At 70.7% G+C, this 57,671-nt stretch carries 47 protein-coding genes and 1 tRNA gene (2 of these 48 only partly in view); 21 read left to right on the top strand and 27 right to left on the bottom strand.

The window, feature by feature from the left end; translation table 11 throughout:
* Positions 1–1,011, top strand: partial view of an MFS transporter gene (locus tag U2P90_RS09115; RefSeq protein ID WP_322471851.1) — the 3' portion only. 207 nt of this gene lie to the left of the window's left edge; 1,011 of the gene's 1,218 nt are visible here — the last part of the coding sequence; its start codon lies off the left edge, out of view; it ends in the stop codon at positions 1,009–1,011.
* A 6-nt stretch (positions 1,012–1,017) separates the two neighbouring features.
* Here U2P90_RS09115 and U2P90_RS09110 read toward each other — a convergent pair whose 3' ends face one another.
* Positions 1,018–1,632: a GNAT family N-acetyltransferase gene (locus U2P90_RS09110; protein WP_322471850.1), complete on the bottom strand. Its 615-nt coding sequence runs from the start codon at positions 1,630–1,632 to the stop codon at positions 1,018–1,020.
* A gap of 95 nt (positions 1,633–1,727) precedes the next feature.
* Here U2P90_RS09110 and ruvA point away from each other — a divergent pair, with 95 nt between their 5' ends.
* Positions 1,728–2,327: a Holliday junction branch migration protein RuvA gene (ruvA, locus tag U2P90_RS09105; RefSeq protein WP_322471849.1), complete on the top strand. Its 600-nt coding sequence runs from the start codon at positions 1,728–1,730 to the stop codon at positions 2,325–2,327.
* Positions 2,328–2,406: 79 nt separating this feature from the next.
* On the opposite strand, the gene fni is transcribed toward ruvA, so the two are convergent.
* Complete coding sequence (fni, locus tag U2P90_RS09100; protein ID WP_322474683.1) at positions 2,407–3,411, bottom strand: type 2 isopentenyl-diphosphate Delta-isomerase; 1,005 nt, start codon at positions 3,409–3,411, stop codon at positions 2,407–2,409.
* A gap of 203 nt (positions 3,412–3,614) precedes the next feature.
* On the opposite strand from fni, the gene U2P90_RS09095 reads away from it, so the two are divergent.
* Together U2P90_RS09095 and U2P90_RS09090 are read left to right on the top strand one after the other, a co-directional pair.
* Positions 3,615–3,691: transfer RNA gene (locus tag U2P90_RS09095), tRNA-Met, on the top strand.
* Positions 3,692–3,796: 105 nt separating this feature from the next.
* The gene (locus U2P90_RS09090) at positions 3,797–4,297 is read left to right on the top strand and encodes a DUF456 domain-containing protein (protein ID WP_322471848.1); all 501 of its coding nucleotides are present in this window, start codon (positions 3,797–3,799) and stop codon (positions 4,295–4,297) included.
* 7 nt (positions 4,298–4,304) lie between these two features.
* On the opposite strand, the gene U2P90_RS09085 is transcribed toward U2P90_RS09090, so the two are convergent.
* The 4 genes from U2P90_RS09085 to U2P90_RS09070 form a co-directional block, all read right to left on the bottom strand.
* A complete protein-coding gene (locus U2P90_RS09085) occupies positions 4,305–5,045 on the bottom strand; it encodes a hypothetical protein (RefSeq protein WP_322471847.1) in 741 nt (246 codons plus the stop codon).
* Positions 5,046–5,056: 11 nt separating this feature from the next.
* Complete coding sequence (locus tag U2P90_RS09080) at positions 5,057–5,446, bottom strand: YkvA family protein (RefSeq protein ID WP_322471846.1); 390 nt, start codon at positions 5,444–5,446, stop codon at positions 5,057–5,059.
* Positions 5,447–5,448: 2 nt separating this feature from the next.
* Complete coding sequence (locus tag U2P90_RS09075; RefSeq protein WP_322471845.1) at positions 5,449–6,468, bottom strand: CPBP family intramembrane glutamic endopeptidase; 1,020 nt, start codon at positions 6,466–6,468, stop codon at positions 5,449–5,451.
* 62 nt (positions 6,469–6,530) lie between these two features.
* Positions 6,531–7,544 (bottom strand): threonine aldolase family protein, encoded by a 1,014-nt coding sequence (locus U2P90_RS09070; RefSeq protein WP_322471844.1) that lies wholly within the window; start codon positions 7,542–7,544, stop codon positions 6,531–6,533.
* Positions 7,545–7,673: 129 nt separating this feature from the next.
* Between U2P90_RS09070 and U2P90_RS09065 the strand changes: the two genes are divergently transcribed.
* The 3 genes from U2P90_RS09065 to U2P90_RS09055 are packed head-to-tail and all read left to right on the top strand — an operon-like array spanning position 7,674 to position 12,123.
* Positions 7,674–9,401: an ABC transporter ATP-binding protein gene (locus tag U2P90_RS09065; protein WP_322471843.1), complete on the top strand. Its 1,728-nt coding sequence runs from the start codon at positions 7,674–7,676 to the stop codon at positions 9,399–9,401.
* A 37-nt stretch (positions 9,402–9,438) separates the two neighbouring features.
* Positions 9,439–11,481, top strand: coding sequence for an ABC transporter ATP-binding protein (locus tag U2P90_RS09060; protein WP_322471842.1), 2,043 nt, complete (start codon positions 9,439–9,441; stop codon positions 11,479–11,481).
* Positions 11,482–11,484: 3 nt separating this feature from the next.
* Positions 11,485–12,123 carry a hypothetical protein gene (locus U2P90_RS09055; protein WP_322471841.1) on the top strand — a complete coding sequence of 213 codons (639 nt, stop codon included), beginning with the start codon at positions 11,485–11,487 and terminating at the stop codon, positions 12,121–12,123.
* Positions 12,124–12,204: 81 nt separating this feature from the next.
* On the opposite strand, the gene U2P90_RS09050 is transcribed toward U2P90_RS09055, so the two are convergent.
* From U2P90_RS09050 to hpf, 4 genes are all read right to left on the bottom strand, one after another.
* Complete coding sequence (locus tag U2P90_RS09050) at positions 12,205–14,217, bottom strand: elongation factor G (RefSeq protein WP_322471840.1); 2,013 nt, start codon at positions 14,215–14,217, stop codon at positions 12,205–12,207.
* 126 nt (positions 14,218–14,343) lie between these two features.
* Entirely contained in the window at positions 14,344–14,715 is a 372-nt protein-coding gene (locus U2P90_RS09045) for a hypothetical protein (RefSeq protein WP_322471839.1), read from the bottom strand.
* Position 14,716: 1 nt separating this feature from the next.
* The gene (locus U2P90_RS09040) at positions 14,717–15,802 is read right to left on the bottom strand and encodes a butyrate kinase (protein WP_322471838.1); all 1,086 of its coding nucleotides are present in this window, start codon (positions 15,800–15,802) and stop codon (positions 14,717–14,719) included.
* Positions 15,803–15,904: 102 nt separating this feature from the next.
* A complete protein-coding gene (hpf, locus tag U2P90_RS09035) occupies positions 15,905–16,471 on the bottom strand; it encodes a ribosome hibernation-promoting factor, HPF/YfiA family (protein WP_322471837.1) in 567 nt (188 codons plus the stop codon).
* A 260-nt stretch (positions 16,472–16,731) separates the two neighbouring features.
* Between hpf and U2P90_RS09030 the strand changes: the two genes are divergently transcribed.
* Positions 16,732–17,400, top strand: a complete 669-nt coding sequence (locus U2P90_RS09030; protein ID WP_295816225.1) for a TetR/AcrR family transcriptional regulator — start codon at positions 16,732–16,734, stop codon at positions 17,398–17,400.
* 103 nt (positions 17,401–17,503) lie between these two features.
* On the opposite strand, the gene U2P90_RS09025 is transcribed toward U2P90_RS09030, so the two are convergent.
* Positions 17,504–17,701: a hypothetical protein gene (locus U2P90_RS09025; protein ID WP_295816226.1), complete on the bottom strand. Its 198-nt coding sequence runs from the start codon at positions 17,699–17,701 to the stop codon at positions 17,504–17,506.
* A gap of 133 nt (positions 17,702–17,834) precedes the next feature.
* Here U2P90_RS09025 and pgi point away from each other — a divergent pair, with 133 nt between their 5' ends.
* Together pgi and U2P90_RS09015 are read left to right on the top strand one after the other, a co-directional pair.
* Positions 17,835–19,472 (top strand): glucose-6-phosphate isomerase, encoded by a 1,638-nt coding sequence (pgi, locus tag U2P90_RS09020; RefSeq protein ID WP_322474660.1) that lies wholly within the window; start codon positions 17,835–17,837, stop codon positions 19,470–19,472.
* Between the two features lie 126 nt (positions 19,473–19,598).
* The gene (locus U2P90_RS09015; protein WP_322474659.1) at positions 19,599–19,925 is read left to right on the top strand and encodes a hypothetical protein; all 327 of its coding nucleotides are present in this window, start codon (positions 19,599–19,601) and stop codon (positions 19,923–19,925) included.
* Between the two features lie 19 nt (positions 19,926–19,944).
* On the opposite strand, the gene U2P90_RS09010 is transcribed toward U2P90_RS09015, so the two are convergent.
* Positions 19,945–20,430 carry a DinB family protein gene (locus U2P90_RS09010; protein ID WP_322474658.1) on the bottom strand — a complete coding sequence of 162 codons (486 nt, stop codon included), beginning with the start codon at positions 20,428–20,430 and terminating at the stop codon, positions 19,945–19,947.
* 8 nt (positions 20,431–20,438) lie between these two features.
* Entirely contained in the window at positions 20,439–21,248 is an 810-nt protein-coding gene (locus tag U2P90_RS09005; RefSeq protein WP_322474657.1) for a pyruvate, water dikinase regulatory protein, read from the bottom strand.
* 162 nt (positions 21,249–21,410) lie between these two features.
* Between U2P90_RS09005 and ppsA the strand changes: the two genes are divergently transcribed.
* Positions 21,411–23,792, top strand: a complete 2,382-nt coding sequence (gene ppsA, locus U2P90_RS09000; RefSeq protein ID WP_322474656.1) for a phosphoenolpyruvate synthase — start codon at positions 21,411–21,413, stop codon at positions 23,790–23,792.
* 38 nt (positions 23,793–23,830) lie between these two features.
* Complete coding sequence (locus U2P90_RS08995) at positions 23,831–24,859, top strand: phosphotransferase enzyme family protein (protein ID WP_322474655.1); 1,029 nt, start codon at positions 23,831–23,833, stop codon at positions 24,857–24,859.
* Here the strand turns inward: U2P90_RS08995 and U2P90_RS08990 are convergent.
* The 4 genes from U2P90_RS08990 to U2P90_RS08975 all read right to left on the bottom strand — a co-directional run bounded on the left by U2P90_RS08990 (position 24,839) and on the right by U2P90_RS08975 (position 30,004).
* Positions 24,839–25,537, bottom strand: coding sequence for an HAD family hydrolase (locus U2P90_RS08990; RefSeq protein WP_322474654.1), 699 nt, complete (start codon positions 25,535–25,537; stop codon positions 24,839–24,841). The genes U2P90_RS08995 and U2P90_RS08990 overlap by 21 nt on opposite strands.
* Positions 25,538–25,560: 23 nt before the next feature.
* Positions 25,561–27,429 carry a S8 family peptidase gene (locus tag U2P90_RS08985; RefSeq protein WP_322474653.1) on the bottom strand — a complete coding sequence of 623 codons (1,869 nt, stop codon included), beginning with the start codon at positions 27,427–27,429 and terminating at the stop codon, positions 25,561–25,563.
* Positions 27,430–27,518: 89 nt separating this feature from the next.
* The gene (gene dinB / locus U2P90_RS08980; RefSeq protein WP_295816241.1) at positions 27,519–28,607 is read right to left on the bottom strand and encodes a DNA polymerase IV; all 1,089 of its coding nucleotides are present in this window, start codon (positions 28,605–28,607) and stop codon (positions 27,519–27,521) included.
* A 194-nt stretch (positions 28,608–28,801) separates the two neighbouring features.
* On the bottom strand, positions 28,802–30,004 hold the full coding sequence (locus tag U2P90_RS08975) for a 23S rRNA (cytosine(2499)-C(5))-methyltransferase (RefSeq protein ID WP_322474652.1): 1,203 nt from the start codon (positions 30,002–30,004) through the stop codon (positions 28,802–28,804).
* Positions 30,005–30,095: 91 nt separating this feature from the next.
* Between U2P90_RS08975 and U2P90_RS08970 the strand changes: the two genes are divergently transcribed.
* The gene (locus tag U2P90_RS08970) at positions 30,096–30,344 is read left to right on the top strand and encodes a hypothetical protein (RefSeq protein WP_295816244.1); all 249 of its coding nucleotides are present in this window, start codon (positions 30,096–30,098) and stop codon (positions 30,342–30,344) included.
* Positions 30,345–30,461: 117 nt separating this feature from the next.
* On the top strand, positions 30,462–30,692 hold the full coding sequence (locus U2P90_RS08965; protein WP_322474651.1) for a hypothetical protein: 231 nt from the start codon (positions 30,462–30,464) through the stop codon (positions 30,690–30,692).
* Between the two features lie 117 nt (positions 30,693–30,809).
* On the opposite strand, the gene U2P90_RS08960 is transcribed toward U2P90_RS08965, so the two are convergent.
* On the bottom strand, positions 30,810–31,703 hold the full coding sequence (locus tag U2P90_RS08960) for an ADP-ribose pyrophosphatase (protein ID WP_322474682.1): 894 nt from the start codon (positions 31,701–31,703) through the stop codon (positions 30,810–30,812).
* A 5-nt stretch (positions 31,704–31,708) separates the two neighbouring features.
* Positions 31,709–33,160, bottom strand: coding sequence for a nicotinate phosphoribosyltransferase (pncB, locus tag U2P90_RS08955; protein WP_322474650.1), 1,452 nt, complete (start codon positions 33,158–33,160; stop codon positions 31,709–31,711).
* Between the two features lie 47 nt (positions 33,161–33,207).
* Between pncB and nadE the strand changes: the two genes are divergently transcribed.
* On the top strand, positions 33,208–34,038 hold the full coding sequence (gene nadE, locus U2P90_RS08950) for an ammonia-dependent NAD(+) synthetase (RefSeq protein WP_322474649.1): 831 nt from the start codon (positions 33,208–33,210) through the stop codon (positions 34,036–34,038).
* Between the two features lie 46 nt (positions 34,039–34,084).
* Positions 34,085–34,951: an Ig-like domain-containing protein gene (locus U2P90_RS08945; protein WP_322474648.1), complete on the top strand. Its 867-nt coding sequence runs from the start codon at positions 34,085–34,087 to the stop codon at positions 34,949–34,951.
* 60 nt (positions 34,952–35,011) lie between these two features.
* On the opposite strand, the gene U2P90_RS08940 is transcribed toward U2P90_RS08945, so the two are convergent.
* From U2P90_RS08940 to U2P90_RS08925, 4 genes are all read right to left on the bottom strand, one after another.
* Complete coding sequence (locus tag U2P90_RS08940; RefSeq protein WP_322474647.1) at positions 35,012–36,205, bottom strand: thiolase family protein; 1,194 nt, start codon at positions 36,203–36,205, stop codon at positions 35,012–35,014.
* Positions 36,206–36,231: 26 nt separating this feature from the next.
* Positions 36,232–36,984, bottom strand: a complete 753-nt coding sequence (locus U2P90_RS08935; RefSeq protein ID WP_322474646.1) for a suppressor of fused domain protein — start codon at positions 36,982–36,984, stop codon at positions 36,232–36,234.
* Positions 36,977–38,161 carry an alpha/beta hydrolase family protein gene (locus tag U2P90_RS08930; RefSeq protein ID WP_322474645.1) on the bottom strand — a complete coding sequence of 395 codons (1,185 nt, stop codon included), beginning with the start codon at positions 38,159–38,161 and terminating at the stop codon, positions 36,977–36,979. The genes U2P90_RS08935 and U2P90_RS08930 overlap by 8 nt, the downstream gene beginning before the upstream one ends.
* Before the next feature lie 212 nt (positions 38,162–38,373).
* A complete protein-coding gene (locus U2P90_RS08925; protein ID WP_322474644.1) occupies positions 38,374–40,719 on the bottom strand; it encodes a 3-hydroxyacyl-CoA dehydrogenase/enoyl-CoA hydratase family protein in 2,346 nt (781 codons plus the stop codon).
* A gap of 202 nt (positions 40,720–40,921) precedes the next feature.
* Here U2P90_RS08925 and U2P90_RS08920 point away from each other — a divergent pair, with 202 nt between their 5' ends.
* On the top strand, positions 40,922–41,572 hold the full coding sequence (locus tag U2P90_RS08920; protein WP_295816259.1) for a hypothetical protein: 651 nt from the start codon (positions 40,922–40,924) through the stop codon (positions 41,570–41,572).
* A gap of 9 nt (positions 41,573–41,581) precedes the next feature.
* On the opposite strand, the gene U2P90_RS08915 is transcribed toward U2P90_RS08920, so the two are convergent.
* From U2P90_RS08915 to U2P90_RS08905, 3 genes are read right to left on the bottom strand one after another with little or no spacing between them, the layout of a single operon-like run.
* Positions 41,582–42,652: a hypothetical protein gene (locus tag U2P90_RS08915; protein WP_322474643.1), complete on the bottom strand. Its 1,071-nt coding sequence runs from the start codon at positions 42,650–42,652 to the stop codon at positions 41,582–41,584.
* A gap of 55 nt (positions 42,653–42,707) precedes the next feature.
* On the bottom strand, positions 42,708–42,986 hold the full coding sequence (locus tag U2P90_RS08910; protein WP_295816261.1) for a hypothetical protein: 279 nt from the start codon (positions 42,984–42,986) through the stop codon (positions 42,708–42,710).
* Positions 42,983–43,738, bottom strand: coding sequence for a sulfite exporter TauE/SafE family protein (locus U2P90_RS08905; protein WP_322474642.1), 756 nt, complete (start codon positions 43,736–43,738; stop codon positions 42,983–42,985). Before U2P90_RS08905 ends, U2P90_RS08910 begins: the two co-directional genes overlap by 4 nt.
* A 754-nt stretch (positions 43,739–44,492) precedes the next feature.
* Between U2P90_RS08905 and U2P90_RS08900 the strand changes: the two genes are divergently transcribed.
* From U2P90_RS08900 to U2P90_RS08885, 4 genes are read left to right on the top strand one after another with little or no spacing between them, the layout of a single operon-like run.
* Positions 44,493–47,168, top strand: a complete 2,676-nt coding sequence (locus U2P90_RS08900; RefSeq protein ID WP_322474641.1) for a beta strand repeat-containing protein — start codon at positions 44,493–44,495, stop codon at positions 47,166–47,168.
* A gap of 25 nt (positions 47,169–47,193) precedes the next feature.
* The gene (locus tag U2P90_RS08895; RefSeq protein WP_322474640.1) at positions 47,194–48,684 is read left to right on the top strand and encodes a hypothetical protein; all 1,491 of its coding nucleotides are present in this window, start codon (positions 47,194–47,196) and stop codon (positions 48,682–48,684) included.
* Positions 48,681–53,231, top strand: coding sequence for a hypothetical protein (locus U2P90_RS08890; protein ID WP_322474639.1), 4,551 nt, complete (start codon positions 48,681–48,683; stop codon positions 53,229–53,231). The genes U2P90_RS08895 and U2P90_RS08890 overlap by 4 nt, the downstream gene beginning before the upstream one ends.
* A gap of 8 nt (positions 53,232–53,239) precedes the next feature.
* Positions 53,240–56,059 carry a hypothetical protein gene (locus U2P90_RS08885; RefSeq protein WP_322474638.1) on the top strand — a complete coding sequence of 940 codons (2,820 nt, stop codon included), beginning with the start codon at positions 53,240–53,242 and terminating at the stop codon, positions 56,057–56,059.
* Between the two features lie 106 nt (positions 56,060–56,165).
* On the opposite strand, the gene U2P90_RS08880 is transcribed toward U2P90_RS08885, so the two are convergent.
* Positions 56,166–57,671: the 3' end of an ExeM/NucH family extracellular endonuclease gene (locus U2P90_RS08880; RefSeq protein ID WP_322474637.1), read on the bottom strand. 1,647 nt of this gene lie beyond the right edge of the window; only the last 1,506 of its 3,153 coding nucleotides appear in the window; its start codon lies off the right edge, out of view; the stop codon is at positions 56,166–56,168.

Raw genomic sequence — 57,671 nt, 5'->3', positions numbered from 1 at the left:
ACCATCGTGGGGCTGGTCATCGCCATCAGTGCGCCCCTGAGCGGCGTCCTGGCCGACCGCTACGGCCGCCGGCCGGTGCTGCTGTGGTCGCTGGCGCTGTACGCGCTGGGCGGCGCGAGCGGGCTGGTCGCCACCTCGCTGGGGGGCGTGCTGATCGGGCGCGTGGTGCTGGGCCTCGCGGTGGCCGGCACCATGACCGCCGCCGGGGCCCTGGTGAACGACCTGTTCACCGGCCCGGCCCGTGGCCGGTTCCTGAGCCAGCAGGCGGCGTTCTCCAGCTTCGGCGGGGCGCTGTTGTTCCCGCTGGGCGGCGTGCTGGCCGCGTGGTCATGGCGGGCCCCGTTCGGCCTGTACCTGCTGGCCGCGCTGCTGCTGCCGCTGGTGTGGCGACTGCCGCGCGGCGTACCTGCCCTGCACGGCAACGACGCCAGCGACACCACCTCGCCCCGCTGGCCTTTGATCACTGTCGTCTACGCGCTGGCGCTGGTGTACATGATCATCTTCTACCTGATGCCCGTGGAGGGGCCGTTCCTGATGCGCAACCTGGGCGCCTCGCCCGGCCTGACCGGCGTGCTGCTGGGCACCTTCGCCCTGACCTCGGCCGTGACCTCGCTGCTGTATGCGCGGGCGGCGGGCCGCTTCGATCCCCGGCGGGTCTCCGGACTCGGCTTCGGGCTCGTGGCGCTGGGCTGGGCACTCATGTCGGCCGCGCCGGGTCTGGGCGTGGTCGTCGCCGCGCTGATCCTGGCGGGCCTGGGCGGCGGTCTGGTCTTCCCCAACCTGTACACGTGGCTGGCCGACCTGACGCCCCCGGCGTGGCGGGGCCGCGTGACCGCCGGCATGAGCAGCGCCGTCTTCCTGGGGCAGTTCCTGAGCCCGGTGGTGCTCACCGCGCCCGCCGGGCTGGAGGCCCACACCTTCGTCTGGGGCGCGGGCGCGGCCGGGATCGTAGGGATCGGCCTGCTCGTGTTTAGCCGGGGGCGTGTGGCTGCAGCGGGCCGGGCGGCCTGACCGGCATCACGGTCTGCCGAGCGTCATCCCGAACGTCACGGAGCCCGGCGCACGGCTCAGTTCCTGAAAGCCCAGGTGGCGGTAGAACCCCTGGGCGCGGGTGTTGCGGTCACCAACCCCCAGGTGGACGCCGGGCACCCCCGCGTCCCGCAGGGCGTCCAGCAGCGTGACCATCAGCCGGCGACCGTTGCCGCCGCCCTGCACCCGTGGCAGCAGATCGATATGCAGGTGGGCCGGGTAGTCGGTCAGCAGCGCATCCGGGGTGCGCGGCGGGTGGTACAGCAGGGCGGTGATCCGCTCGTCGCGGGTGCGCTGGTCAGACGGAATCCGCGCCGGATCGGAGTACTGAGCCCGAAGCCCCGGCCACCACTCGCGCTCCAGGGTGTCCTCGAAGGCGTGGGAGTCCGGCGTGCCGATCACATAGCCGCCTACACCCTGATCATCCTCCAGCACGAAGGCAAAGTCCGGCGCGTGGCTCAGGTAGGGGCCGGCGTACACGTGCCCCAGCAGCAGCGGGTCGGCATACAGGGGGGTCGCGTCCTCGCCGCTGTCGCCAGTCTCCAGGCAGATCGAATACAGCGCGGCGCGGTCGGATTCGCGTGCCGGACGGATGATGGACATACCCGGCAGTATGCCCCTCCCGCCCGAACGTGAGCTGTGAGGGCGTGCGTCCACCACGGACGGCCATACGGGGTGCTGCTCTAGAATCGGCCCTGATGATTGCCTACCTGTCCGGCGTGGTGCGCGAGGTGCGCGAGGGAAGCGCCGTGGTCGTCGCGGGCGGCGTGGGCTACGAGGTGCAGTGCCCGGCCGGCACCCTGGCAAAGCTCGCGGTGGGCCAGCCCGCCGAGCTGAACACCCGTTTCGTGGTGCGCGAGGATGCCCAGCTGCTGTTCGGATTCCTGGACACGGACTCGGTGCGGGTCTTCGATCTGTTGACCGGCGTGAGCGGCGTGGGGCCGAAGCTGGGGCTGGCGCTGCTGTCGGCCATGCCGGTGTCGGCCCTGGCCCAGGGCCTGATCTCGGGCGACGTGAAACTGCTGTCCAGCGTGAGCGGCGTGGGCAAGAAGACCGCCGAGCGGCTGGTGCTGGAACTCCAGAACAAGGTGCCGGAGCACCTGGCCGCGCCCGCCACCAGCACCGGGGGCCGCGCCGCCCCGGTCGCCACGACCGCCGGACGCGACGCCGTGGACGCCCTGCTGGCCCTGGGCTTCCGCGAGGCGCAGGTCAGGGCGGCGGTGGCCGAACTCCTCGCCACCGACCCGGCCCAGACCGCCGACGCCCTGATCCGCCGGGCCCTGGGGCGGCTGCGGTAGCGCCAGAGCAGCGGGAGCAGGGCGCGACGGGCCAGACCGCAACCGCCTGAACCATCACAGAACCACACCTGTGCGGTCGCTACCCCCGGGCCGTCGCCAGCGGCCAGTCCAGCGCCGGGCGCACCTCGTCCACACGGTCGTAGCCGCCCACGAACAGGGCGATCCGCAGGTCGTGGATGAAGTTTGCCAGCCACGCTTCGGCCGCCTCCGGGCCCTCCAGCGCCGGCTCCAGCAGGGGCCGCGCGACGGCCACCACCTGCGCTCCCAGTGCCAGGGCACGGGCGGCGTCCAGGCCGGTGCGGATCCCGCCGGAGGCGACCAGCGGCATGCCGGGCAGGGCGCCCCGCACGTCCCGCAGGGCCCGCGCGGTTGGGATGCCCAGCTCGCACAGGGCCGGCGAGCGCACCGTGCCGTAGCGGACGAGCTGCTCGACCCGCGCCCAGCTGGTGCCACCGGCCCCGGCCACGTCCAGCGCCATGAAGCCGATGTCCGCCGCCGCACGGGCGGTGCCGACATCCAGGCCGTGCCCGACCTCCTTGAGGATCGTCGGGAACGGCAGCGCCGGCACCACGTCCGACAGGCGTTCCAGCAGGCCCCGCCAGCGCGTGTCTCCCCCGGCCTGCATGGCCTCCTGAAGGGGATTGGCGTGGATCGCCAGCGCATCGGCTCCGACCTGCTGCACGGCGCGGAGCGCCTCGGCCGCGCCGTAGCCGAGCCCGAACTGTGCTGCCCCCAGATTCCCGACGAGCAGGATGTCCGGGGCCACGTCGCGCACGCGGAAGGTCTCTGTGACCTCCGGGCGCTCCAGCATGACGCGCTGCGAGCCGAGCATCATGCCGATGCCCAGGCGCTGCGCGGCCGTGGCCAGATTGCGGTTGATGATCCGTGCCCGCTCGGCCCCGCCGGTCATGGCACCGATCAGCACGGGGGCGGCCAGCCGGCGACCCAGGAAGGTCGTCTGGAGCTGCACGGCTGCCAGATCGACCTCGGGCAGCGCCCGGTACGGCCAGGGAACCGCGTCCAGGCCGGTCGTGACCGTCTGGTACTGGCTGTGCGGCTCCAGACACGCCTGCAGGTGGTGCATCTTGCGTGCCTGGATGCCGCCCGTCGAGTCGTCCACGCGCCCAGCGTACCGGCCGGGTGCCGGGTCGGCGGTGGGATATCCCTCGGTATGGATGACACGGCGACCTGATGCACAGTTGACAGTTCTCCACGATGGGGGTACTATTCCTGAGCGCTTCAGAGGAAAGCCCCTCTGGGACGCAGAATGTAAGTGAAGTGCCGTATCGCAGGGTAGAGCAGTCTGGTAGCTCGTCGGGCTCATAACCCGGAGGTCGCAGGTTCAAATCCTGTCCCTGCAACCACGATCCCCACCGCAAGGTGGGGCTTTTTCATGCCCGCCCCTGATCATGCCCTTTGCCGCCCCGTGCGGAACCCCCGTGACGCGGCCCGCGTACCCTTGACCCGAGATGACCCTAGCCTTCCTGATCTTCCTCGTCGCGTGGATTGTCGGCATGATCGGCACCTTCGTGCCTGCCATGCCCGCCACCCTGATCATCTTCCTGGGCACGGTGGTCGCCACCCTGCTCGACGGCTTCCAGCCGTGGCCCGACGTGCCCTTCCTGCTGACCTTCGCGGTGATCACCCTGCTGATCATGAGCGTGGACAACGTGGCGTCGGCGTGGGGCGCGCGGCGCTATGGCGGGAGCAGACAGGCCATGTGGGGGGCCCTGATCGGCGGCATCCTGGGCATCTTCATCCCGCTGGGCCTGATCGTGGGGCCGCTGGCCGGGGCCTTCGTGGCCGAACTGCTGGTGGTCGGCAAACCCGTGCAGGAGGCCCTGCGCTCGGCCTGGGGCACCCTGATCGGCCTGCTGGCGGGGATTGCAGCCAAGCTCGTGCTGCACACCATGGTCGGCGCATACGAACTGTGGCGGCTGTGGGATCCGGCCAACAGCGTGCTGAAGTGACGTTGGACTAACCGCCGGGACGGTTCAGCGCGGCGATCGCCAGCGGGGCAATCCCCACGAACTGCACGAGCAGGGCGGGCACGAGCGGCAGCAGGCCACCCAGGACAGCCCGCCCCGGCTTTCCGTTCAGGGTGGCGAGCGCCGGCACGGCCAGGGCACACTGCGCGGCGGTGCCCAGCAGCGTGACCAGCAGCAGGAGCTGACCGGCCTGGGTGCCCGCCGCCGCCCGCAGCCCCGCGACCTGAAGCTCCGGAAGCGCGGTGCCTGCCGCCTGGGTGGCCGCTGCACCCGGAATCCACGCGGCGGCCGGGGTCAGGAGTGTCCACACGATCACCAGCAGCCACAGTGGCGGCAGCAGCGCGAAACTCGCGCCGTAGACCTCGGCCGGTCGGGCGGCGCGGCCGGCCCCCAGCGTGCCCAGGCCCCACATGAGCACGGCGGTCAGCACGCCCAGGAAGGTGCCGCCCAGCACGTCGATCAGAGCGTTCAGGATCGACGGCACCGGTGTCCCGGCCGTCGTGGCCGCCCACGTCGTGGCGTGGCGCACCACCAGCGCGTAGGCCACGCCGGACAGCACGGAGCTGAGCACCACCACGCCCAGGTAGCGCCACAGCACCGGCGTGGTCGGGGCCAGGGCACGGGCAAAGAGACGCGGCCCGGTCAGCAGTTCGGTCGGCCACGGGGCCGGCGGCTCATCGACCTGGGGCAGAGGATCGGGGGGCCGTTGGCGGGTGCGGGGGCGGGCCATGCCGCGTCATCCTACCCGCCCGCGTGGGCACGGCGCACGACCCACCAGCCCAGCCCGGCCAGCAGCGCGGCGTACACGAGCAGCATCAGGGCCAGCCCCAGGGCGCTGCGCGGCAGCCGGGCGGGGTGCGCGGCGGCGTGGGCACGGGCGTCGGCCAGGACGGCCGGCGGGATCAGGCGGCGGACCAGCCACAGCCCGGCCGGAACGAGCAGCAGGTCATCCAGATACCCGAGCACCGGAATAAAGTCCGGAATCAGGTCGATGGGGCTCAGGGCGTAAGCCAGCACCAGCACGGCGACGGCGCGGGCCACCCAGGGCGTGCGCGGATCGCGGGCCGCGATGGACAGCGCGTGCAGATCGGCCTTCAGGGTTCGGGCCAGTGCCTGCAGCCGCGCCAGCACGTTCAGGGCACCGCGCCCCGCAGCGAGGTGTACAGGCCCGTGACTGCCGGAATGGTCGCCAGCATGGCCCCCAGCCCGAACACGACGATCACGACATACGCTCCGCTCAGCCACGGGCCGGGGGCAGCGCGTTCGTGCCCATCCGGACGGGGCGTGAGCCACAGGTGCAGCACGACCAGCACGACGACCCCGAACAGCAGCGCCCCGAAGGCCAGCGGCAGTTTCAGCGACGAACTGCCCAGCACGGCCCCCGCCTGGGCCGCGTCACCCAGATTCTTGCCAGCCAGGAAGGAGCCCAGCCCGACCGACAGCGTGTTGTTCAGGGCGTGGACGATCACGGCGTTCCAGATGCTGCCCGTGTGCTGCACCAGCCGCGCCAGCACATACGCCAGCGGCAGGATGCCCGCCACGCTGGCCGGCACGCCGTGCGCCACGGCGAACGCGGCAGTCGTCGCCAGGGCCGCGACCGTGAACCCGGCGGCGCGTTCCTGGCCGCGCATCATCAGGCCCCGAAACGCGACCTCCTCGGCCAGGGGCACCAGCAGACCGGCGGCGAGGAGCATGGGAATCAGGGCCGCCCCCGAGGTCAGGAACTGCGGCACGGCGCTGATCGAATCCGGGAAGAAGCTCACGTAGGCCAGCGCGAAGGCCCGCGACACCAGGAAAGCCAGCACGAAGGCCGCCAGCGCCAGCCCCCATGACGGCGGCGTGCGCCAGCGCGTGTCCTGCATGAGCGCACGCATGGCCGGCCGGAAGACCGTGAACGCCACGAGCACCAGAACCGCGAAGGACAGCAGCAGGGCAGTGCCCAGGGACAGGTTCAGGCCGATATGGATGGTGCGCCCGCCGCTGGGGATGTCCAGTCCCACGCCCAGGGCCGCCACGACGTTCTGCACGATCAGCAGGGTCAGGGCGGCGCGGTTGCCGTCCAAGGCACGGATGCCCGGTGTGCCCGGCAGCGGCGGCGTGGCCCCGTCGGCGTGGGCAGATGGAGCGGGTGATGGAGCATCCGGCCAGGTCATACCGAGAGCCTACCTGACCCGGCGGCGCGGCGTCCTCCGTCCAAGGGCGGATTCGGAACGTTCTACGCCGTCAGCACCCGGATCGCGCCATCCAGCGCGTCGTCCCCGATCTGGTGGTGCAGCACGAAGCGCACCGAGTCCGGCCCCAGGGCGTTGGCGAGCACGCCCTGCGCGGCCCACGCGGCGCTGCGGGCGGCGGCGTCGGGAATGGTGGCGTAGATGATGTTCGTCTGCACGGCCGCCAGATTCACGTCGTACCCGGCATTCACCAGCGCCCCCGCCAGCGTGCGGGCCCGGCGGTGGTCCTCGGCCAGCCACGCGGGGCCGTCGCGCAGCGCGACCAGACCGGCCGCCGCCAGGATGCCCGCCTGCCGCATGCCCCCGCCCAGCATCTTGCGGTAGCGGTGCGCCTGCTTCATCTGCTCGGCGCTGCCCACCAGCACGCTCCCGACCGGCGCGCCCAGGCCCTTGCTCAGGCACACGCTGACGGTATGGAAGTGCCTGGTGATCTCCGAGAGGGGCACGCCCAGCGCGGCGGCAGCATTGAACACCCGCGCCCCGTCCAGATGCAGCGGCAGGCCCTCGTCGTCGGCCACAGCGCGAATCTGCGTCAGCACGTCCAGCGGGATCACGGTACCGCCCGCCTTGTTGTGGGTGTTCTCCAGGCTGATCAGCCCGGTCGGCGACTGGTGGACGCTGTGGCGCACGGCCGCCCGCACGTCCTGGGGGGAGGGCACACCCAGCGGGGCCGGCACGAAGCGCGGCACCACGCCGCTGAAGGCCGCCATCATGCCCAGCTCCCACTCGTAGATGTGGCTGCCCTCAGCGCAGATGACCTCCTCGCCCCGGCGGGTATGCACGGCGATGCCGACCTGATTGGTCATGGAGCCGGACGGCATGAACAGCCCCGCCTCGTGCCCGGTCAGGCGGGCGACCTCGGCCTGGAGGGCGTTCACGGTGGGATCCTCGCCGTAGACGTCGTCGCCCACCTCGGCGTGGGCCATGGCCTCGCGCATGGCGGGGGTCGGCGTGGTGACGGTGTCGGAGCGCAGGTCGGCGATCACGGTGGAGGGCATGGGGGGCATGCTACGCCCACCCTGGCCATCTGGCGGAGGCCATGCGCCCAGGAGCGGTGCACAATGCCGGGGTGAGGCGGCGCGCCGTGGGTTCAGCACCGCCCGAGGGGAGTCCCGATGCTGATCCGCGTGATCCGAACGTACGCCCGGCCGTACCGGGGGGCCATCCTGGCCGTGCTGGCCCTGCAACTCGTCGTGACGCTCGCGGCGCTGTACCTGCCCACCCTGAACGCCGACATCATCGACCGGGGCGTGGCCGTGGGCGACACGGCCTTCATCGTCCGCACCGGCGGGTGGATGCTGCTGTTCAGCGTCCTCCAGATCGCGGCGACGGTGTGGGCGGTGTCGTTCAGCGCCCGCATCTCGATGGGCCTGGGCCGTGACCTGCGGGCCGCCGTCTTTCACCGGGTCGGCACCTTCTCGTCGCGCGAGGTGGCGCAGTTCGGGGCCCCCACCCTGATCTCGCGCACGACGAACGACGTGACCCAGGTGCAGACGCTGCTGTTCATGGCCCTGGCCATGATGGTCAGCGCCCCGATCTCCATGATCGGCGGGATCATCATGGCACTGCGCCAGGACGTGGCCCTGTCATGGCTGATCACGGTGGCGGTGCCGGTGCTGGTCGTGGCCGTGGGGTTGGTGATCCGGCAGATGCTGCCGCAGTTCCGCATCGTGCAGACCGCCATCGACAGCGTGAACCGTGTGCTGCGCGAGCAGATCACCGGCATCCGCGTGGTGCGGGCCTTCGTGCGCGAGGACGTCGAGACCGCCCGCTTCGGGCATGCGAACGCCACCCTGACGGACGCGGCCCTGACGGTCGGCCGGTTGCAGGCCCTGGTCTTCCCCATCGTGACCATCGTGCTGAACGTCTCGACGGTCGCGGTGCTGTGGTTCGGCGCGGGCCGCGTGCAGAGCGGCGAGATGCAGGTCGGTGCCCTGACGGCCTTCATGGCCTACCTGATGCAGATCCTGATGGCCGTCATGATGGCGACCTTCATGTCCATGATGATTCCCCGCGCGTCCGTGTCGGCCGAGCGGATCAGCGCCGTGCTCGACACAGACTCCTCCGTGGCCCCGCCCGAGCATCCGGTCACGCTCCCGGCCCACGCGGCGCAGATCGAGCTGCGGGACGTGTCCTTCCAGTATCCGGGGGCGCAGTTTCCCGTGCTGGAGCACGTCTCGTTCACGGCCCGGCCAGGACAGACGACCGCGATCATCGGCAGCACCGGGGCCGGCAAGACCACGCTGCTGAACCTGATTCCCCGCCTGTTCGACACGACCGGCGGCAGTGTCCGTCTGGGCGACGTGGACATCCGCGACCTGGCCCTGGACAGCCTGTGGGCCCACGTGGGCTTCGTGCCGCAGCGGCCGTTCCTGTTCACCGGCACGGTCGCCAGCAACCTCCGCTACGGCAGACCGGACGCGACCGACGACGAGCTGTGGGACGCGCTGCGGATCGCTCAGGCCGACGACTTCGTGGCCGCCATGGACGGCGGCCTGGACGCGAGGATCACGCAAGGCGGCTCGAACGTGTCCGGCGGGCAGCGCCAGCGCCTCGCCATTGCCCGCGCGGTCGTGCGCCGCCCAGACGTGTACCTCTTCGACGACGCCTTCAGTGCCCTGGATCTCGCCACCGACGCCCGGCTGCGCCGTGCCCTGCGCCCCGTCACGCAGGACGCGACCGTGATCGTGGTCGCGCAGCGCGTCTCGACCATCGTGGACTTCGACCAGATCATCGTGCTGGACGACGGCCGGATCGTCGGTCAGGGCACGCACGACGAGCTGCTGCGCACCTGCCCCACGTATCAGGAGATCGCGCAGTCCCAGCAGGCCGCGCAGGACGAGGTGGCGGCATGAGAGGCAAGCAGCTCCGCCGGACGACCTCGGAGGCTGTATGACACGCGGCGAGGGTATACGCAGCGACGAGGAACGCGCGGCCGAGGAGCGGCGCGGCCCGGCCGGTGTGCGCCGGGGGGGGCCGCCCCACATGCAGATGGGCGTCCCCGGCGAGAAGGCGTCGACCTTCGGGCCGTCGGCCCGGCGGCTGCTGAACCGGCTCGCGCCGTACCGCACCCAGGTGGCCGTGATCGTGCTGCTTTCGGTGGCGAGCGTGATCCTGGGAGCGGTGGGGCCACGCCTCCTGGGCCGCGCGACTGACCTGATCTTCTCGGGGTTCATCAGCGCCCGCCTGCCAGCCGGGACGACCAAGGAGGCCGCCCTCCAGAGCCTGCGCGACAGCGGTCAGGGCCGCGTGGCCGATGTGCTCGGCTCCATGACCCTGACGCCCGGCGTGGGCATCGACATGACCGCCCTGGGCCGCGTGCTGCTGCTCGCGCTGGGCCTGTATCTCGTGTCGGCGGCGCTGCAATGGCTGTCCGGCTACCTGCTCGCGGGGGTCATCCAGAGCACCGTGTCCCGCCTGAGGACGGACGTGGCCGCGAAACTGAACCGCCTGCCGCTGCCCTACGTGGACGGCCAGCCGCGCGGGGAACTCCTGAGCCGCGTGACGAACGACGTGGACAACGTCGGCACCAGTCTGCAACAGACACTGGGGCAGCTGCTCGTGTCGCTGCTGACCGTGATCGCCGTGATCGGCATGATGTTCAGCCTGTCGTGGCTGCTCACCCTGATCGCGCTGGTCACCATCCCGCTGTCGATGGCGCTGACCGGCGCGGTCGCAAAGCGCTCGCAGGGGCTGTTCGTGCGGCAGTGGAAGCACACCGGGGAACTGAACGGCCTGATCGAGGAGACCTTCACCGGCCACGGCCTCGTGAAGCTCTACGGCCGCCAGCGCGAGGCCGACGAGGCCTTCCGGGTCAAGAACGACGAGCTGTACCGAGCGGCCTACGGGGCCCAGTTCATCAGCGGCACGATCATGCCCGCCATGATGTTCCTCGGGAACCTGAACTACGTCGCCATCGCCGTGGTCGGCGGCCTGCGGGTCGCGTCCGGGCAGCTGTCCGTGGGGGACGTCCAGGCCTTCATCCAGTACTCGCGGCAGTTCACGCAGCCGCTCACACAGGTCGCGTCCATGGCGAACCTGTTGCAGTCCGGCGTGGCCAGCGCCGAGCGGGTCTTCCAGGTGCTCGACGCGCCCGAACAGGTGCCCGATGCCGCCGCCCCACTGGCGCGTGACACCACAGCCGACCAGCGCGGCGAGATCCGCTTCGAGGACGTCAGCTTCTCCTACGACCCGGCCCGGCCCCTGATCCAGCACCTGAACCTGACCGTGCAGCCCGGCCAGACCGTCGCCATCGTCGGGCCGACCGGCGCGGGCAAGACCACCCTGGTCAACCTGATCCTGCGCTTCTATGAACTCAGCGGCGGGCGCATCACCCTGGGCGGCGTGGACATCACGCAGCTGCCCCGCCACGAACTGCGCTCACGCATCGGCATGGTCTTGCAGGACACGTGGCTGTTCGCCGGCACCATCCGCGACAACATCGCCTACGGCCGGCCCACCGCCAGCGAGGCCGAGATCCTCGCCGCCGCGCAGGCCACCTACGTCGACCGCTTCGTCCACTCGCTGCCGGGCGGCTACGACACGGTGCTCGACGACGAGGCCGGCAACATCAGCGCCGGCGAGAAGCAGCTCATCACGATTGCCCGCGCCTTCCTGGCCAACCCCGACCTGCTGATCCTCGACGAGGCGACCTCCAGCGTGGACACCCGCACCGAACTGCTCGTGCAGCACGCCATGGCCGCGCTGAGAAGCGACCGCACCAGTTTCGTGATCGCGCACCGCCTGAGCACCATCAAGGGGGCCGACCTGATTCTGGTGATGCAGACTGGCCAGATCGTCGAGCAGGGCACGCACGAGGAGCTGCTGGCGCGGCGGGGCCTGTATGCCGGCCTGTACGAGTCGCAGTTCAGCGGGTCGGGGGAAATGGGGGCACCGAAGCCGGGGGCAGAGCAGGTGCCAGTTGTGGGTAACTAATCTATGAATAAACCACAAGGTCAAAGAATCGCTTATGGGGAAAGAGTACTTATATTTGAAATAGAGGATGCTTATCTTGTCTATGTGATTCCGGTATTAAGTGTGCTAATCGATGAATTTATACTGGATTCCATATTTTCAAAAGACTTTATTCTTGACTGGATTCCAGTACGCTTCATAAGCGCAGGAAGGAATATTTTTATCCAAGAACCGAGTAGGGAGAATCTTACATGGAGGGAAGATATAACTTCAACAATAAGAGATTACATTGGGAGGAGAGAGTTCCACAAGTCCGCCAACGTTGAAATCACAGCGTTTCGATATAATCAAGGGATAGCGGTACAAAATGGCTTAGAACTGGGAGCAACTATGGTCTTTCTAAGGGCACATCCGGGTTCTGAATACAGCTCAGGCTGGAAAGTAGTTTCGGCGGAAGTTTGGAACTCGCCAGAAACTTTGGATGGATTATCCAATGACGACTATTTTACTACAAATATTCTTGAATTTGTCGACACGGTTGGGCGATATATAACACAGGCATTATCACTTCCGCCGCAGTCGGTGTTTGCTTTTCGCGCGGGGCGGGAGAGTGTTCTGTACTTACCAGAAAATAATCGATTGAAAATCAACTTGCTGATATGACGGATTAAGAGGAGAGCCCAGGGTCATCAATATTGACCTGCTGGAGCCAAAAGCTCGCCAACTCCTCCTCGATCTATAAGCTCAAGCGTTTGCCAGCGCCACCTTCCGTTCCTCGATGACCTTCTTGGCGATGTGCTCGGGCACGTCCTGATATCCATGCGGCTTGACCGAGAACGCGCCCCGGTCGCCGGTCAGGGAGCGCAGGTCAGCGGAATAGCTCTGGAGTTCCGCCTGCGGCACGACCGCCGTGACCGTAATGACGGTGCCCTCGGGCTCCATGCCCTGCACGCGGGCACGGCGGGTCTGGAGGTCGCCGATCAGGTCGCCGGTGAACTGCGCGGGGGCGCGGACTTTCAGGAGCATCACGGGTTCCAGCAGGCCGGGCCGCGCTCCCTCCAGCGCGTTTTTCAGGGCCAGGCTGCCGGCGGTGCGGAAGGCGATGTCGCTGCTGTCCACGTCGTGGTAGCTGCCGTCCAGCACGGTGACATGGATGTCCTGCAACGGGAAGCCGGCCAGCGTGCCGCGCTGCATGGCGTCCTGCACGCCCTTCTCGATGCTGGGGATGTACTTGCCGGGAATTGCGCCGCCGACCACGGCCGAGCGGAAGCTGTAGCCCTGGCCCGGCTCGATCCTGACCCTGCAGTCGCCGTACTGGCCGTGCCCGCCGCTCTGTTTCTTGTGCTTGCCCTGCGCCTCGCTGCTGGCGTGGATGGTCTCGCGGTAGGGCACCAGCGGCGCGGTGCTGGTGACATTGACGCCCAGGGCGGCCAGTTTCTCGATGGCGATGGTCGTGTGCATGTCGCCCATGCCCGAGAGCAGCTGCTCGCCGGTCTGCGGCTCACGCGAGAACTGGAGGGTGGGGTCTTCCTCGATCAGCCGGGCGATGGCCGCGCCGATCTTGTCCTCGTCCTGACGCGTGACGGGATGCAGCGCGACGGTGTGGGCCGGGTCGGGCAGCCACAGCGGGTCGTACTCGATGGGCTGCGCGGTGTCGGCCAGAGTATCGCCGGTGTGCAGGTCGCCGAGCTTGGTCAGCACGCCGATCATGCCGGCGCTCAGTTCCGGCACCTCGGTCAGGTCGCGGCCGTTCATGACGTACAGGTGGGCGGGTTTCAGGTCGCTGCCGCGCGTGGTGTTGCGGATGATGTCACCGGCCCGGAGGGTGCCGCTCCACACGCGGACGTACGCGATCTTGCCGACAAAGGGGTCGATGCTCATGCGCCACACGCGGGCGCTGAAGGGAGCGTCCGGGCGGGGCTCGCGGGTCTGGCCGTCCACGCCGGTCACGGGGCCGCGTTCCCGCGCCGACCGCAGGCCATCGACCAGCAGGGCCAGCAGGGCGTCCAGGCCCACGCCGGTGGCGGCACTCACCGGCAGCACCGGATACAGCGTACCCGCGTGCACCGCACGGATCAGGGCGGCCCGCAGTTCGTCCCCGGAGATCTCCTCGCCCTCCAGATAGCGGTTCATGAGGTCGTCGTCCGTCTCGACAATGGCATCGACCAGGGTGTCCCGCGCCTCGCGCAGCACGGTGCGCATGGCGTCCGGGGCCGGCTGCCCGCTGGCGGTCACGCCGGTCAGGACGTCCACCACGTCCGTGAAGTCCGCGCCCTCCCCCACCGGGACGTACAGCGCGGCCGAAGATCCCTTCAGGCTGGCCCGGATGTCGGCCAGCACCGTGAAGAAGTCGGCCCGCTCCCGATCCATCTTGTTGATGGCGACCAGCCGGGGCATGCCGAAGCGGTCTGCGGTGGCCCACACGCGCTCGGTGCCCACCTCGACCCCGCTGACAGCACTCACGACCATCAGCGCGGCGTCGGCGGCCCGCACCGCCCCACGGATCTCGCGCACGAAGTCGGCGTAGCCGGGCGTGTCCAGCACGGTGATCTCGGTGCCGGCGTGCACCAGGCGCACCACACCGGTCGTGATTGAGAAGCCGTGGGCCTTCTCGGCATCGGTGTGGTCGCTGGTGGTCGTGCCGTCCTCGACCCGGCCCAGACGTGGAATGGCCCCGCTGCGGTGCAGCAGGGCTTCAGTAAGCGTGGTTTTCCCGGCACCGCTGTGCGCGGCGACACTGACAATACGGACGGGCACGTGAACCACCGATCCTTTGGGGCAATGGACAGGGCTGGCGGACGGACGCCGGCATGCGCTCAGGTGTATGGAGGCGAGTGTACACCCACGGCCGCGTGCCGCCGGGCCACACCGTTCATCTGGCGTTCAGCGCTGCTGGTCGCGCACGGCCGCCAGGGTTTCCTCGAACTCGTCGAGGAAATCGTCTTCCAGGGCACGGTCACGGATCAGGGCGTCCTGCTCGGTGGTCGCCTGCTCGCGGGTCCAGCGCACCCGCGCCTGCCGCGCACTGCTCACGTTCCCCTTCCCGGCAATGAAGCGGGCCGCGTGCCGCACGGCCTGCGCGGGATCGTCGGTGGGGGCCGTGATCGAGAGGTTCCGCAACCCGCCGTGGTCGTTCACCAGCGAACACGTCACCTCGACCCGCACGCCGCGCCGCGCCAGGAACACTTGATCGACGCGCCACATGGACGTGGCCCGGATGGGCACCGGAGCGGATCGCGGCGGGCGACGGGCCATATCAGGTTCCGGCGTTCCGCGGGGGGGCCGTCCACTCGATCGCGCCCTCCAGTCCCAGGAGCACCCGCCCGGCCCCCTCGGCCAGGGCCTCGAGTTCCAGCTCGCCCGGAATGACCAGCACCGGCGCGATCCATGCCAGCCGCCGCTCGATGCGGTCGACCAGATCGTCCCACCGGGCGATGCCCCCGGTGATCGCGATGGCGTCCGGCCGTCCACCCAGCGCGCCGGTCTGCTCGCCGATCGCCTTGCACACCTGGTGCACGAACGCAGCGGCGGCGGCCTGCACCTCGGGATCGCTGGGGGCACGGGCCTCCAGGTCTTTCAGGTTCGCGCTGCCCGCCAGCGACAGAAAGCCGGACTCGGCGGCCAGGATCTGGAGCACGCGGTCGTCGCCGTGCTCTCGGGCCAGGGCCACGAGCCGGCGCGTGGGCATGGGGCCACTCTGGAGCGCGCCCATGGGTCCGCCGTCCGGGCCGGTGCCCGTGGTGTCGATGGCACGGCCGTGCTCGAAAGCCGTGACACTGGTCGTGGCCCCCAGATGCGCGACGACCACCCGCGACTCCGGCAGGCGCTTGCCGATCTCGTGGGCGGCGCGGCGGGCCACGACCCGGGCATTCAGGGCATGGAACTGCGCCGCGCGCCGCACGCCGCGCAGCCCGGTCTCACGGGCCTCGGGCAGCAGTTCGTCCACACTCTGCGGATCGACGATGTACGCCGGCACCCCGTGCACCTGCGCGACCGCCAGCGCCAGTGGGCCGCCCAGGTTGCCCGGCAGCTGGGCCCGCTCGCCGTCCACGGCATAGGCCGCAAGCTCCGGGGTGACCGCGTAGATCCCCGCGCTGACCTTCCCGATCAGCCCCCCCCGACCGACGATCGCGTCCGGCGCTGCCCATTCGCGGGTGCACTCCACGATGCGCCGCGCCAGTTCCGGGACATCCTGGGCCGTCGGTGGCGCCGTCAGGCCCAGTTCGTCACGGGTCAGGGTCACCCGCAGCTGCCCCGGCAGCGCCGCATTCGCGCTGGGGTCGATGACCGCGCACGCGAGCTTCACGCCGCTGGTCCCAGGATTGATCACGTGCGCGATCACAATGTCGCGCAGGCTAGCAGATTGCCCGGCGACCGGGCCGGGACACATGAACCACACATGAGGGGGTGGAGCCGAGCTCCACCCCCCGACCGGACGCGGTGCTCAGGCGCTGGGTTCGATCAGGCCGTAGTGGCCGTCCCTGCGGCGGTACACGACGGCCGAGTGTCCGGACTTCATGTGGACGAACACGTAGAAGTCGTGTCCGAGCGCCTCCATCTGCGCGACGGCGTCCTCTGGGCTCATGGGACGCAGCTCGAAGCGCTTGGTGCGCACGATCTCGGGTTTGAACTCGCTGACATCGTCGTACCCGGCGTTCACGTCGGCCTCGGCGGGGCCGGGCTCCGGCTGGGGCACGGCGTCGTGGCGGTGCTTCATGTAGCGGGTCTTGAACTTGCGCAGCTGGCGTTCGAGCACGTCGCTGGCCTTGTCGATCGCGGCGTACATGTCGGCATGGTGTTCCTCGGCGCGGATAATCCCGTGGGGCACGTTGAGCTGCACCTCGACGCGGTTGCGCCGGGCGGCGTCGCGGACATCTCGAACCGTCAGGGTGACCCGCGCGTCCGTGATCTGATCAGAGTAGCGGTCAAGCCGCGTGAGCTTGTCCTCCACGTAATCGCGCATCGCATCGGTGACTTCGACGTTCCGGCCGGACAGCTTGTAGATGTGCACAGACCTCACCTCGCCCTTTCCCGGCGCCCCTGCCTTGGCGGCTGCTTCTCGGGGCCGGTGGCTCACTGTAGGGCCAGCTCCCATGAGCTGTCATGCGGGGGCGTCACAGCCGGCGGGGGGATTTGGGGGTATGGTGGAAAGTGCAGGCCCGCTCCGGACGCGGGTTCCGGCGCCGGTGCCCTGGCATCCGCCCCGCCCTCATGAACACCTGTTCAGCACGGCTGCACGTCGCACCGAACAGTGGGCCGTATGCTGACCATGTGAAGGTGGATCGCCTTGAACAGGAACAGGCCCGGCGCGACCGCATCGCGCGGGTGGCGTTCGAGCTGTTCGCCCGTGGGGGCCTGGAGGCCACGAGTGCCCAGGACATCGCCCGCGCCGCGTTCGTGAGCCGCACCAACCTGTACCGGTACTTTCCGAGCAAGGTGCACATGCTGCTCGCCCACTTCGAGAAGGCGGTCGCCGAAAGCCGGGACGACGCCCTGGAACGCCTGCACGCGGGCGCGAACCCGCAGCAGGTGTGGGACAAGGTCACGCTGCGTATGGCGGATCTGGGGGTGCGCTACCGGCATCTCGTGGGCGCGGTGGGTCAGGCGGTTCTGGGAGCGGCCCACGCGCCCCACACCGCGCAGGATTCCAGCACCGCGCCCCCGGGCGACGCCCTGCGCACCGCGCTGACCCTGGGCGCGCTGGTGGAGCCGGTGCTGCTCGCCATGCAGCACCGGGGCAACCTGCGCCCCGAGGCGAACGTGGGGATGCTCAGTGTCCTGCTGGTTGATGCCTGCCTGCTGGCCCTGCTGCACGGCGGCCACCGTGACCAGCGCGAGGTGCAGCGTGACTGGCAGGACCGCTTCTCGCTGCTGATGCACGGTGCCCTGGCACCGGGAGCCCTGCCGGCAGCGGTTCCGGTGCACGCCGAGCGCGACTGACCGCGCCCGCATGTGGTGCTCCCGGCCGCCACCAGGACGACGGCCCGCCGTCCAGTGATCCTGGGACGGCGGGCCGCGTCGTCTTGGGGCGTGTCCGCCGCGCTCAGCGCAGACGGGCCTGACGCAGTCTGTTGAGGATGGCGAAGACCTGCCGCTGCTCCTCGGCGATCAGGGCGGAGGTCAGGGTCTGCGGCGTGTAGGCGCTGCGCTGGGTGGTGGACTGACCAGGGCGACGGCGGGGCAGTGCGGGGGCGGAGGTGCCCCGCGACTCCCAGGGGGTGAGGGGTCGGTTCCTTTGCATGCTGCAGCCTACTCAGCGCGTTCACACCACCCTCTCACCGCGTGGACAATTAAAAGCGTGTGGCCGGGCGGGGGGGTATCGTGACCGTGGTCGGGGGTATCACCCCGGTTCCAACTTGCCCGGAGGTTTTGACATGCCTGCACTCCCGAATAACACCGCCGCCTGGACAGCGCTGGAAAACCACGCCCAGGACGCACAGAATCTCAGCATTCCGCACCTGTTCCAGGTCGATCCCCAGCGTGGCGATCGGCTGACCGCCGAGGGGGCCGGCCTTTACCTGGACTACAGCAAGAACCGTGTGACGGATGACACGTTGACGCTGTTGCTCGATCTGGCGCGGGAAACGGGCGTTGAAGCCAAGCGGGCGGCCATGTTCGCCGGCGAGAAGATCAACGTGACCGAGGGCCGCGCCGTGCTGCACACCGCGCTGCGCGCTCCACGCGACGCCACCGTGATGGTCGATGGTCGCAATGTCGTGCCCGACGTCCATGACGTGCTCGACCGCATGGCCGCCTTCGCGGAACAGGTACGCAGCGGAAGGTGGCTGGGCTTCACCGGGAAGCCCCTGAAGAACATCGTGAACATCGGCATCGGGGGCAGCGACCTGGGGCCGGTCATGGCCTACGAGGCGCTCAGGCACTACGCGCAGAAGGGATTGACCCTGCGCTTCGTGTCGAACGTGGACGGCACCGACCTGACCGAGAAGACCCGCGACCTCGATCCGGCCGAGACGCTGGTCATCGTGAGTTCGAAGACCTTCACCACGCAGGAGACGATGGCGAACGCCCAGAGCGCCCGCACGTGGCTGCTCGCGGCCCTGGAGGACGACGCGGCCGTGGCGCGGCACTTCGTGGCCGTGTCGACCAATGCCGAGGCCGTGCAGATATTCGGCATCGACCCCGCCAACATGTTCGGCTTCTGGGACTGGGTGGGCGGGCGCTATTCCATGGACAGCGCCATCGGCCTGAGCGTCATGCTGGCCGTGGGGCCGGACGGGTTCCGGGAGCTGCTCGCGGGCTTCCACGACATGGACGAACACTTCCGCACGGCGCCGCTGGAGCGGAACCTGCCCGTCCTGCTGGGGATGCTGGGCATCTGGTACAACAATTTCCACGACGCGCAGAGCCACGCCGTGCTGCCCTACGACCAGTACCTCGCCTATTTCCCCGCGTACCTGCAACAGCTGGACATGGAGAGCAACGGCAAGCACATCACGCTGGACGGGCAGACGGTCACGTACCAGACCGGGCCGGTCATCTGGGGGCAGCCGGGTACCAACGGGCAGCACGCCTTCTACCAGCTGATCCACCAGGGCACCAAGCTGATCCCCTGCGACTTCATCGGCTTCTGCCAGACCCTCAACCCCCTGCCGCTGGGGAACGGCGCCCCGCACCACGACCTGCTGATGGCGAACGTGTTCGCCCAGACCGAGGCGCTGGCCTTCGGCAAGACGCTGGAGCAGGTGCTCGCCGAGGGCGTTCCGGCTGACCTGGCCCCGCACCGGGTCTTCGACGGCAACCGGCCCACCAACACGATCCTCGCCGACCGACTGACACCCCGTACCCTGGGCGCCCTGATCGCCCTCTATGAGCACAAGGTCTTCGTGCAGGGCGCGGTGTGGAACATCAACTCCTTCGACCAGTGGGGCGTGGAACTGGGCAAGGTGCTCGCCGGAAAGATCGTGCCGGAACTGCACGCCGAATCCGAGCCGGAGCTGAAGCACGATTCCAGCACGAACGCGCTGATCCGGCGCTACCGCGCGCGGCGCTGAGCAGCAACAAGGAATCCAAGAATCCGTCGTCGCGTGAAACGACCCATCGGCCGAGCGACATCCCCTTCCCGTGCTCCCGGCCACGGTCGGGCACGGGCTCTGTACAGCCTGGATCGTGGTGGAATCGTGTTCGTGGTGTTCTTGTTGCTCTTCGTCGTCGTGCTCGTAAACCAACCTCCCTATTTCCCGCTTCGCACTGACGTTGAAGCCGCCTGCGCGGCAAAGATCGACGAAGGCTACGCACAGCCCAGGGGAATGAAGATCACCCAGATTCAGTTCAGGTACAGCGGTCGGGGTAACACGGTCGACCATCCCCCGCTCAGGATCAACCGGACGTGGATGTCTGCTTATGCCAACAACGCGGCGGACGTGTTCTATGCCCAGTGCGACTCTCTGGGGTCGAACGACAGGTTCACTGTCTCGCTGAGCGACGTCAGATTCGAGCATCGGTAACGTCCTGCCCGCATGTCCTTCAGCTCCGGCGCATCCACACGCCCCAGGTCAGCGGCCCGGCCACGTCGTCTGGCAGAGGCGTACCGGCAGCCTGGAGGGCCAGCTTGATCTGTCCGTGGTGATAGCCCTCGTGCCAGATCAGGTGCTGGAGCAGCAGCAGGGGGTGATCGTACCGGTCATCCAGCATACGGCCCTGCACGATCCGGCCGCGTACCGCTTCCCGGACGGCGGCGGCGCTTGCCTCCAGGTCTCTGGCGATGACCTCGGGGTCGGACTGCGCCTCCCATTCCTCCCCGGGCACCGGGACAGCGGCCTCCGGAGCATTCTCCTCGACAAGGATCACGCGCACATACACGACATGCGTGAGCATCTGCGCCACGGTCGGGTGGCCCGGCTGGGCACGGGCCTCCAGCCCGCCGGGCGGCAGGACACGCAGCAGGTTCACGAGAATACGGTTGTTGCGTTCCCACGCGCCGAGCAGCACGTCCAGCAGGTCGGTCTCCATTCCCCAGGCTATCCCTTGCGCAGCGTGTTCAGGATGCCGGCCGCGATCTCCTCGACGCTGGCGGACGTGGTATCGCGCACCGGGAGTCCGGCCCGCTGGAACAGCGTCTCGGCGCGCCGCACCTCGAACTCGCACTGTTCCAGGCTGGCGTAGCGGCTGCCGGGTCTGCGCTGGGTGCGGATGGCGTGCAGGCGGCGCGGGTCGATGGTCAGGCCGTGCAGCTTGGCGCGGTGGGCCTCCAGTGGGATGGGCAGGCTGCTCCGCTCGAAGTCGTCCTCCGCGAGCGGGTAGTTGCTGGCACGGACACCGTGCTGGAGGGCCAGGAACAGACTGGTGGGCGTCTTGCCGGCCCGCGACACCCCGACCAGGATCACGTCCGCCAGTCCATACTGCCGGTCGCCGAGGCCATCGTCGGTGGCGAGGGCGAAATCCAGGGCGTCCATGCGGTTCAGGTAATCCTGCGGATCGTGCATGTCGTGGTGTCCACCCACCTGCCGCACGGCGGGCATGGCGAACTCCTGTTCCAGGGCATCCAGGCCGGGGCCGAGCAGGTCGAACACGGCGGCGGGCGCGGCCTGGAGCTCGCGCATGACCTCCGCATCCGTGACGGTGGTGAACACGATGGGCCGCTCGCCCCGCGCCGCCAGGGCGATGACCTCGCGGGCGACACTCCGCGCGGCCATCACGTCGGCCGTGAAGGGCCGGCGCAGGTATTTCAGGGCCTGCCGGGGAAAATGCGTGAGGAGCGCCCGGGCGATGCTCTCGGCGGTCAGGCCGGTGTGGTCGCTGACGATCAGGACGGTGCGCGGCTCGGCCATGACCCAGGGTGACATGCCGGGGCCGGCTGCCCCACGGCGTCCCCCGGTGGGTGACGGGGCGGACAGTGACCTCGGCCACGACCTCGGCTAAGCTGGACGGGTTCAGTACACGAATGCCCGTCCTTCCATTCCAGATCAGCGCCACTCAGCGGGAGAAAAGCAATGGATATGATTCGCGTGTTCCATACACTAAGGATGGCCGACGTGGAGATCGTGGGCGGCAAGAACGCCTCCATCGGCGAGATGATCCAGGGCCTGGCGGGCGCGGGCGTGCGCGTGCCCGGCGGCTTCGCCACGACCGCCGACGCGTTCCGGCTGTTCCTGCAGGAGAACCACATCGAGGAGGGCATCAACGCCCGGCTCGCCGCCCTCGACGTGAACGACGTGGTCGCGCTGGCGCAGGCGGGCCGCGAGATCCGCGCGCAGGTCGAGGCCGCCGCGCTGCCCGCCCCGCTGGAGGCGGCCATCCGCGACGCCTACGCCGCCCTGAGCGCCGTGGCCGGCGTGCCCGACCCCGACGTGGCCGTGCGCTCCAGCGCCACCGCCGAGGATCTGCCGGAGGCGAGTTTCGCGGGGCAGCAGGAGACCTTCCTGAACGTGCGCGGCATCGACTCCGTGCTGCACCACGTCCGGCTGGTGTTCGCGAGCCTGTACAACGACCGCGCGATCTCCTACCGCGTGCACCACGACTTCGCGCACGCGGACGTGGCCCTGTCGGCCGGCGTGCAGCGCATGGTGCGCACCGACCTGGGCGCGTCCGGCGTGGCCTTCACCCTCGACACCGAGAGCGGCTACCGCGACGCGGTGCTCGTGACCTCCGCGTACGGCCTGGGGGAACTGGTGGTGCAGGGCGCGATCAACCCCGACGAGTTCTTCGTGTACAAGCCGGCCCTGAAGGCCGGGAAGAAGGCCGTCCTGCGCCGCACGCTGGGCACCAAGGCGCGGCGGATGACCTACGCGCCGGGCGGCGGCGTCCAGACCGAGGACGTGCCCGCCGCCGAGGCCCGCGCGTTCAGCCTGTCCGACGCCGACCTGACCGAGCTCGCGCGGCAGTGCGTGGCGATCGAGGAGCACTACGGCCGCCCCATGGACATCGAATGGGGCAGGGATGGCCGCGACGGCCTGATCTACATCCTCCAGGCCCGCCCGGAGACCGTGCAGAGCCGCGCCGGCAAGGTCATGGAGCGCTTCGAGCTGACCGGGAAGGGCGACGTGCTCGTGGAGGGCCGCGCGGTCGGCAACCGCATCGGGGCGGGCACCGTGCGGGTCGTGCGGGACGTGTCGCAGATGGACGAGGTGCAGGACGGCGACGTGCTGGTCGCCGACATGACCGACCCCGACTGGGAACCGGTCATGAAGCGCGCCAGCGCGATCGTCACGAACCGCGGCGGGCGCACGTGCCACGCGGCGATCATCGCGCGCGAGCTCGGCATCCCGGCGGTCGTGGGCACCGGGAACGCCACCCGTGAACTGAACAGCGGGCAGGACGTGACCGTGTCGTGCGCCGAGGGCGACACCGGCAGCGTTTACGCCGGGCGGCTCGCGTACCGCGTCAACCGCGTGGAACTGGGGAACATGCCCGAGGTCGGCATGAAGATCATGATGAACGTCGCGTCGCCCGACCGGGCCTTCTCCTTCGCGGCGCTGCCGAACGAGGGCGTGGGCCTCGCGCGGGTGGAGTTCATCTGCTCGAACGTGATCGGCATCCACCCCCGCGCGCTGCTGGACTACCCCGACGTGCCGGAGGACGTGCGCGCCCAGATCGACGAGAAGACCGCCGGGTACGCCAGCCCCCGCGACTTCTTCCGCGACAAGCTCGCCGAGGGCGTGAGCTCCATTGCCGCGGCGTTCGCGCCCAAGCCCGTGATCGTGCGCCTGAGCGACTTCAAGAGCAACGAGTACGCCCACCTGATCGGCGGCCCCGCGTACGAACCGAACGAGGAGAACCCCATGATCGGCTTCCGCGGGGCGAGCCGCTACCGCAGCGCCGACTTCGCCGCCGCCTTCGCCCTGGAGTGCGAGGCGATCCGCTCGGTACGCGACGACATGGGCCTCACCAACGTGCAGGTCATGATCCCCTTCGTCCGCACGGTGGGCGAGGCCGCGCAGATCATTGACATCCTGGCGAAGAATGGTCTCAAGCGGGGCGAGAACGGCCTGAAGATCATCATGATGTGCGAGATCCCCAGCAACGCCATCCTCGCCGACCAGTTCCTCGAACACTTCGACGGCTTCTCCATCGGCAGCAACGACCTCACGCAGCTCACCCTGGCCCTCGACCGCGACTCGGGCCTCGTCGCCGACCTGTTCGACGAGCAGAACGAGGCCGTCCTGATCCTCATGGCCCAGGCCATCGCCGCCGCCAAACGCGCCGGCAAGTACGTCGGCATCTGCGGCCAGGGCCCCAGCGACCACCCCGCGCTGGCGCAGTGGCTCATGGAACAGGGCATCGACTCCGTGAGCCTGAACCCTGACAGCGTGCTGAGCACGTGGCTGCACCTCGCCGGCGAGGGCGCGGAGGCGCGGGCGACGGTCACGGGGTGAGCGGGGCGCGGCCCCAGGGCCACCGGTACACTCCGTCCGTGAGCGCTCCCCCCGACCTCGATCCTGCCGCGCTGGTCGGCGTGTTGCGGTCGGCCTTCGGGCTGGACGTGAACGGCATGACGTTCCTGCCGGACGGCACGGCACACGCGTTCCGGGCGCAGGGGCCGGGCGGGTGCGCGTTCGTGAAGGTCATGCCGGACTCGCCGTACGGCGCGCGGGTGACGGCGCGGGCGCTGGCGGAGGTGCCGCTCCTCTCGGCCCTGCGGTCGTCCGGGGTGCTGCCGCGCGTACCGGCCGCGCTTCGCACGCGGGAGGGCGGGTGGGTGGCGGCGCTGGGCGGGTTCCGGGTGTTCGTGTATGAGTGGATCGACGGAGCGAACACGGGCGGGGCGTGGGAGGCCGCCCTGCCGGAGCTCGCGGAGCTGCTCGGCCGCCTGCACGGCGCGTCGGACGGGCTGCGGCGCGAGGTGCCGGACTTGCCGATGCCGCCGGAAGACTTCGCCCTGCCGTTCGAGGCCGAGCTGCGCGACGTGATCGGGAGTCTCCCCCACCGGACGGCGGAGGCCCGGCCGGAGGTGCAGGCCCTGCGTGACCTGCTCGGGCCGCACCTGGGCACGCTGGAGCGGGTGCTGGACGTGGTGTCGGCCGTGGCCGCCGACCTGCGGTCACGCGCGCTGGAGCTGGTCGTGTGCCACACGGACGCGCACGGCGGGAACGTCATGCGCGGCGCGGACGGGGCGCTGTGGATCGTGGACTGGGAGACGGCGCGGCTCGCCCCGCCGGAACACGACCTGTGGATGCTCGGGCGGCACCTGCCCGCGTGCGTGGACGCCTACGCGAGGGGCCTGGGCCGCCCCTTCAGTCCGGACGCCGACCTGCTGCGCTTCTACACCCTGCGCCGTCCGCTGGAGGATCTGGCCGAGGACGTGCGCTGGCTGCTCCGCGAGCGCCCCACGCCGGACGTGGCGGCGCACTCGCTGCGGATCATCGGTGAGTTCGTGCTGCCGGCCCTGCTGGCGGCCGAGGCGGACGCCTCGGCCGTGCACTCACGCTGGAACGAGCCCTAACGCGGCCGGAAGGTCGGCCAGCCGGGCGACCTTCGGCACGGCCGGATCCGGGGCGGGGATGCCGCCGCGGTTCACCCACACGGCTCCCAGACCGGCGTTCCGGGCCCCCTGCACGTCCTTCTCCCACGAGTCCCCGACCATGACCGCCTGTCCGGGGGCCACGGCGAGTGCGGCGCAGGCGGCGTGGTAGGCGCGGGCGTCGGGTTTCGCGCAGCCGATGTCATCCACGCACAGCACGGCGTCCAGCAGGGTCTGCAGGCCGAAATGTGCGAGCTTGTCCAGTTGCACCTCGCGGACATAGTTGGTCAGCACAGCGGTCACCACGCCCGCACGTCGCAGGGTATGCAGCACGTCGGTCGCGCCGTCCAGCAGCGCCCAGGCGGCCCGGTACGCCTCGCGGTAGATCCCGGTGGCGGCCGTGCCGTCCGGGGTGAACACGCCGAGATCGGTCAACAGGCGCGTGAAGCGCAGCGTCCGCGCTCCGTGGGCATCCAGGTCTCCCCGGAACAGCAGCGGATCGATGGCGTGGATGTGCGCGGCGTGCCGCCGGAAGAGGTCGTCGGCGTCGCACGACAGGCCATACCGCTGCGTCAGGGCGAGGAGGCCCGCGCGGGTGCAGGCCGTGTCGTCGAAGAGGGTGTCGTCGAGGTCGAGAATCACAGCGCGCGGCGCATCCACGCAGCGCAGGAGATCCGGGGAACTCATCGCCGCGTGGTCAGCGTCTCGAGGGCGCGGATCACTGCATCCTGCCGGTCCGGGCCTTCCGCCGCGGACACCCCCTGTACCCGGAACGCCTCCAGAGTCACGTCGATACCGGTCAGATCGCTCCCCGTGGCACTCAGTGTCACGGTCTGCGGGTACGTGCCGAAGGGTTCGCCCTCGTCGATCTGACCGTCGTCGTCCAGATCCTGCCACGCCGCGACCAGATACGGCCCGGCGGCGAGGTCTCCGACCCGGTACGGCGGAGTCAGGGAATCGGTGGGCAGCTGCGTGTACCGGCTCTGGGCATAGTTGATCGAGGTGTCGGGCTGGAGGAACAGCGCGGCCACGACCGGTGGCGTGGTGGGCGGAGTCGGGGTCGGTGGGGTCGGGGGTGGCGAGGACGTCGCGTCCGTGAGGAGTGCCCCGGCATCGACCAGACCGGCACCGCAGCCACCGGCCACGTCGCAGCGGCTGCCGAGCGGGGCCGCCGTGCGTTTCAGCCGGGCGAGCACCTGATCCGGGGTCAGGGTCGGTTCGCGCCCGAGCAGCAGGGCCACCGCCCCGGCCACGTGCGGAGCGGCCATGGACGTGCCGTCCATGAACACGTACTGCGCGGTGCGGGTCACGTCATCGACGCTGGTGCTGAGCACCCCGCCGGGATACGTCTCGCTGCCGACCGTGACCCCCAGGCTGCCGTTTCCGCCCGGTGCCATGACGTCGATCCGGGCGCCGTGGTTCGAGTACGGTGCCCGCCGGCCGTCGGGACCGACCGCACCGACCGTGATCACGTCCGCACAGTTCGCGGGCGAGATGGTGGCGACGTCCACGTCGTCGTTCCCGGCGGCCACCACCGTCACGACCCCCCGTGCCTTCAGCCGCGTGAAGACCTGCTGTTCGGCGGCCGAGCACACGCCCTCGCCACCCAGACTGAGGTTCACGACCCGGGCGGGATGCGCCGTGGCCTTCACGCCGTCGACCGGCTCTCCGGCCGCCCACAGGGCCCCCAGCAGGACATCGGCCAGATCCCCCCCGTCCTGGCCCAGCACACGCACGGGGACGACCCGCGCTCCCCAGCTGACTCCGGCCACGCCCGCTCCGTTGTTCGTCCGGGCGGCCACGGTGCCGGTCACGTGGGTACCGTGATAGTCGCCGCCGGCCGCGTCGGTGGGATCGGAATCGAGGCCGTCACCGTCTCCGGAGACCGCCGGATCCCGGATGAAGTCCATGCCGGGCAGCAGCTGCCCGGTCAGATCGGGATGGGAGCCGATCCCGGTATCCAGCACGGCCACCGTGACGGCCGCGCCGGTGGTGAGTGTCCAGGCCTCGGGCAGATCCATGGCGGGGTAGTGCCACTGGAGGGGATAGTAGGTGTCGTCCGGCGTCCGCAGCGCCACCATCCGGCGGTTTGGCGAGACGCTCAGCACCCCCGGCCGGGCCGCCAGTTCCCGCAGCACCTGGGCGGACTGTGCGCCGCTCAGGACGCGGTTCACGCGGTACAGCCCCAGCCCCAGCGCGGACGAGCCTCCCGCCCGCGACAGGCCCACGGTTCCCACCAACGGCACCTCCAGCGCCGACACGGACGCAGTCACGCTCTGGGCGGACAGTCCCGGCCGGGTCAGCACGAGGTACTCGCCGGGAATCACGGCCCCGGAGCGCCCGGCGGCGCGGGACGCGCCGCGCACCCGCCACGGCTGGCCCTGTCGATCACGCAGCACCTCGCCGGGCCGCAGGGGCCGGGTGACGGGAAGCGCGGTGGCGCGGGCGCCGGGCAGCGTGACGGTGCCGCTGATGCTGGACACGGGATCGGGTGGCGGATCGGGGATCCGGCCACGGTCACAGGCGACGAGCAGGATCGTCAGGCCAGCCACCAGGGCAGCCCATGACGCAGCAGGACGACGAACCATACCCGGCCAGAGTACCCGACCACAGGACGTGCCGTCCCCCCACCACCGGGCGGTCACGTGCCGAACCGTCCGGGAAACAGCGGCGGCTGTGCCGGTGGCTCCCCCACCGGCATCAGGGTGGCCGCCGTGATCCCGGCCAGCCTCACGCCACGTCCGGCCAGCACCTCGGGGGTGAGGAGCGTGGCCGCCGTGTCCGTGAGCGCCGCCGCCGTCTGCACCGGCCACGGCAACGTGACCCGCCGGGTGATCACGCTCCGGTCGTCGAACTTGAGTTTCAGGATCACCGTCCGCGCGCACTGTCCTGCCCCCGCAAGCCGCCGCTCCACGCCACCGGCCAGCCCCGGCAGCCGCGCCAGCACGGCCGGCATCCCGTGCAGATCATCGGCGTACGTCTCCTCGGCGCCGATGCTGCGGTACGGGCGATCCGGCTCGACGGGCCGGTCGTCGAGGCCGTGAGCGATCCGCCAGAAATGCGTGCCCACCACGCCGAACCGTTCCCGCAGCACCTCCGGCGACGTGGCCCGCAGGTCGGCCCCGGTGTGGATGCCCAGACCCGCCAGCTTCGCAGCGGTGGCGGGGCCGATCCCGTGGAACTCGGCCACGGGAAGGCCCGCGAGCAGCTCATCGATCTGTTCCGGCAGCAGCACGGTCAGGCCGTCGGGCTTGTTCATGCCGCTGGCGAGTTTGGCGAGGAACTTGTTCACGCTGACGCCCGCCGTGGCACTCAGGCCGGTGCGCTCGCGGATCTGCGCCCGGATGGCCTGCGCGATCCGGGTGGCACTGGGGCCACCCACCAGGGGCGCGGTCACGTCCAGATACGCCTCGTCGAGCGACAGGGGTTCCACCAGCGTGGTGTAGGTGCGGAACACGGCCCGGATCTGGGCGCTGACTTCCCGGTACGCGTCGAAGCGGGGCGGGACGACGCGCAGACCGGGGCAGCGCTCCAGCGCCCGGTACAGCGGCATGGCGCTGCGGACACCGTACGGGCGGGCCTCATAGCTGGCGGTCAGGACGACCGAGCGCCGCCCGCCCCACGCCACGGCCACCGGCACACCGCGCAGCGCGGGATCGTCCCGCTGTTCCACGGACGCGTAGAAGGCGTCCATGTCCACGTGGATGATCTTGCGGAGCGGGGCGGTCACGGGGCCATGTTACGCCCGGAGCGTAAACAGAGGGAGACGGGCACCGGAGAGGTGCGGGAGGTCGTGGCGCCGATCCGGGTGAGGCTGACGGTTGACTCGAGCATGCCCGCCACCCCCGCCCCGGCACGCGGCTCTCGGACATTCGGGTGCAGTGGACGGAACCAGCTCCCTCCTGCTCCGGAAGGCGACGTCGATCAGTCGAATCGCAGGAAGATCGCCTTGAGGTACTGCGCCTCGGGGAAGGCGGCATGGTGATCGGGCGCGTGCTGCGCCGTGTGCAGTTCCGTCCAGCTCCGCCCACTGGCGGTCGCCGTGTCCCGCACGGCGTCCCAGAATTCGTCGGCACTGACGTGGGCCGAGCACGACGCGCTGACCAGGATGCCGCCCCGAGACAGCCGCCGGATGCCGTCGTGCGCGAGCTTTCCGTAGGCCCGGATCGCCCCGGCCCGCTCGGCCTCGCGCCGCGCCAGCGAGGGGGGATCGAGGATCACGAGGTCGAAGTCTGCTTCCGTGTGGGCCAGCCACTCGAACACATCGGCCTGGACGGTCTCATGTGGGGCGCTCAGCCGGGGGTTCAGGGCGTAGTTGCGCTCGGCACTCGCCAGGGCGTGGGCGCTCAGGTCGAGGCTGATGACCTCGGCCGCCCCGCCCCGCGCCGCGTACAGCGAGAAGCCGCCGCTGAAGGAAAACGCATTGAGCACGCGCCGCCCCCGGGCGTACTTCTCGACCCGCCGCCGGTTCTCGCGCTGATCCAGGAAGAAGCCGGTCTTCTGGCCTCGCACCACGTCAGCCTCGAAGGCCAGTCCGGTCTCGTGGAAGACCACGGTGCCGCCCGGCACGCGGCCGGCGAGCACCTGACCGTCGAACAGGCCCTGGCGGGTCGCGGCGGTCTGGATGTTGCGGCTCAGGCGCAGCACGACTGCGAACTCCGGGAAGCGGGCCGCGAGCAGCCCCAGCACGCGCGGCAGGTGTGGGAACCACGCGGCGGTGTACAGCTTCACGACCAGGGTGGGCCCGTAGCGATCCACGACCAGCCCAGGAAAGCCGTCGGACTCGCCGTTGACCACGCGGTAGCCGTCGGTGTCCGGGCCGAACAGCGGCTCGCGCAGGCTCAGGGCCGCGTCCAGGCGGGCGGCCCACCACGCATCGTCCAGGGTCGCGGGGGTGCCCTGGTGGAGCACGCGCACCCGCAGCGGCGAGTCCGGGTCGTACAGGCCGATCGCCAGGAAGCGGTCGCGGCGGTCGTAGATCACGGCGAGTTCACCGGGGTCGCCATCCCGGTTCTGGTCGCGCACGCTGGACTCGTACACCCACGGGTGCCCGGCGCGGACATGCGCCTCGGCCGCCGGGGAGACCCGCAGGCGCAGGCGGGAACGGGGGGCGGGGGCATCCGGCATCCGGTCAGGGTACCGCACGGCAGGCCACCATTAAGGAGAGGCGACGGCCACCCTGCGGTTCCGGACACGGCCATGCGGCAGAGTGCCGGACATGACCGAGGACTTCATGCTCAGCGTGTCGGGCGGCCAGGTGCCGGCCCGGTTCATCACCCTGGACGACGGCTCACCCGGCGTGGAGGTCGAGGGCGTGGCCTTTGCCCACGAGACGGCCGAGGTGCCCCACGGCCTGGTCGCCCACACCGACGACGCCCGCCGCAAGCTGGACGACCTGCGCCGCCGCTTCCAGATCACATCTGAGGCGTCGGTCTTTCCGTTCGATGTGCAGGAACATCGGTCATAAGCGTTGTCCTTATGACCGAGCAGAGCGAGTGGATTCAACCGAGCGGCCGGGAGAATGGAGGCGTCAGACTCCCTCTGTCTGACGCTGGAATTCGGACGGCCGATCAGGAGGCCTGACATGAAGATCGACGAACAGCTGACCACCGACGCCGTGCTGGAACGCCTGGGCCGCGAGAGCGCCAGTGACTACGAGGCCGACGTGATGCGGGCCGTGCTGATCGAGCAGCACGCGGGCCGCGACCTGAATGAACTCTCCGAGGCCGAGTGGCTCGCCGCCTTCGGGCAGATGAACCTGCGCAAGACGACCGGCTGGATCAAGGATGACCAGAACGAGGCCAAACCGGAGTAAGTACGTCGTAGCTAACATTACGAGCTTCCGGGACAGCGCCGGAATCTCTCCATTGCCGCTACGACGTACTTTCTTCGATACTCGCTCTGCTCGGTTGATCTAAAGATCAACTTCGACCTACTTAGCCGCCCCCAGCACCCGCGTCAGGATGACGTGGTGATCCTCGTGGAACCGGCGTGGGCGCGAGAGGGCAATGTTCAGCGCGACGGGGTGGGCGTCGAGGCCGCCAGGCGGCGGCCCCAGGAACACGCGCGCCACGGCCTGTCCGACCAGTGACCGGGCCGGATGGTCGAACACGATCCCGTCACACTCCGGCCTCTCCCCCACCGGCAGCACCCGCCCAGGGAGCGCCCACAGCCCGCGCCCGATGTCGTCGCGGCGGGTGTGCAGCCAGACGTGCCCGGCGTGCACATGCATCCAGCGCTCCTCGTGTAGACGACCGCCGGGGGGCACCTCTGTCCGCGCGGCCTCGACCGCCTGCCACTCCAGCGCGAGACGGGCATGGGCTCGTGTGCAGGTGAACGCGGCAAGCCACTCCGCAACAGCTGACGGCACACCCGGCGGCAGCGGCATCCCGGTCAGCCACGCCGCCCGGATGGACGTGGCGTCCAGAGCGGGTATGCCGGGCAGCCCCACCCGCGTCCAGCCGGGAAACCAGCGCAGATACGCTCCGCTGGCGTCCTTCTCGTGGCCGACCAAGGCGACACGGGCGTCGGCACTGAACACCGTTGCCGCCACCGCCCGCACGTCGGCGGCCCAGCGCTCCCCATCGAAACGGTCAGGCAGGGGCCGGATGGTCACGCGGCGCACGTCCCCGCCTGCGTCCTGCACAGCGCGGCGCAGCAGCCACGCACGCTCTGGGACGCTCAGCGGATTGCGGACGCTGCGGGCCAGATTCGCGCTGCCGAGCAGCACCAGCACACGCGGTGCGGTGTTCAGGGCAGCGATCACGCTCGCCACGTGCGCGTCGTGCGGGGGCTGACAGCGGCCGATGAAGACCGCGCCGTCCATCCGGTTCACGTCCCCAGCAACCGTGCCCGCTCGCGGTCACGCAGGGCCGCCACCTCCGGGGCAAGGCTCACGCGGTACACGTGCGGGTTCAGCATGCGCCGCGTCCCGGCGGGCAGCCGGGCGAGTTCGCGTCGGGCGCGGGCCTGCACGTCGAGCAGCGCCTCGGGCGGGCGTGTGCGTACACCGCCCTGCATGACGACCTCGCGGGCCGGTGCCCAGTGCAGGCCAGTCGGCAGCCGCGCCGCCCGCAGGGGATTGACCGGATCGCCGACCACATCACCCGGCGCGGGCGGGCCGCCCAGCGTCAGGACGTCCCAGACATACGTCGCGTCTGGCGCTGGCCCCTCGGCACCGCGCCACACGTGCTTGACGCCCGGCACGCTGGCCTTGCCCGGATCGGCCGTGAGCTTCATGCGGGGCCGCCCCCCCAGCTGCACCAGCTTGTACACGCCGCCCAGCGCCCCGCCACCCTCGCCGCCCGCCGTGACGAGCTGCGTGCCCACGCCGTACACGTCGATCCTGGCCCCCTCGGCGATCAGGGCGGCAATCACGTCCTCCGAGAGGTCGTTGCTGGCCACGATCCGCACGTCCGGGAAGCCCGCCGCGTCCAGTTCGGCGCGAATGTGCCGCGACAGATACGCGAGGTCGCCGCTGTCCAGCCGCACACCCTGCAGCTCGTGGCCGGCTCCGCGCAGTTCCCGCGCCACCGTCAGCGCGTTCGGGAGGCCGCTGCCCAGCGTGTCCACGGTATCCAGCAGCAGCGTGGTTGCGTCGGGGTAGGTCTGGGCGTAGGCGCGGAAGGCGCTCAGCTCGTCCAGGAAGGCCTCGACCCAGGCGTGCGCGTGCGTGCCCGTGACCGGCAGGCCGAAGCGCCGCCCGGCCTCCACATTGCTGGTACCGGTTGCGCCGCCCACCACCGCCGCCCGCGTGGCACTCAGGGCTCCGTCTGGCCCCTGCGCCCGCCGCGCCCCGAACTCCACGACCCTGCCGCCATGTGGACTTGAGGTGGCGGCCAGGACACACCGTGCCGCCTTGGTGGCGATCAGCGTCTGGAAGTTCAGGGTGTTGAGCAGCATCGTCTCGATGAGCTGCGCCTCCCACAGCGGCGCGGTCACGGTCAGCAGGGGCTCGTGCGAGAAGATCACGCTGCCCTCGGGAAAGGCGTCCACGCGGCCCGTGAAACGCCAGCCGCGCAGCGCGTCCAGAAACGCCGGGCGGAACAGACCCAGCGTGTCCAGATACGCCAGATCGCCGTCCGTGAAGCGCAGGGATTCCAGGGCGTCCAGCATGGGTTCCAGCCCGGCCCACAGCGCGTAGCCGCCCCGGAAGGGCCGCCGCCGGAAGCCCAGGTCGAACACGGCCTCCTGGGTATGCAGGCCGTGCTCGACATAGCCCTGCATCATGGTCAGCTGGTACAGATCCGTGAACAGGGCCGGGGGCGCGGGGGCGGGCGTCACCCCGGGAGTGTACGCGCCGCGCCCTGGCGTGCTCCATACTCCGGATCATGAGTGCGCTCCGCGACCACATCCGCGCCGACCTGTGCGTCCAGCCGGACATCGACCCCGCCACCGAGGTCGAGCGGCGGATCGAGTTCCTGAGCGCGTACCTGACCGCCACCCCGGCCGCCGGTTTCGTGCTGGGGATCAGCGGCGGGCAGGACAGCACGCTGACGGGCCGCCTGTGCCAGCTTGCCGCCGAGCGGGTGCGTGCCCGTGGGGGCAGCGCCACCTTCATCGCCGTGCGCCTCCCCTACGGCACCCAGGCCGACGAGGCCGACGCCCAGACCGCCCTGGAGTTCATCCGCCCGGATCACGCCGTCACCGTGAACATCCGGCCCAGCGTGGACGCCGCCGCCCAGGCCGCCGAGGGCGCCATCGGCAGCGACCTGCGGGATTTCGTGCGCGGCAATGTCAAGGCCCGCGAGCGCATGGTCGCCCAGTACGCCATCGCCGGGCAGCTGAACCTGCTCGTCGTGGGCACGGATCACGCGGCCGAGGCCGTCACCGGCTTCTTCACCAAGTACGGCGACGGCGGCGTGGACGTGACCCCCCTGACCGGCCTGACCAAACGTCAGGGCGCCCAGCTCCTGGCCCATCTGGGCGCCCCCGAGAGCACGTGGAAGAAGGTGCCCACCGCCGATCTGGAGGACGGCCGCCCCGGCCTGCCCGACGAGGCCGCCCTGGGCGTGACCTACGCGCAGATCGACGCCTATCTGGAAGGCCGCGCCGTGGACGACAGTGCCGCCGCCCGGATCGAGCAGATGTACCGGAACACCCGCCACAAACGCACCGTGCCCGTCACGCCGTTCGACGGGTGGTGGACAGCGCGGGACTGACGCAGGTGCGGCAACGGAACACGCGCCCAGTGCATAGAGTGCAGGCGTGAAACCGACCCTCCTGGCCGCCCTGACCGCCGCCCTGATCCTGACCGCGTGTGGCGGTGGGGGCAGCACACCTCCGGCGAACGACACCACTGCGCCCACAGTGAGTCTGAGCCGCAGCGTGTCGGACGACAGCAGCAACGTGGTGCTGACGGCCGCTGCCACCGATGACCGCCGCGTCACCAAGGTCGAGTTCTACCAGGGCTCCACGCTGCTCACCACCGATACCACTGCACCGTTCACCTACTCGACCGACGTGACATCCCCACGCACCAACTTCACGGCCCGTGCCTATGACGCTGCCGGGAACGTCGGCACCAGCGCCGTGTTCAACATCGTCACTCCCTATCAGGGCGTGTGGGGCTGGGCGCTGGTGGATTCGACTGACACCATCATCGATCAGGGTGCCCTGATCAATTACGACGAGGTCGACTCCAGATACGGTCTCGTCTCGTTTGGCGAGTACGTCAACAAGGCGCAGACCCGGAGCAACTCCGTGTTGATGGGCCCGTTGTCTGGAGAAAATACTCTGGACGTTGCCTTCACTGCAGCCGTCACCTCCAGCACCGTGACCTTCTACTTCGTCGGCCAGGACGCGGATAACGCCCTGGGTACCTTCGAGGGCAGCGCGACGGTGGAGGGCAGCGCGACCACCGTCGACGCCGCTGGCAACCTACTGCAGACCTACGGCCTCGCCATGGTGCAGACGTCCACGACGGTTCCCCCGCTGGGCGCCCAGGCAGCTGCGCGACAGCAGGCACAGTCACAGGCCGTTACCCTCGCCACCGCCCGCCCGATGACGACGCAGGGCATGAAGGCCAATCCCGTGACGCTGCGGGACGCTGCCACTACAATCCTGAACCGCTGAACCCAGGCCACGCAAAAGGGGACGGACACGCACAGTCCGTCCCCTTCCCCGTTCCCGTCCTCAGTCGGCGGCCTGCTCCGCGCCGTAGACCTCTATGATCCCGGCCGCGCCCATGCCGCCGCCGATGCACATGGTGATCAGCGCCTTGCCGCCGCCCCGCCGCCCGAGTTCGTAGATGGCGGTCGTGGCGAGCTTCGCGCCCGAGCAGCCCAGCGGGTGCCCCAGCGCGATCGCGCCGCCGTTCACGTTCATGATCTCCTCGTTCAGGCCCAGTTCGCGCGCCACGGCCAGCGACTGCGCCGCGAACGCCTCGTTCAGCTCGATCAGGTCGATGTCCGCCAGCGTCAGGCCCGTCTGCGCCAGCACCTTCGGCACGGCCTTCACGGGGCCGATGCCCATGAGTTCCGGATCGACACCCGCCACCGCGAAGCCCAGGAACTTCGCCAGCGGCTTCACGCCCAGTTCCGCGGCCTTCTCGCCGCTCATGATCAGCACGGCCGCCGCGCCGTCGCTGAACGGGCTGGAGTTCGCCGCGCTGACCGACCCGGTCGCCTTGAACGCCGGGCGCACCTTCGCCATGTCCTCCAGGTTCGCGTCCCGGCGGATCAGCTCGTCTTTGTCGAAGTTGATGGTCTCGGACTTCATCTTCGTGCCCTTCACCTTGTCGACGCGCACCGGCACGGGCACAATCTCGGCGTCGAACTTCCCGGCGTCCTGCGCCGCCGCCGCGCGCTGGTGGCTGCGCAGCGCGAAGGCGTCCTGATCGGCGCGGCTCACTCCGTACTTGGCGGCCACGTTCTCGGCCGTCATGCCCATGCCGATGTACGCGCCGGGGCGCTGATCCACCAGTTCCAGGTTCGGGCTGGGGTTGTGGCCGCTCATGGGCACCATGCTCATGGACTCCACGCCGCCCGCCAGCATCACGTCGGCCTGCCCGGTCTGGATGGCCGCCGCCGCCATGGCGATGGTCTGGAGCCCGCTGGAGCAGAAGCGGTTCACGGTCACGCCGCCCACGCTGTCGGGCATCCCGGCCCGCAGCGCCGCCAGCCGCGCCACGTTCAGGCCCTGCTCGGCCTCGGGAATGGCGCAGCCCAGGTACACGTCCTCAACCAGCGCAGCGTCCACTCCGGCCCGCCGCACGGCCTCGTTCATGACCAGCGCGGCAAGGTCGTCCGGGCGGGTGTTGGCGAGCGTGCCCTTGATGCCACGGCCCACGGGGGTACGAACAGCAGAAACGATAACAGCATCACGCATAGGGGTTACTCCTTGAGAGGTGAGGGTCAAGAAAAGAATCGGCCGAACTTGCGTTTTGCACAGACATTCTTCCGCAGAAGATCGACCAGCTCCGTTACGCCTGCCTTCTCAAAACGTCCGAAGAGGGCATCAGCGCCGCCAGAATTGTCGATCTTGAATTGAAGCTCCTCCGCATAGACCGGATAGATGGCGTAGAACCACACGGTACTGTCACCGACGTCGAGCTTGACGAATTCGTCAGGCAGGGTGACGACAGGCCCCACGACACTGCCGACAAAGTTGGTGTCGGCGAAGGCGGCCGGCGGCTCGCCATTCGGGATGCTGTGTCCCCACCCGAGCCACGTCCGGTACTCGTGTGGCATCCGGGCCAGGTATTTCAGCATGTGGATCGGCCAGTAATTGTTGAAATCTCCGAGATCACCTTCCGATGTGCTCTCGCCCGCTTGTCCGAGAGGCCAATCGGGCGGCAGGCAGATCAGGAGTTCTGCCCGTTGCATCTCCTCAAGTTTCTCCGGCACGGTCATGGGCCTGTCGGACATACCAGACGTGACCAGGGTGTAGTAGGGCCGCTGCGGAGTTGGGTTGAATTTGTAGACGTCGATGTGAACCAGATCCGAGATGATTTCGTGCCAGACGATCGAATCGTGGCCCAGGAACCGTGTCAGGTGGGCCTCTACGGCACCCTTGATTTCAGCGTCGATTTCCGGAACCACCCACCCTCGCTCGTTCGTTGAGTAACGATAGATGGGCTGGCCGCCTCTCGTCTTCTCGTCATCCATGCCTGTCCTCCTTGATCCCCGGCAACACCTTCGCGATGAACGCTTCCAACTGCGCGTCGTACCCCTTCGGGTCGATGTTCCAGGTGCGGATGTGCTTGGCTCCCTCCACACGGTGGTACTCGACCAGATCGGGGCGGGCGGCGGCCAGGGCCTCGGCCTGATCGATGGGGATGGTGCGGTCGCGGGTGCCGTGCCACAGCAGGATCGGCACGTCGAAGGTGGGGGCCGCTCTGATCTGATCCACGGTGTCAAAGTCCTGCCCGCTGCGTTTCGTGACGAGCCACTGCGTGAAGGTGCCGACGTGCCGTGCGATAGGCCTGGGGAGGCCGACGCGCTGGGCGTTCCAGCGGATGGTGGCCCGCCAGTCGAGGGCCGGCGAGTCGAGCATGACACCGGTCACGGGGATCGGGTACGGCCGGTGCCGGTCGCGCAGGACGCTCAGGGCGATGTTGCCGCCCATGGAGAAGCCGTACAGGACGGCCCGCGTGTACCCGGCGTCCTTCGCCCAGTGCAGCGCGGCGAGGACGTCCTCGGCCTCCACGTCGCCCAGGGTCAGGTAGCCCTTGCCGATCTGCGGGGCTCCGAAGGCGTTGCGGAACGTGACGAACAGGCTGCCCACGCCGGAGCGCAGCAGGGCCGGGAGCATCCGCAGCGCCTGCGCCCGCTGCCCGCCGTGCCCGTGGATGACGATGGCGATGGCGTCCCCCTCGCCGTTCAGGGGCGGGATGTGCCACGCGGGCATGTCTCCAACGGGCGTGCGGACGACCGTGTCCTCGTACTTCACGCCGAGCTGCGCGGGCGTGCCGTTGTACACGTACGTGGACACCCACGCGAGCGCCCCGTTCGGCAGCGTGCCCCGCTGTTGCAGGATCGGCCGTTTCACGACGGTTCCGGCCATCTGGTGCCGCCCCAGCACCGCGTGCCCGCGGTTGGGCCGCAGCGGCACGAGGCCCAGCGGCCCGCGCGACAGCGTCTCCACGCTGGCCGGCAGGAACAGATCGTTCCCGCGCCGCCCGACCGGCACGAACACGCCCTTCACCCAGCGCGTCTTGCTCCGCAGGGTGATCTCCGCCCCCACCAGCGCCCCGAGGAGCACGGCCACGGCATACGCCGCCCCCGCCCACGCCACGGCGCGGCGCTTGCGGACAGTACGGAGGCGGTCGAGGAGGGGAGTCATGGAGTCATCCTTGCAAACGGTGAGAGAGGGCGGGGCCGTTCTCCCTCTCCCCCCGTTGGACTTGTATGAGCCGCTTGCGGAGAGGGCCGGGGTGAGGGGGCGTGTGACCGACGAAACCGGAATCCAGATGCCCTGTCCTTCGTGGGCGGCTTGGAGGACGCTTCGTCACCCCCCTTCCAGCCTCCCCCGCGAGGGGGGAGGAATAAGGACACTCAGTTCCTCAGCGGCTTGCCGGTCTTGAGCATGTGGTCGATGCGCTGCTGGGTGCCCTTCTTGCCCAGCAGGGTCAGGAAGGCCTCGCGCTCCAGATCGAGGAGGTGCTGTTCGCTGACCTTGGCGGTGCGGTTGTTGCCGGTGCCGCCGGACAGGACGCGCGCGAGCTGTTCGCTCACGACGAGGTCGTAGTCGGTGATGTACCCGCCCTGGTGCATGCCGTACAGGGCGCTCTTGATCGCGGCAATGGCGGCGTCGCCCATGACGGGGATGTCGTGGCGGGGGACGGGTTGCACGTAGCCGGGCGCGAGGGCGAGCACCTGCCGTTTGGCGTCCTGCAGGATGTGGTTTTTGTTCATGGCAACGGTGTCGGTGTCGCGCAGGAAACCGAGGTTGCGGGCCTCCAGGGCGCTGGTGCTGACCTTGGCGGTGCCGATGAGTTCGAAGGCGCGCTGCACGGCGGGGAGCAGGGTCGCGCCGAGCTGCTGGCCGGGCTGCTGCATGTCCGTGAAGCGCAGAAGCATCTCCTTGGTGCCGCCGCCGCCGGGGATAAGTCCCACGCCGACCTCCACGAGGCCCATGTACAGTTCCGCACTGGCGACCACGTGGTCGGCGTGCAGCGTGAATTCCGCGCCGCCGCCGAGGGTCAGGCCGAAGGGCGCGGCGACGGTGGGGTGGGGGCTGAAGCGCAGGCTGGTGGTGACCTGCTGGAACTGCTTGATTATGTCGTCGAGTTCGTCCCACTCGTCCGCCTGGGCCTGCGAGAGGATTAGGGGGAGGTTCGCGCCGGCGCTGAAGTTCTCGCCCTGGTTGCCCACGACGAGGCCCGCGTAGCCCATGTCCTGCACGAGCTTGTGCGCGTCCTGCACGCTGCGGAGCTGATCCTCGCCCAGGGCGTTCATTTTGGCGTGCCACTCGGCGAGCAGCACCCCGTCCCCCAGGTCGACGACGCTCGCACCGGCGCGCTTCTTCACGACCTTGGTGGCGTCCTTCTTCAGGTCGGTGAGGATGAAGTACGGGGCCTGGTACGTGGTGGGTTCGCCGGTGGGCGTGACGGTCTGGTCGCCGCTGTAGAACGACTCGCGGCCGCTGGCCTTCATGGCGGCGAGCAGCGGGGGCAGGGTGCGGCCCTCGGCCTCCAGGTTGGCGATGACCGTCTGCACGCCCACGGTGTCCATCGTCTCGAAGGGGCCCTGTTCCCAGCCGAAGCCCCATTTCAGGGCGTTGTCGATGTCCTGCAGGCGGTTCGAGACGTTGCCGGCCATCTTGGCGGCGTACCAGAAGCCGTCGTTCATCACGCCGCGCAGGAAGTCGCCCTCCCTCCCCTCGGCGGCGTACAGGGCCTTCACGCGGGCGGCGAGGGGCTGGCCCTTCACGGCGTCCACGGCGGCGACCTTCACCTTGCCCTGATCCTCGTACTCGAAGGTCTCCAGGTTCAGGTTCAGGATCTTCGTCTTGCCGTCCGGCCCCTTCGTCTTCTTGTAGAAGCCGCTGCCGGTCTTGTCGCCCAGCATCTTCTTCTCCTCGACCAGCGTGCGGAACGCGGGGGTCAGGGTGAAGTCCTCGTCGTCCGGCGTGGCCTTCCCGAGGTCGCTGGCGACGTGGGTGATGATGTCCAGGCCCGAGAGGTCGGCGGTGCGGAACGTCGCGGAGTTCGCGCGGCCCAGCACCGGGCCGGTGAGCTGGTCGACCTGCGCCGGGGTCAGGCCCGCTCTGTCCATGTGCTGCATGGCGCGCACGATGCCGTACACGCCGATGCGGTTGGCGACGAAGCCCGGCACGTCGTTCGCGACGACCACGCCCTTGCCCAGGGTCGTCTCGGCGAACTCGCTGAACGCCTGCGTGACCTTCGGGTCGGTCTTGGGCGTGGGAATGACTTCGAGCAGGTGCAGGTAGCGCGGCGGGTTGAAGAAGTGCGCGCCCACGAAGCGGCGCTGGAAGTCCTCGGCGCGGCCCTCGATCTGGAGGTGCATGGGGATGCCGCTGGAGTTGCTGGAGATGATCGCAGTCTTCTTGGCGACCTTCTCGACCTTCGCCCACAACTCGCGCTTGGCGTCGAGCTTCTCGATGATCGCCTCGAGGATCCAGTCGGCGTCCTTGAGGGCCTTGAGGTCGTCCTCGAGGTTGCCGGGCGTGATCAGGGCGGCGCGGGCGGGATCCATGAACGCGGCGGGGCGGGCCTTGAGGGCGCGCTGGATGCCGGACTTCGCCAGGAAGTTCCGATCCTGCTGATCCGGCAGGACGATGTCGAGGAGCAGGACGGGGATGCCGGCGTTGGCGAGTTGCGCGGCGATGGCGGCACCCATGACGCCTGCGCCGATGACGGCTGCTTTCTGGATCTTCACTCGGGCCTCCTGAGGGGTCGGACTAAAATTAGACTCGGTTCAAGTTTAGGGGGAGGAAACGCAGTTGTCCACCTCCATGGGCGCCCAGCGGTGCACCTGTGGGAATTAGCCCGGCAGGCACCGGCCCTGGCTGATCATGCCCAGGTCATGGCCCGGCGGTCACGATACGAGGTGTCCTGACTGGTTTCACTGGAGGTCGCCCATGAACATCCGCCGTCTTGTCCACGTCGCCCTGATTCCCGGTGTGCTCGGCCTGGGTCTGGCCCTGGCCGCCACAACCTACACCGTGCAGTGGCAGGGCCGAACCGTCCCCGGCAACGCCATCGTGCAGAACGGAACAACCTATGTCAGCTCGGATGCCCTGAAGGCCGCCGGGATCGCCGTGACCGTGAAGGGCCGTGTGGTCAGCCTCGCGCCGGTCGGCGGGGCGAATCAGGTCGCGGCGCTGGAGGGCTGCCTGAACGAGTGGATGTTCAACGGCATCTGGCGCGTGCGCGTGACCGACGCCCGGCCCATCCCCGGCGACCGCCACGGCCGCTCGTACCGCTTCGAGTTCCGCAACGGCACGACCACCAGCGGCTTCGCGCCGTCCGGCACCGGCTGGGGCGGGATCCAGCTCGCACTCGACAGCGGCACGACGGTGCCGGCAGAGAACGTGAACGAGGTCAGCGATCCGCCCTACGTGGCGGGCGGCAGCCACGCCCAGGTCATCAATTTCTACTGGGACGACCCTGCGCGCACGCCCCAGAGGCTGCTGGTGCTGTTCAACCCCAACGAGATGAATACGTCCATGCCGGTGAAGTTCAGCGTGCCCGACCCCAGCCTGCGGATCCGGACGACGTGCCAGAAGTAGCCGTCGCGATCAGCGGGCCGCGAGCCACGTCCGGGCCTGGGTTTCCAGAGCGCTGAACGAGGCAAAGCCCACGGCGCGGGCCGCACGGTCGGCATCCCCGGTGTCGGCAAAGGCGCGGGCGAGGGCCAGCGGCGCACCGACCGATCTGGCCGACAGAAACTCGACCATCCCCAGCCCCTGGGCGTAGACGTAGCGCCAGCGGTTCTCGGGGACAGCCGGGAAGTCGGCCAGTTCGGCGAGCGGCACCCAGTCGCTGGCCGCGTAGTCCCGGATGCGCTCCTGGCGGGCGCTCACGGCCTGCGGTGTCCAGTACGCCCGCGACACGTCATCGGCCAGCCCCTCGTGGAGCCACCACGGCACACGCCGGCCCGCCCCCTCCTGCACGGCAGCCGACACGCTCAGGTGCGTGAACTCGTGCGACAGCAGCCGCAGTGTGTCGGCCTCGACGGCGCCGGCGCCGGACAGGATGAGCTTGATGGCCTCGCCGGGCTCGTTCCAGCCGCCCACCGGTTGCAGCGTCAGGTTCACCGAGGCGCTCAGGGTCGCCATGTCCGGGTAGACCTTGACGGTGGCGGCCGGGGGCACCTCCACCGCCAGCACCTCGCGCACGCGGGTCGCCGCCTGGCCAAGGAGTGGAGCCAGCGCCGCCGCCCGTTCGGGAAGGGTGCCGTCGTTGAGGGCATACAGCGCGTAGGGCGCAGCGGGCAGGACACGGAGATCCTCGCCGGCATAGCGCCAGACCTCGCCCCGGCGCTCCAGGCGCACGGGAAAACTGGCCCGCGAGGTCTGCCCGGCCACGCGCTGCCAGGTCAGGGTCAGGCGGGCGGTGGCCTGTGCGGCGTCCGCCTTCACGTCCGACAGCGTGTAGGTCACGCTGGGCTGGGCCACGCGCCCCAGATCGGCCGCGAAGTTCGCCGATTCAGTCACGAAGGTGCCGGAGCCGCCCAGCAGCCCCCGGTAGGCGGCGGCATTCCCGGCCCGTGCCGCCGCCTGGAGCTGCTGTGCCAGCGCCTCCGGCGTGGCCTGCGCGTGGGCGGGCATGGAGAGCAGGGCGGCGACGGTCACGGCGAGCAGGCGCATACCACAGGCTAGCGGGCGGCACGGCTGTGGAGCGTGCCGGGGTCACCACGGGGTGTCAGATGAACTGCTTGACCACGACCACGAGCACCAGACCGCCCAGCGCGAGCAGCGCGGCCACGCTCAGACGGCGGTCGAGCCGCCACCCGGCCACCGCCACCCACAGGGCCGCGAGCACCGGCACGGCCGCCACCCAGACCACCCCCACGACCGACACGTCCGGCAGCAGGACGCCCACCGCCAGCAGCGCCACACCCACCCAGAAGCCCGCCGGGTACAGCCAGTGGGGCAGTCCGGCCAGTTCCTGATGGGTCGCCGGTCGCTCCGGGGCGCTCATGCCTGCCCCCAGTACTTCCACAGCAGCTGCAGGGCCGTGAAGATCAGCAGCAGGCTGAAGAAGAGCTTGAGCTGCGCGGCCGGAATGCGGCTCTGCAGGGCTGCCCCGGCCCGCGCCCCCACCAGCACGCCCAGGGCGATGCCGGCGGCCAGCCGCACATCCAGCAGGCCGCCCGCCTGATAGACCAGCGCGTTGCCCACAGCCGTCAGACCCATGATGAAGGTGCTCGTGGCGATCGCCTGCCGGATCGGCACCCCGGCCAGCAGGTTCAGCACCGGCACCTGCACGGTGCCCCCCCCGATGCCCAGCAGTCCGCTCATGATGCCGGCGAAGGTCATGGCGGGCGGCACGAGTCGGGACGGCTCGCGCTCGACCTCGACCCGTTTCAGGCCGCGCAGCAGGTTGTATGCGGAGTACAGCAGCAGCACGGCGAACACCGTGGCGACCGCACGGGCGGGCAGCACGAGCCCCAGGAAGCTGCCGGCCGCGCCGCCCACGATGGTGTACGGCGACAGCAGGTAGCCGGTGCGGGCGCGCACGAGGCCCTGTTGCAGATAGCTGGCCGCGCCGCTCAGGCCGACCGCCAGCACGCCGATCTGCGACACGGCCACGGCCTGCTGGATGGTGATGTCCCGACCGAAGTGCGGAAGCACGAATTCCAGGGCGGGCACGACGACCACGCCGCCCCCCAGGCCCAGGATCGCGCCCAGCACGCCGGCGAGCAGGCCGATGGCGATCACGGCGAGCGTCATCGCGGAGATCAAGGCTGAATCACGTCTGCGAGGCTAACACGGGGCTGCAGGACGCCTGATGGGCAGCCCTGCGGCGATCTTCACGATCCGCCGCCGGCCGCCGTGGCCACGGATGGCCGCGTCTCCCCGACTGGGGGGATACCTTAATGTTCACCTGTCGTCCTCGGGGCCAGAAATGGGGCTCCCGGTGCCCTCCCAGACGTGAGAAACACCGCTGCCCAGGTTGTCAAGCGCATCTGCGCGGCGTGCTGCCTGCGCGGCCCTGACAGCGGTCTGACAGCGGATATTCAGGGATGTTCATGAAGGTGCCGACGGTCAACCGAAGTGGTTCGGTCGGTCTGGAGCGACCCGGCTGACCCGCCGTCGCCCCGCGCGCCGCCCGATGCGCCCCAGGACGGCTGTTGCGCCCCGACGCGCCGCAGTGGGACAGGCCGGCACGCTGCGGCTGCCCACGCGGCGATCCGGTACGGAACCGCCGATCAGCACGCGACTGCTCCGAACATGAAGCTGCAGGTTGTTCGGCCGGCCACGTGACCAGCCGGAGGACTCCGTGTGCGGCATTGTTCACAGCTCCGATGGCCAGATTCACCATCGGGGGGGGGCACCGCCCCCGGATCTTCACGGTTGGTCAACACCAGTGGCTGGCGTGTTCCGGTAAGACCTCACCTCCTACGCTCGCCAGTATCAGGCCCGCCCTCTGCCGGACCGTCCGACCTGCCCGCCGCCCCACGTCACTCTTCTCCCGAGGCCCGTCATGACCATCACCCGCACCATGCTCGTCAGCTCCGTCCTCAGCCTGCTCAGTGCCGCACTGGCCGCCAGCACCCCCCAGGGCACGGTCATCACGAACAAGGCCACCCTGACGTACAAGGACGCCCTGAGCCAGAGCCGCACCACCGACTCGAACGTCGTCACGGTCACGGTGCGGCAGGTGTACGTGGCGACCGTCACGCCCGACGCTGCCGAGGGGAGTGTGCCGCTCGGCCGGCAGCTGAACACCTACGCCGGCGGCACCCGCCAGTTCCCATACACCCTGAGGAACGGCGGGAACGGCACGGACAGCTTCACGCTGAGCACCGACCAGTCCACCACGGACAGCTTCGACCCGGCCCTGGTCGTCTACCGCGATCTGGACGGTGACGGCGCGTACACCGACGTGGTCACAGGCCCCGTCAGCCTCGCGGCGGACACGAGCGTGAACCTGATGGTCAGCGCGACCATTCCCGCCGGCACTGCCGTCGGCGCCGCAGGACGCTTCGCGCTGGTGGCCACCTCGGTCGGCAATCCCGCCGTGACCGACACCGAGAACTACGCGCAGCTGACGGTCTCGGCGGACGGCCTGCTGAACGTCACGAAGACGGTCGCGCCCGGCGGCACCGCGGCCCCCGGCGATACGCTCACATACACGGTGACCGGTACCGTGGCGAGCGGCAACCCGGTCGGCGGCGTGACGAACGTCGTGACCGTGGACGGCACCCCACGCTCCGGCGTCATGATCCGCGACACCCTGACCAGCCTGGACTTCATGTCGGTGGGCAGCACCGGCGCGGCGCACGGCACCACGACGCCCCTGTACTCCACCGACGGCGGCGGCACGTGGACTGCCTCGAACCCGGGCAGCGGTGTGAACGCCGTGGCGGTGCTCGTCGAGGGCAGCGGCGCCTTCCTGTCCAGCGCCGACACCGTGACGCTGGTGTACACCGCCCGCGTACCCGCGACGGCCCTGGCCGGCTCGACGGTGGGCGGCAGCGCCGTGGGCACCTTCGACGGCAACGGGGACGGCGCGGCCGCCGCCGCGGCCGAGGTGACGGCGCCGGCCACGGTCAGCACGACGGTCGCCACGGTCATCGGCGGCGCGGTCGGCCCTGCCGCCTTCCCGACCGCCGGCGCGAGCGGCACGTACGCCGTGTCCGGGATCACGATCGCCCGCAGCGGCGACACGCAGACCACGCAGACGGACGTCGTGGCCGGTTCCCGCGTCACCTTCCGGCAGACGCTGCGCAACACCGGGAACGCCAGCAGCACCTTCGACCTGGCCGTCAGCGGCGCGCCCAGCGGGTGGACGTGTACCGTCATGAACATCGACGGCACCGACACCCTGAGTGCCCTGAGCACCCCGGTCACGGTGGCGGCCCTGAGCGACCTGACCTTCGCCGTGACGTGCACCCTGCCCTTCAGCGCAGCCGGCGCGACGAACGTGGCCCTGACGGTCACGGCCACCCCCGCCGGCGGCGCCGCCGACACGACCACCAGCACGGTCGCCACGGTGACCGCCGCCGGCCTGCCGCAGCTCGGGAACGGGGACGGCACCGCCAGCACCGCGCCCACCACCACGAACGTGACCGTCGGCGCGAACCCCGGCGCGGACGCCCTGTTCCGCCTGGAACTCCGCAACGGCGGCCCGGTGGACGAGGCCTTCACCCTGGGCGGCGGCCCGGCCGGCACCGTGTACCACACCGACCTCAACGGGAACGGTGTGCTCGATGCGGGCGACACGGCCCTCACCACGACGCCCGCCCTGGCGCCCGGCGAGACCCTGCTGCTGATCGCAGCCGTCCCGGTCGCGGCCGGCAGTCCCGTCGGCACCAGCGCCGTCACGTTCACGGCGACCAGCACCACCGACACGGCCCGCACGACCGGCGTCACGGACACCCTGCGCGTGAACGCCGTGGCCAGCGGCACCTTCACCGCCGACAGCACCCTGAACACGGTGTCCGGCGGCACCGTCACGCACGTACACACCCTGACGAACACCGGGAACGGCCCGGCCGACTACACGATCACCGCCACCCCACTCACCACGCCGGCCGGGTATACGTACACGTATGCGACCAGCAGCAGCGGCCCCTTCGGCGCCACGCTGAGCGGCACGCTGGCCGCCGGCGCGTCCACCGACATCTACATCCGCGTGACCGCCCCGGCCCTCGCGGACACCGCGACGGGCACCGAGTCGGCATGGATCGACGCCGACCTGACCATGCAGGACGCCCCCAACCCCACGGTGGAACTCGGCCTGACCGACACGACCGGCGTGCAGAGCGTCGTGGGCACCGTGAACAAGAGTGTCCTGCGGTGCACGGACGACACCTGCGCTGCGACCAGTGCCATCACGGACGGCAAGGTCAGCCCCGGCGACTACCTGCAGTACACGCTGCAGGTCGTGAACGACGGCACCAGCGTCCTCAGGGGCGCCGTGCTGAGCGACGCGCTGCCCGCCAGCACCACCTTCGTGAAACTGGGCGGCAGTGCGAACGTCCTGTACTCGGTCGACGGCGGCGCCACCTGGACGGGCACCGCACCCACTGCGCTGTCCGGCACGGACGACTTCCGCGCGGGCCTGGACACCAACGCCGACGGCACGATCGACGACTCGGACACCGTCGCGCCCGGTGCGTCCTACACCGTGACCTTCCTCGTCCAGGTCAACTGAGCCGCCCGGCCCAGAGCCCCCTGCCATGCCCCGCGTCTCCCTGCTCCTGCTTGGCCTGCTGCTGACCGGCGCGCACGCCGTGCCGATCAGCAACACCGCCTCCCTCCAGGCCCGCGGCCTGCGCGTCAACTCCAACACCGTCGAACTGCAGCGCACCGCGCCCTGCGATCCGCAGGTCACGCCGGACGGCACGGGCACCGCGCCGGGACGCGTCCTTACCCTCCGCACCCCCGGCAGCGTGGCGCTGCCGTACACCCTCACCCAGGCGGGCGACGTGCCGGGCGACGTGACCGTGCGGGCGACCGTGGTCACCCCGGTGCCCGGCGTGCAGGTGACCCTCCAGGACGCCCCCGCCGGCATGCCGATCACGGGTGTCATGGCCGCCGGTGCCCGCCGCACCGTCACGGTGCTCGTGGTGGCCACCGGGGCTGCACAGGGCAGCGTGGACGTGAACGTCAGCGCGACCTGTGGCGGCGCCGGCGATCCCGTGAACGTCACGCGGCTCCAGCTCCAGCCGCAGCTGAACCTGCTGCTGACCCACACGGTCACGCCGGGCCGCACCGAGGCGGGGCACGTCGTGACCTTCACCCTGGGGCTCCCGAACCCCGCGCCGCAGCCGCTGGGCGCCACCCTGACCGTCACGCTGCCCACCGGTGTGTCCTACCGGCCCGGCAGCGCGCGCGTGGGCGGCGTGCCCGTGCCGGCCACCGTGGGCCCGGACGGCCGCAGCGTCACGTTCCGGCCGCCCGCGGTGGGGGTCGGCAGCACCCTGACCCTCATGTACGACGCGCTGATCGGCCCGCAGGCCCTGGCGGACGGCGGCGCGGAACGGACGCTGGACGTGCCGGGCGTCGCGTCGGCCACCGTGGACGGCGAGACCGTCGTGTCCCCCACCGCGACCGCACACGTGCTCGTCACGCCCGGCGTGTTCGACCGGCGGGCCACGGTGCTCGGCGAGGTGTTCCTCGACGGGAACGGCAACGGGCGGCGCGACCCCGGCGACTCCCCGCTGGCCGGGGCGCGCGTGCTGCTCGCCAACGGTCAGCAGAGCCTCACGGACGTGCAGGGCCGCTACGCGTTCCGGAACGTCGAGCCCGGCCCGTGGCTGCTGCGCCTGGATCCGTCCACCGCGCCGTTCCAGGCGGTGCCCGGGGCCGGCGACCGCCTGGTGGACGTGGCCGGCCTGACCCGCGTGGACTTCGCGCTGCGCGTGCCCACGGCGCAGGGTGCCGCGCCGCCGGCCACGCCGGCGCCGGCCCCGGGCACCACGGTGCGCAGCGGGCCGCTGGTCGTCACGCGGCGCGTCACGCCCCAGCCCGGCGGGGCCAGTGTCATCACCCTCACGGTCAGCAGCGCCCGACCGGTGCTGGACGTCGTCATCCTCGACCGCAGCGGCCCGGACGGCGCGCCCCGCGAATTCCGCGTGGCGTCCCTGGACGCGCCGGTCACCTTCACCTACCTGACCCTCACGCCCGCCGGCCCGAACGACCCGGACGTGCTCTGGAGAGAACCATGACCCCGCACCCTGAATCCCGGCGCGCCGCGCGGCACCGGCCGGGCACGGCGCTGCTGGGTGCCCTGCTGCTGGGCACACCCGTGCTCGGCGCGCATGCGGCGCCCGTGGCGCTGCGCACCGCCCTGTCCGGCCCCGGCGCGCCCGCCGTCCGCGCCACCCTCGACCTCACGGCCGGCGGCGCCACGCGCACCGTGACGGTGCCCGAGGGCGGCACGCTGCTCGACCTGCCGCCCGGCCCGGTGCGCGTCACGCTGCGTGGCGGCGGCGCGACCGTCGAGACCCAGGACTTCACGGTCACGCCCCAGGGCGCGGACGTCACCGTGGTCGTCGCGCCCGCCGTGACCGTGCAGGCCACGCTGCCGGAGTCCGCGGCGCCGGGCGACACCGTCACGGCCCGCATCACGCTGCGCAACGACTACGTGGTGCCGCTCACGCTCACGCCGGATCTGGCCCTCGCGCCGGGCCTGATGCTGCTGCGCGCCGTGAACCTGACACGCACCGTCGCGCCGGGCGCGGCCGTGACCGTGGACGTCCCCCTGCTGGTCGGCGCGGCCGAGGATCTGGGCGTCAGCGTGAACGTGCGCGGCCTGCCCGCCCGCGCGGACGCGCAGGTCGGCGGCCGCCTGCCTGCCCGGGCCGAACTGAGCGTGGTGCGGGCCGGGCCGGATCAGGGCAGCCCACTCGTGAACGTCCGGAACGCCGGTCAGGTGGACGGGCGGTTTCCGGTGCAAATGCAGGCCAGCGGCGTGCAGGGCGCGCACCTGCTGCTGGACGGCCAGCCGCTCGCGGGCGGCACGCTGGACGTGCCGGCCGGCGAGCACGCGAACCTGACCGTGGCGGGCGTGCCGCTCACGGCGGACGCACAGGTCACGGTCACGGTGGGCGGCGTGAGCACCCGCGTGCCGGTTCCGGCGGCCGACGCCCCCCTGGGCGCGGCGCTGACGGTCTCGCCGACCGATCCGCTGCCCGGCGAGACCGTCACCGCGACCCTGACCGTGACGAACCGCACGGGCGGCCCCGTGACCGGCCCCCTGGACGTCCACGCGCCCACGTGGCTCGCCCTGACCGGGCCCGGCGGCACCGTGACGCTGCCGGACGGCGACAGCGAACTGACGTGGACCGGCACCGTGCCCTTCGGCCCGGCCGCGCGGGCGGACGTGAGCGTGCGCGGCAGCGGCCCCCTGGCCGCCGTGCAGGGCACGCAGACCGTGACCCGCACCCTGCTGACCGTGCGAACCGGCGAGGATCCGGAGCCGGCCGTGGCGGGCAGCGTGGGCCTGCTGCCGATCTTCGTGCGCAACCCCGTGAACCGGGCCGTGACCGTGACGGTGCGGCCGGACTCGGCCCGCGGCGCGGACAGCGGCCCGCCCGCCGTGCTCGACCTGGAATCCTACGGCGCGGTCGTGTCGAACATCAGCGTGCAGGGCGACGTGGCCGGCACCACGTCCGTGACGGTCACGCCACTGGTGGAGGGCGTGCCCGCCGGGGTGCCCCAGGCCGGGCACGTGACCTTCACGCCGGCCCTGCAGGCCGAGCGGCGCAGCACGCTGGCCGTGCCGTTCGCGGTGCAGGGCCTCACGACCGGCACCGTGCTCGCCGCCCATCTCCCGCCCGAGGGCACCCGCGTGGTGCCGGGCAGCGCCGCGGTGCTGGCCCCGGGTGGCCGCGTGACCCTGCCGGATCCGCTGGTGGGCCCGGACGGCCAGCTGTACTGGTCGCTCCCGGCCGGGGTGTACGGCGGCATCCTGCAGTACGACGTGGCGCATGCCGGGACGCTCGACGCGCCGGCGCCGCTGGCCCTCACGGCCCGCGTGGGCGACCGGGACATCCTGCTGGCGGGGGCGCTCAGCAGCGCCGACCTCGCGCGCGCCACGCCGCTCAGGGGCGCGGAACGCGACAGCCTGATCCGCTTCCCGCGTGACGGCATGGTGCTGCCCGAGGGCGGCCGCACGGACGTCATCCTGGAAGGCCCCGCCGACGTGCCGGTGCGCGTGACCGTGAACGGCGTGGAGGTGCCGGAGGAGCGCGTGGGCGAGGCCGGCCGCACCTTCGACCGCGAGCGGCTGGTGTACGTGGGCCTGCCCATGCAGGTCGGTGCGAACGTCATTGAGGTGCAGTACGGCGCCCTGAGTGACCGCGTGCAGGTGTTCGTGCCGGGCGCCGCCACGCGCCTGAACGTGACCCTGGAGGACGGCGCGGTCGCCGACGGCGCGCGCCCGGTCGTGCTGCTCGTCCGCAGCCTGGACGCGCAGAACCTGCCGTCCGGGCTGGGGCAGGCGACCGTGAGCACGACGCTCGAACCCCTGGATCCCGACGCGGATCCCGCCACGCCCGGCTACCAGGTGAACCTGCAGGGCGGCGTGGCCCGCGTACGCCTGGAGGCCGTGACGAGCGCCCAGACGCTGGAGGCCGACGCCATGCTGGGCGAACTGCGCACCCGCGCCGCACTGTTCATCCCGGTGCCGCAGCAGGTCACCGCGTCGTACCAGGTGAGTGCCGGCGCGACGTACTCCGCGCGCGCCGGCCTGCGGAGCACGCTGGTCGCCCGCGGGTACGGCGAGTTCCCGCTGGGCGGGGGCCAGATGCAGGTCGCGGCCGACACCGAGCAGCTGCCGGCCCTGACGTCCGCCGGCACGCCCCAGCGCCGCTACCCGCTGACCGGCAGCGGCAGCGAGGCCCGCACCGCGCTGAGCAGCGACGTGGGCCTCGCGTTCCGCTATGAGCGGCGCGAACTGAGCGTCGGGTACTACGACGGGCCGCTGAACGTGCCGGCGCAGAGCGGCCTGCCGAACGCGAGCGCACTGCGCGTCACCGCGAACGACGGCCCAGTCACGCTGCATGCCGTCGCGGCCCGTCTGCCGGGCGGCACCGTCACGGACACCTTCGTGCCGGACGGCGGGCGGCAGTTCACGCTGAGTGTCCCCGCGGCGCCCAGCACCGAGCGCGTCGTGCTGCGCGGCACGGCCGAGCAGGTGCTGGTGGCCGGACGCGACTACACGCTGGACGCGGTGACCGGCACCCTGACCCTGGCCCGCACGCCCAGCCTGTTCGGCGCGGACTTCGAGAAGCAGACGCTGGTCGTCACGTACGCTCCGGCCGGCGAGCAGCGCACGCAGCTGGGCGCCGCCGTGGGCGCGTCGTACCGGCAGGGCCCGTGGTCGCTGGGCGCGTCGGTGGGCGCGGTGGGCGACACCCTGGCGTACGGCGTGCAGGGCCGCTACCAGCGCCCCGGGGTGGAGGTCACGGCCGCATACCAGCGTGGCCCGGACAGCCCGGACGGCCGCGTGAGCGTGAACGGCACGTTCCAGGCCGGGCGCGTGAGCGGCAGCGTGAATGCCGGCGGAACCGGCGACCTGTCCCGCACCCTGACGGGCACCGCGGAGGTCGCGTACCGGCCCGGGCCGTTCGGCGTGCGGCTCAGCGGCCGGGTGCTCGGCCCGCAGGTGTGGACGGCCGTGCAGGGCGAGTGGCGCACGCCGGCGGGCGTGACCGTGTCGGCCGGGCCGGAGGTGCGCTGGGCGACCGGCCCACAGGGCGTGGCCCTGAACGCCCTGGTGGGCGGGTCGGTCACGCGGGGAAACGTCACGGCGGAGCTCACGCACGCGCAGCCGGTGGTGGGCGGGGACGATCCGCTCACGCGCTTCGGCGTGTCGTACGCGCTGAGCGCGACCACGACCCTGCAGGGCCGCGTGCAGCGCAGCGGGCCGCAGGGCCTGCTGAGCGGGGAGCTGGGCGTGCAGCAGAAACTGGGCACCAGCAACCTGAACGTCACGTACCAGCTGCCCGGTGCGAGCGGGCAGGGCAGCCGCGCGCGCTTCGGCGTGAGCGCCCCGGTCGTGCTGAGCAAGACCGTGAGCGCCACGGTCAACGCGTCCGTGCTGCGCGACCTCGACCGGGGCCTGAACACGGTCGGGGCGGGCTTCACCGTGAACTACCGCCGGGACGCGCTGGCCGGGTCGCTGGGCGCGGACTACACCGGCAGCGTGGACGGCCACCGCCTGGGCGTGCGCGGCGGCGTGACCGGCAGCGTGGGCGCCCACGTCCTGAGCGTGGACGGCACGCTGCAGGTGCGGCCGGGCCTCGGGGGGCAGGTGAACGCCAGCCACTCGTGGCGCAGCGACCGCGTGGCCCTGCTGCAGTACCACCGCTTCAACTCGCTGGAGACCGATCCGACGGTCGAGGGCGAGGTCGCACTGGACGTGGTCTTCCCGCCCGCCCCGGGCCGGATGGGCCTGAACCTGCAGCCGTCCGTGGCGTACCAGGTGCCGCTCACGCGCCGGGGGGACGTGACCGTGCAGGCGGGCCTGGGCGTGAGCGTGCCCGTGACCGACCGCTTCGGTGTGGGCGTGAACGCCTACGTGATCGCGCAGCCGGGCTCGGGGCAGTCCGCTGGCACGCTCGGCGCGGACCTGCGCTACCGCGTGCGGGACGACCTGCGGCTGGTGGCCGGATACACCATGAATGTCGCCGGTCCGCAGCTGACCGGCCTGACGCCCGGGGCGGGCGGCGGCATCTTCGTGCGCGCCGACCTGTTCGGAGGCCGATGATGAGGGCCATGCGTGGTCCGATTCACCGCTCCCTGCGGCCCGGCCGGACGCTGGCCGCCGTGCTCGCCACGCTGCTCGCCCTGCTGGCGTGGTCGGCGCCGGCCCGCGCGGGCTCGTGCGCGGCGGTCGCGTGCGTGAGCGCCGGGCCGCGCCTCGTGAGCGTGGACTCCGCGCAGAGCGCCATCCTGAACCCGCTGCTCGGCGGCCTGCTGGGCGGGAACCTCACCCTGAGCGTACTCGACTGGAACGCCGTGGCAACCACGGATCTGCGCCTGGACGCCTTCCTGGGCGCCCTGAAGGTGCAGGCCGGCGTGGCCAGCGTGGACTCGGCGCTCACGTCGCTGCTCACGGTCGCGAAGATCCTGGAGGCCGCCGCGCAGGCGGCCGAGGCGGACGGCAACACGGCCGGCGCGGGCGCCCTGCGTGTCCTGAAGGCGCAGGTGGGCGGTCTGAGCGGCACCATCGCGCTCGGCGACCTGCTGAAGTTCGACTTCCCGACCGGGGCCTTCGCAGACGCCCGCATCAATGCCCTGAACCTCGTGACGGGCGGCGCGCAGCTGTTCAACCGCACCAACGCCGTGACGACCGGCGGCACGCCCATCACCCTGAGCGGCGTGAGCGTGGATCTCAGCGGACTGGGCCTGGGCGTGAACACCGCCACCCCCACCGTCCAGCTGTTCGTGCAGATCGTGGAGCCGCCCATCTACCTGTGCGGCCCGCAGGGCAGCACCTTCCACACGGCCGCCGTGCGCGTGAAACTCGACATCGACCTCAGCGGCGTGAACGTCGGCGTGACGGGCACGTCCGCCACCATGCGCTTCACGACCGTCAGCGCCTACCTGGAGGTCGCGCGGGCCGACGGCACGCTGGCCCTGGTGAACGCCGTGACGCGCGCCCTGACCCTGAACGGCACGCCCGGTCTGGCCCGCCTGGGCATCGGCCAGCTCAGCGACAGCGTGTTCTTCGACCGCAGCCGCGATATGGGCACCAGCATGCCCCTGCCGAACCCCGCGAAGATCGCGGAGGTCACCACCTCCCTGGCCGGATTCGGCACCGTGTACCTCGACGTGAACGCCCGCAGTCTCGCGGACGGCACGTACCCGCTCGCCAGCGTGGCCACCGGCGGGCCGTACCCGCAGGCCGTGACGGTCGGCAGTTCCAGCGCCGCGGTCGCCACGCTGGTCGGCACGCTGGTCACGAACCTGAACCTCACGCTGACCCTCAAGGGGGGTCAGACGATCCCGGCGCTGCTGCAGTCGTCCCTGACCACCCTGATCAGCTCGCTGCTCCAGCCGGTCAAGACCACGGTCGGCACCGTGCTGCAGCCCACCCTGGAAGCCGTCCTGAAGGCCACGGTCGACCAGGTGCTGCGCCTGCTGGGCGTCGGGATCGGGGAGGCCGTGTTCACCATCCACGGCGTGAACAACGCGTGCCAGGTCACGGCGCGCGTGTACCGCGACACGGAACCCGACGGCACTCCCGGCCCGGCCGAGACGTGGGACGGCCCGGCTGTGAGCGTGAACGTCACGCAGTCCGGCAGCGTGAAGGACACCAGTACCGTCGGCAGCGGGCCCGGCACCGTCACCCTCACCGTCCCGGAGGGCACCCGCAGCGTGCTCGTCGCCACGGCGGGCACCGCCACGTCCGCCGCCGCCCCCGCCGGGTACGTCTTCACCGGCCCGCAGAGCGGCACCGTCAGCGTGACGGTCGCCGCCGGCACCACCACCGTCGCCGACCCGTCGTTCGGGCTGTTCCCCGGCGACCGGATCACGGGCGTGGTGTTCCTCGACGACGGGTACGGCAGCGCCGTCGCCCACGACGGGCAGGCGCAGGGCAGCGAGTACCGCGTGGGCAGCCGCGCCGTCACCGTGAGCGGCAGCCTGGGCACGCGCACCACGACGACCGCCGCGGACGGCACCTTCACGGCCTATGTGCCGTCCACGTGGACCGGCGTGACCGTGACCTTCACCGGGCCCGAGACCGTCACCGGCGTGACCGTGGGCGCCGCCACCACCCTCGCCACCGACGTCCTCGCCACCGGCCTGCGCCCCGCATCCCTGCCGGATCCCGCCGGACAGACCCGCACCGTGCAGCTCGGCCTGACGGACCGCCCCGCCCTGAGCGCCGACCAGAGCGGCCGCACCATCGCCCCCGGCACCGTGCGGTACGTGCACACCCTGGCCCCCGGCACGACCGGCACCATCACCCTCGCCAAGACCGGCGCGTTCCCCGGCGAGTACCACCTGGACACCGACTGCGACGGCACGGTCAGCGCCGCCGAGCACACCCCGGTCAGCACCGTCACCGTGGACGGCGCGTGGCCCCGCGACGCCGCCGGGCACCTGAAAGCCTGCGCGCTGGAGGTGCAGGTCAGCGTGCCCGCCGGCACCGCGGCCGGCACCACCGAGGCGGCCCTGGTCACCGCGGCCGTGGCGTGGCACGGCAGCAGCGTGCAGGACAGCGCCGCCGTCACCGACACCACCACCGTCAGTCCGGCCGCCACCATCACCAAGACCGTCGAGAACCTCACCGTGGCCGACCACGTGGTCGCCACCAGTGTCGAGGCCCGCCCGGGCGACACCCTGCGGTACTGCCTGAACGTCACGAACCCCGCCGCCGACCCCATCACGACCGTCACCGTCACCGACACCCTGACCGGCGCGGCGGTGTACACGCCCGGCACGCTCACCCTCCAGGGCGCCGCCCTGACCGACAGCGCCGCCGACACGGACGGCGGCAGCGTGAGCGTCCGCACCATCACCGTGACCCTGACGCAGCTCGGCGCGGCCCAGACGCAGCAGGTGTGCTTCGACACCACCGTTCCCTGAGCGGCGCGGCCACCGGTCAGCACCGCAACGAGGCGTGCCCCACCAGGTGGTGGGGCACGCCTTCACTTCGGGGGCAGCGCTGTCGGGTGCCGCGAAGCCGGCCGGTTCAGGGCGCGCAGACGTTCAGTGCACTCGCCGTGGTGCGGGGCGCGGGGGCGCCCGTGGCGAAGTCCGCCGCGTTCTGGTTGGTGTCCGTGCAGCCGTTCCCGGCGCGCAGGTCGGCGGTGGTGTTCGAGGGGGCCGGCGCCGGGGCGGTGCCTTCGTACGTGGTGGCCGTCGTGCCGAAGCCCACGAAGTCCACGATGCTGGCGGTGCTGCTGGGCGTGTCGGTGGCGGCCAGGGCCGCCGTACCGTTGACCAGCGCCACCTTGCCGGCCGTGCCGCCCATGGTGATGGTGCCCGTGGCGTCCGGGGTGGGCAGCGGCGCGGCCGTGGTGCTCGCTCCCGCCGCCTGCTGCACGAGGTAGTACTGGCCGGGGTTCAGCGTCACGGCGGTCAGCGGCGTGACCTGATACGCGCTCGTGCCGGCGGCGCTGTTGTACTGCACCGAGTACCCGCCCAGGTTCACGGGCGCGCTGCCCGCGTTGAACAGTTCGATGAAATCGTTGCGGTAGGGAGCCCCGGAATTCCCGCCCCCGCCATACACCTGGCTGATCACCAGTCTGCCCACGCCGGTGGGCGCGGCACTGACCGTCACGGCCTGCGTGGCCGTCTGGGTCTGCGCGCCGCGCGTGGCGGTCACGGTGATCGTGAAGCTGCCGGTCGTCGTGTAGGTATGGGTGACCGGGCTGGCGGTCACAGGGCCGGTCGTGCCGTCTCCCCAGTTCACAGTCACGCTGTCGGGCGTGCCGGTGGTGGTCACGTTCAGGGTGTAGGGCTGGTTCGTGGTGGCCGCGCTGCTGCCGGTCGCCGTGACGCCCAGCGGTTCGGTGGGATCGGTGGGGCTGTCCGGCGCGAGGTTCAGCCCGACGAGCACAGGATCGTGGTCGCTGGCACGGAAGGGGGTGGCGGGGTTGTACAGATCGGCCCCGTTGCACGACGTGGTGCAGCCGGCCGTGGCCTTGAACTCGACGTTGTAGTCCGCGACGGTGGGCTCGTCCGAGTTGATGTGCCACTCGGTGATGCCCGTGACCTGGGCGCTCAGGGCCGAGCTGGACAGCGCGTGGTCGAGGTACCCGAACAGGCCGCCGAACTGGTACGAGTAGCGGTCTTCTGCCGGGATGCGCGTGTTCAGGCTCTCGTAGCCGGCCCCGACGATCGCCGTGATGGGATCCTCCGCGCCGTACGAGTTCAGGTCACCCATGATCAGGACGTCCTGGTCGTTCACGCGGGCCTTCAGGCGCTCGGCGAAGGCGGTGACGGCCTGGGCCTGCTGCACGCGCAGCTGGTTCCAGCAGCCCTGGCCGGTGTCCACGTCGCCGCTGCTGGGGCAGCTGCCCTTGCTCTTGAAGTGGTTGGCGATCACGGTCAGCGTGCCGCCACCGGTCTTCTGGAAGGTCTGCGCCAGCGGCGGGCGCGAGTACACGCTGTTCGTGTCGGTCACGTACGAGCCGAATGGGGTCACGCGGGCCGGCTTGTAGATGATGGCGACCTTGATCGCGTCGGTGCCGAT

This window comes from Deinococcus sp. AB2017081 (assembly GCF_034440735.1).
Taxonomy (GTDB): Bacteria; Deinococcota; Deinococci; order Deinococcales; family Deinococcaceae; genus Deinococcus; species Deinococcus rufus.
This window is presented reverse-complemented; position numbering and strand designations above follow the sequence as displayed.

Coding starts and splice junctions, on each gene's coding strand:
- U2P90_RS08900 (WP_322474641.1), top strand. CDS start 44,493: ATGACCATCACCCGCACCATGCTCGTCAGCTCCGTCCTCAGCCTGCTC.
- U2P90_RS08965 (WP_322474651.1), top strand. CDS start 30,462: ATGAAGATCGACGAACAGCTGACCACCGACGCCGTGCTGGAACGCCTG.
- U2P90_RS08935 (WP_322474646.1), bottom strand. CDS start 36,984: ATGGATGACGAGAAGACGAGAGGCGGCCAGCCCATCTATCGTTACTCA.
- U2P90_RS08915 (WP_322474643.1), bottom strand. CDS start 42,652: ATGCGCCTGCTCGCCGTGACCGTCGCCGCCCTGCTCTCCATGCCCGCC.
- fni (WP_322474683.1), bottom strand. CDS start 3,411: ATGCACCACCTGCAGGCGTGTCTGGAGCCGCACAGCCAGTACCAGACG.
- U2P90_RS08890 (WP_322474639.1), top strand. CDS start 48,681: ATGACCCCGCACCCTGAATCCCGGCGCGCCGCGCGGCACCGGCCGGGC.
- U2P90_RS09025 (WP_295816226.1), bottom strand. CDS start 17,701: ATGCAAAGGAACCGACCCCTCACCCCCTGGGAGTCGCGGGGCACCTCC.
- U2P90_RS09005 (WP_322474657.1), bottom strand. CDS start 21,248: ATGGCCGAGCCGCGCACCGTCCTGATCGTCAGCGACCACACCGGCCTG.
- U2P90_RS08940 (WP_322474647.1), bottom strand. CDS start 36,205: ATGCGTGATGCTGTTATCGTTTCTGCTGTTCGTACCCCCGTGGGCCGT.
- U2P90_RS09110 (WP_322471850.1), bottom strand. CDS start 1,632: ATGTCCATCATCCGTCCGGCACGCGAATCCGACCGCGCCGCGCTGTAT.
- U2P90_RS09055 (WP_322471841.1), top strand. CDS start 11,485: ATGAATAAACCACAAGGTCAAAGAATCGCTTATGGGGAAAGAGTACTT.
- U2P90_RS09060 (WP_322471842.1), top strand. CDS start 9,439: ATGACACGCGGCGAGGGTATACGCAGCGACGAGGAACGCGCGGCCGAG.
- U2P90_RS08895 (WP_322474640.1), top strand. CDS start 47,194: ATGCCCCGCGTCTCCCTGCTCCTGCTTGGCCTGCTGCTGACCGGCGCG.
- U2P90_RS08905 (WP_322474642.1), bottom strand. CDS start 43,738: ATGACGCTCGCCGTGATCGCCATCGGCCTGCTCGCCGGCGTGCTGGGC.
- U2P90_RS08975 (WP_322474652.1), bottom strand. CDS start 30,004: ATGCCGGATGCCCCCGCCCCCCGTTCCCGCCTGCGCCTGCGGGTCTCC.
- U2P90_RS09075 (WP_322471845.1), bottom strand. CDS start 6,468: ATGACCTGGCCGGATGCTCCATCACCCGCTCCATCTGCCCACGCCGAC.
- U2P90_RS08885 (WP_322474638.1), top strand. CDS start 53,240: ATGCGTGGTCCGATTCACCGCTCCCTGCGGCCCGGCCGGACGCTGGCC.
- nadE (WP_322474649.1), top strand. CDS start 33,208: ATGAGTGCGCTCCGCGACCACATCCGCGCCGACCTGTGCGTCCAGCCG.
- U2P90_RS08930 (WP_322474645.1), bottom strand. CDS start 38,161: ATGACTCCCCTCCTCGACCGCCTCCGTACTGTCCGCAAGCGCCGCGCC.
- U2P90_RS09085 (WP_322471847.1), bottom strand. CDS start 5,045: ATGGCCCGCCCCCGCACCCGCCAACGGCCCCCCGATCCTCTGCCCCAG.
- ruvA (WP_322471849.1), top strand. CDS start 1,728: ATGATTGCCTACCTGTCCGGCGTGGTGCGCGAGGTGCGCGAGGGAAGC.
- U2P90_RS08910 (WP_295816261.1), bottom strand. CDS start 42,986: ATGAGCGCCCCGGAGCGACCGGCGACCCATCAGGAACTGGCCGGACTG.
- U2P90_RS09090 (WP_322471848.1), top strand. CDS start 3,797: ATGACCCTAGCCTTCCTGATCTTCCTCGTCGCGTGGATTGTCGGCATG.
- pgi (WP_322474660.1), top strand. CDS start 17,835: ATGCCTGCACTCCCGAATAACACCGCCGCCTGGACAGCGCTGGAAAAC.
- U2P90_RS08960 (WP_322474682.1), bottom strand. CDS start 31,703: ATGGACGGCGCGGTCTTCATCGGCCGCTGTCAGCCCCCGCACGACGCG.
- U2P90_RS09045 (WP_322471839.1), bottom strand. CDS start 14,715: ATGGCCCGTCGCCCGCCGCGATCCGCTCCGGTGCCCATCCGGGCCACG.
- U2P90_RS08970 (WP_295816244.1), top strand. CDS start 30,096: ATGACCGAGGACTTCATGCTCAGCGTGTCGGGCGGCCAGGTGCCGGCC.
- U2P90_RS09010 (WP_322474658.1), bottom strand. CDS start 20,430: ATGGAGACCGACCTGCTGGACGTGCTGCTCGGCGCGTGGGAACGCAAC.
- U2P90_RS08920 (WP_295816259.1), top strand. CDS start 40,922: ATGAACATCCGCCGTCTTGTCCACGTCGCCCTGATTCCCGGTGTGCTC.
- U2P90_RS09070 (WP_322471844.1), bottom strand. CDS start 7,544: ATGCCCTCCACCGTGATCGCCGACCTGCGCTCCGACACCGTCACCACG.
- ppsA (WP_322474656.1), top strand. CDS start 21,411: ATGGATATGATTCGCGTGTTCCATACACTAAGGATGGCCGACGTGGAG.